Raw genomic sequence first — 57,671 nt, forward strand, 5'->3', positions numbered from 1 at the left:
GCCCAGCCAATTGCCAACGTTACAGCGCTTAGCCACAGACTTAGAAGCCAATATGGCATGGGTATATTTTGAACTAAACGATGTCGTCCATACTGCTGCCGGGCAACAACGCCTAATAATGCAGCGCCTTTCAACTGCCGTTAGTTTTCTTGTAGCAATGGTTATGCTGATTGCAGCGGTCTTACTGATCGCGGTTTTTCGCCTACAACGCCAGCGTGATACGCTTAAAGCGCTGATGCTCACCGACGAACTTACTGGCCTTTATAACCGTCGCCACCTCATTGGCACTGCGCAAGATCAACTAACAAACGCACAACGCCAGCAACAACCGCTAAGCTTTTTACTGATTGATCTAGACTACTTTAAGCGTGTAAATGATACGTTTGGTCATCCTATCGGCGATGAAGTACTTCGTGTGTTCAGCGCACGCATGAAGCAACTTAAGCGTCCTGCAGACACGCTGGCACGTATTGGCGGTGAAGAGTTTTGCTTACTCATGCCCAACACTCACCTTGAAGACGCCGAACAGGTCGCTGAGAGGATCCGCAAAGAGATAGCTGACTTAAATCTTCAGCACATTGCTGAACTCCCGCAACAAACCGTCAGCATTGGCATTAGCTGCGCCCATGATGGCAAGCTCTCGTTTGAGCAAATTTATTCGCTAGCTGATCAAGCGCTCTACCAAGCAAAAGCATTGGGCCGCGATAGAGTGGAAAGCATGGTGCCTGAGGAGTCAGTGCCACATAGCGTGGCACTGAACAAAGCACTCGCTAATTAAAATACGCGGTTTAAACCATTTTGCGCCGCCACACGGTAGGCTTCGGCCATAGTGGGGTAGTTGAAGGTTGTGTTAACAAAGTACTTCAAGGAGTTTGCCTCCCCTTCCTGCTGCATAATAGCTTGTCCGATATGCAAAATTTCTGAGGCCTGGTCGCCAAAGCAGTGAATACCAAGAATCTCCAGCGTATCCTGGTGGAAAAGAATTTTCAGCATCCCTACCGTGTCACCGGTAATCTGTGCACGAGCGGTATCTTTGAAGAAGGCTTTACCCACTTCGTAAGGCACTTTAGCTTCTGTGAGTTCGCGCTCGTTGGGGCCAAACGAACTGATTTCTGGAATGGTATAGATACCGGTGGGCACATCGCTAACAAAGCGGTACTCCTTTTCCAACAGCTCGTTACAGGAGTTTAACCCCTGGTCATAAGCGGCACTGGCAAGGCTAGGCCAGCCAATCACATCCCCTGCGGCGTATATGTTTGGAATGGCGGTGCGGTAGTGCTCATCCACGCCCAATTGTCCGCGGCTATTTGCTTCTAAGCCGATGTTTTCAAGCCCTAGGCTGTCGGTATTCCCGGTACGCCCGTTGGCCCATAAAAAGGCATCCGCACGGATCTTTTTACCTGACTGCAAATGAACCACCACGCCGGACTCATCACCCTCAACACTTGCGTACTCTTCGTTATGGCGGATCAGGACGCCGTGTTTACGCAAATGATATGAAAGCGCATCGCTAATTTCGTCATCAAGGAATGAGAGCAGGCTATCGCGATTGTTAATCAAATCCACTTTAACGCCTAGCCCTGAGAAGATGGAGGCGTATTCACAGCCGATTACACCGGCGCCAAAAATCACTAGCGTGCGGGGCGTATGGGAAAGACTTAAAATCGTATCAGAGCAGTAAATTCGCGGATGCCGAAAGTTAATGTCTGCCGGGCGATAAGGCCTTGAGCCGGTAGCAATGATAATTTTTTTGGCGACAAGCTCCTCCATTCCTTCCTGACGATCCCGAACCAATACCGTATGTTCATCTTTAAAACGGGCGACACCATGATACAGGTCGATACGGTTACGCGCATAAAACGTTGTGCGCATCTCGACCTGCTTATCGATCGTGCTACGCGAACGCTCCATGACCTTAGGAAACGAAAACCAGCGGGGTTCACCAATATCGCGAAACATACGGTTAGTGTTGAACGCCATGATCTGCTTTACTTGGTGGCGGAGCGCTTTTGAAGGAATCGTACCCCAGTGGGTGCAGTTACCCCCAACCTGGGCCTGTTTCTCAACAATCGCTACGCGCATGCCGTGTTTTGCGGCGTTTATAGCAGCGCTTTCACCGGCGGGGCCAGTCCCGATAACGACAACATCATAATTGTGAACCGCCATACGCTTTCAATCTCCTTGTAACTGCACGTACTTAACAACTAAGCATTCAAGAACGCATACATAAACGCCCGCTATATAAGCGAGCGTTTATCAAGCTGCACATCATGATGAAGCATTAACGCCGCGTGGCGTCGTAGCCTAGGTCGGCACCGCGGCTTGCATCGCTACGCCGACGCTCGCTCATACGTTTACGATTCTCTTCCTCGCACACTTCATCTTTACCGCCACAGATGTCGCAGCCGTCCTTAAGGCCTAGCTGGTTCAAACCACCGCATGAACCCGCGATAGGCTTACGCCCCATCAACACGCCCACCGCCATGGCGGTCATCATCAACGCCATAAAACCGAATACCAGTAGCCAAATTGTCATATTAATCTCCCGACATTGCGTTAACTGCTCACCTGCCGACAACACTCATGTCGATAAGTGCCAATATCATTTAGCGACTATTGTACCTCAGCCACTCCGAAATGATCAGGCGTGTGGCATTTTTTCAACCGGACAAACAAACGGGGCTGACCCTAAGGCCAGCCCCGCATGCAGATCTAATACCGAACTATTAACCGCCGAAATCATCAAGCAGGATATTTTCCGGTTCAACGCCCATATCAAGCAGTAGCTTAATAACAGACGCGTTCATCATGGGCGGCCCACACATGTAGTACTCACAATCTTCAGGCGCAGGATGATCCTTCAGATAGTTTTCATACAGCACGTTATGGATAAACCCTGTTGGCCCTTCCCAGTTATCTTCGGGCTGAGGATCCGAAAGCGCTAAGTGCCACTTAAAGTTCGGGAACTCTTCTGCCAGCTGATCGTACTCTTCGTTATAGAACGTTTCACGCCAAGAGCGCGCACCGTACCAGAACGAAATTTTGCGGTCAGACTTCAGACGCTTGAGCTGATCGAAGATGTGGCTACGCATCGGCGCCATACCCGCACCACCACCGATAAAGACCATTTCAGCGTCAGTGTCTCGGGCAAAGAACTCACCAAACGGCCCCATTACGGTTACCTTGTCACCCGGTTTCAGGTTAAATACATAGGTAGACATAAGGCCAGGCGGGTGATTGGTGCCTGGAGGCGGCGTTGCAATACGAATATTGAACTTTAGCAGGCCTTTCTCTTCCGGATAGTTCGCCATGGAGTAGGCGCGGATGACTTCTTCGTCATTTTTGTGGGAAATTTTATAAAGATCAAACTTTTCCCAGTCGCCGCGATACTCTTCTTCGATATCAAAGTCAGAGAACTTAATATCGTACGGCGGCGCTACCAGCTGAACGTAGCCACCGGCACGGAAGGCAACTTCTTCACCTTCGGGCAGCTTCAAGTTCAGTTCTTTGATGAAAGTAGCGACGTTAGGGTTGGCCGTCACTTCGGTTTCCCACTTCTTAACACCGAAGACTTCTTCAGGCACTTCTACTTTCATGTCCTGCTTAACAGGTACTTGGCAAGAGAGGCGCCAGCCGTCTTTCTTTTCACGCATGGTGAAATGCGACTCTTCGGTGGGCAGGATAGAACCGCCACCCTCTTCTACCCGGCACTTACACTGGGCGCACGAGCCGCCGCCACCACAGGCGGAGGAAAGAAAAATACCGTTAGCAGCCAGCGTATTCAAAAGCTTGCCGCCTGCCTGCGTCGTCAAGGTGTGCTCGGGGTCGCCGTTGACTTCGATAGTCACGTCCCCGCTACTCACTAGCTTACTACGCGCTGCCAGGATGATCCCCGTTAAACTAATAACGATGACCGTGAACATGACAACACCGAGCAAGATGACTGATGTATCAACCATGTCGGTTTCCTATTGCTGAGGGTTTTCTGTACCTCGGCAGCCGGCTGCCGAGAAAACCAGCTCCGATTAAAGCTGAATGCCTGAGAAAGACATAAAGCCCAGAGACATTAAGCCAACGGTGATAAACGTGATGCCAAGGCCCTGCAAACCACCAGGTACGTCACTGTACTTGAGCTTCTCACGGATACCCGCCAGGGCAGTAATTGCCAGCGCCCAACCAACCCCAGAGCCGAAACCGTAGATCACGGATTCACCGAAGTTATAGTTACGCTCAACCATGAACAGTACGCCACCGAGGATGGCGCAGTTAACAGTAATCAGCGGCAAGAACACGCCCAGCGCGTTGTACAGCGCTGGTACGTACTTATCCAAGAACATCTCAAGGATCTGTACCAGGGCTGCAATAACACCGATATAGCTCAATAGACCCAGGAATGAGAGATCAATATTCTCAGCTCCGCTAATCCCAGTCCAAGTCAGCGCGCCTTCAGCGAGAAGGAGGTTGAATACTAGGTTATTAACGGGCACGGCAATCGTCAGTACCACGATAACCGCAATACCCAGACCAAAGGCAGCTGATACCTTCTTCGATACCGCCAGGAAGGTACACATGCCCAGGAAGAAGGCTAGGGCCAAGTTCTCAACAAAAACCGAAGCAACAAAAAGGCTAATATACTGTTCCATGTTACACAGCCTCCTTCGGCTTGGTATTGTGCTTCATCTTGAACTCGTTATCTTCTACCTGCTCGGGGTTGTAAGCGCGAATCGCCCAAATTAATAACCCAATAATAAAGAAGGCAGAGGGCGGCAGCAGTAGCAGGCCGTTAGGCACGTACCAGCCACCGTTTTGCACGGTCTCAAATACGGTGAAGCCGAAGACACTACCCGCACCAAACAGCTCACGGAAGAAGCCCACGACCATCAGTACAAAGCCGTAGCCCAAGCCGTTGCCAATACCGTCAAGGAACGATATGCCCGGCGAGTTGGACATGGCAAAGCCTTCAGCGCGGCCCATTACGATACAGTTAGTGATAATCAGACCTACGAAGACCGACAGCTGCTTAGACATCTCATAAGCATAGGCCTTGAGGATCTGGTCAACCACGATAACCAGCGATGCAATGATCGTCATCTGAACAATGATACGAATCGAAGACGGAATATGGTTCCGAATGACCGATACGAACAAGTTAGAAAACGCACACACAAAGATAACAGCCAGCGACATGACCAGCGAAACGCTCATGCTGGTAGTAACCGCCAGGGCAGAACAAATACCCAAGATTTGCAGCGCAATGGGGTTGTTCTTGAAGATCGGCGCCGTCAAAGCGCCTTTAGCATTTAAATCTGCCATGATCAGGCTCCTTCCGCTTCGAGTTCGACGTCAGCGTCCTGAGCATCTTCCTGGTCAACGCCGCTGCGGAACCTGGCTAAATATTCACCAAAGCCTTCTGGACTCAGCCAGAACTGCAGCATGTTGTTAACGCCATTAGCTGTCAGGGTAGCACCAGAGAGACCATCAACTTCATAATCGCCGGAACCACTACCTTTAACAACGCGGATAGCAGGATTCAGTTCACCTTCGTCATCGAAGATCCTTTTACCTTCCCACTGAGCTTGCCAGCGCGGATTGTTTACCTCGGCACCCAGGCCAGGCGTTTCACTGTGGTCATAGTAAGTAATACTCACAATCGTATTACCGTCACCTTCAACCGCCAGGAAGCCCATCATACGGCCCCAAAGGCCTTGACCACGGATGGGTAAAACAATCTGATCGGGGTCATCAGGGTCGCCGACCAAATAAACAGCCGCATAGTTCTCAACCCTGGATAGCCCAGCGATGTCGCGGGGACCAGACAGCGTACGACCCGTTGCGGGGTCACGAGACGCTTCAAAACCGTCAAACGTGTCAGCGTCGAACTGGTCAGTGTAGTCGCCAGTTGCCAGCTCAACGACGCGAGCAGTGATCTGCTCGCGGAACGCCTGCTCTACATCCACACCGGGTTCGTATAAACGCGCCACGTTTAGGATGTTGGTTTTACGATCCAGCTCCTGATTTAGCTGCTGCATGGGTCGTAGTGCAACAGCCGCCGTCGAAACGATGACTGAGCACACGATACACAGCGAAAATGCTACGGTCAGGATCTTCTTGATGGAGTTATTACCTTGTGCCATTAGGCAGTCTCCTCGGCCGGTACGCCAGTACGCTTGATGCGGCGCTTAATATTGGCCTGGACGAACATGTGATCAATCAGCGGCGCAAACAGGTTAGCAAACAGAATGGCCAGCATGATGCCTTCCGGGAAGGCTGGGTTCACCACGCGAATCAAGACTGTCATTACGCCGATAAGCGCACCGAACACTAGGCGGCCTTGGTTAGTCATCGCGGCGGACACAGGGTCAGTCGCCATAAACACCATACCAAAGGCAAAACCACCGATCACAAAATGCCAATACCACGGCATCTCGAACATCGGGTTAGTGTCAGAGCCAATCAAGTTAAACAGTGTACTCGTGATCACCATGCCCAAAAATACGCCCAGCATGATTCGCCAGTTAGCAATTTTGGTCCAAAGTAAAACGGCAGCACCGATCAAAATAGCCAGCGTAGACACTTCACCTACCGAGCCAGGTACGAAACCTAAGAAAGCGTCCCACCATGTGAAGGTGTTCGTTAATGCTGACATGCCGTCTTGGAATGCAACCGAAAGTGCAGTGGCACCCGAATAACCATCAGCCGCTACCCATACCGCATCACCAGAAATTTGCGCTGGATATGCAAAGTACAGAAATGCCCGACCGGTTAACGCAGGGTTTAGGAAGTTTTTACCGGTACCACCAAAGATCTCTTTACCGATAACCACGCCGAAGGTGATACCCAAAGCCACCTGCCAAAGCGGAATTGTCGCTGGCAGAATCAGCGCAAACAGTACTGACGTTACGAAGAAGCCTTCGTTAACTTCGTGACCGCGCTTGATAGCGAACATCACTTCCCAGAAGCCACCTACCGCAAACGTTACGAGGTAGATTGGCAAGAAGTACGTGGCGCCCAGTACAAAGTTGGCCCATAGGCTGCCGGGATCATGTCCGCCCGCCAGGGTCATCATGATTGCTTCACGCCAACCGCTCATGGACGCGTAGCCAGCATCAATAGCTGTATTAGCCTGCCAGCCTGCGTTCCACATACCAAAGAACATCGCCGGGAAGGTACACATCCACACAGTAATCATGATGCGCTTAAGATCTACACCATCACGCACATGAGAAGTGGTTTTTGCAACACTGGGCGGAGAGTAGAAAACGGTATCTATCGCTTCGTAGAGCGGGTAGAACTTTTCGTACTTACCACCTTTATGGAAGTGCGGCTCGAGATTATCGAGTGTTTGTCGAATACCCATTTATCAGGCCTCTTTCTCGATCATGGTGAGATTGTCACGCAGGATAGGGCCATACTCGTATTTGCCGGGGCAAACATACGTGCAAAGCGCCAGATCCTCTTCGTCTAGCTCAAGACACCCAAGCTGCATGGCAACCTCAATGTCGCCCACAATCAACGAACGCAGCAGCTGTGTTGGCATGAAATCCAGTGGCATGATGCGTTCGTAATTACCAACCGGCACCATGGCGCGCTCTGAGCCATTGGTTGATGTGGTTGGTGCGTAGTTGTTCAGGCCTTTGATCTTGGAAAGATAGATACCCATTACTGAGTGTCGGTTGGCACCTGTCGACAGCCAGCCCATGAATGTGCGCTTATTACCTTCTTCTAACAAGCTAATCTGGTTGTGGAAGCGGCCCAGGAAAGTAATTTTCCCTTCAGCGGCATTTCCAGAAAATACGGAGCCTGAAATAACGCGAGTGTCATCAGGTTGGATGATTTCTCCAGCCAAGAGTTCCTCGGTGCTAGCGCCCACCCGAGTACGTAGCAAACGGGGGTTTTCGGCACGCGGGCCACCCACTGCCACAACACGGCTCATATCCAACTGCCCTTCTACAAACAGCTTGCCGAACGCGATAACGTCCTGATAGCCGATGTGCCACACTTTCTTGTGCAGTGCGACGGGAGAAAGATAGTGAATATGGGTACCCACTAGACCCGCAGGATGCGGCCCAGCAAAGCTTTCTGTCGTTACACCACTCACATCACTTCCTGGCAAGGAAGCATCAGCACCCGTACACAGAAAAACGTTGCCCTCGGTCAGGCGGGTTAGCACCTTGAGGCCGTCTTCAAATGCTTGGGCATTTTCGTTGATGATTAAGGCAGGGTCAGCGCTTAGCGGATGCGTATCCACAGCGGTGACAAAGATATCGGAAGGTGTGCTGTCGATGGCTGGCGTACGTGAGAACGGACGGGTGCGCAAGGCAGTCCAGAGTCCTGACTCAACCAGTTGGTCGACAACGACTTGACGCTCTAGCTGCCCTAAAGCACCACGATCATGAGACGCGAATGTCATCGCTTCTTCATTTTCGTCTACTTTAATAACGACAGACAGCAAACGGCGTTTTTCGCCACGGTTAATTGCAATTACTTCACCGCTGGCAGGCGCTGTAAAGCGCACACCGTCAATCTTCTTATCGGTGAAAAGCAATTGGCCCAGTTTGACCTTATCCCCTTCCTGAACTTCCATCGTTGGCTTCATGCCAACGTAGTCGGTGCCCAGGATTGCCACGTGGCGCACACGCCGCGCATCTTCAATACGCTGCTCGGGCGCTCCCGTGATGGGGAGATCCAGGCCTTTTTTGACTTCGATCATAGTCTCGCCCAGTTGTTGGATCGGATATACGAAGGTAAGGGGTTCGAATGCTTATTTTCTGCTCAGTGAATTCTTGTTTTCTGTTCAGATTGTTACCAGTCAGGCCCAAGCACGCTTGAACCACCCCGAAAAATCTAACGTATTATAAAGATAAGAGCGGCCAATGACCACATCCCTGAGGGCCTCCAAAGGTGCTATATGCTTTTACAGCGCGTTTGTTTCTGGTACGAAAACGCCACCCGAAGGTGGCGTTGACAATAAGCGCTAGAAGAGCGGGCAAAACACCACCCTATCCTTAGCTATCAAGGCAGAACGCCTATGCTAAGCAAAGCGGGCAATTAGCCCACTTGGCGTGGCAGCTTCAAAAACTGCACATTCGACATCTGCTGAAGAATACGAATGACCTGGCAGCTATAACCAAACTCATTGTCGTACCAAACGTATACGACAGCATGATTACCGTTAGCGATGGTCGCTTTGGCATCCACAATGCCTGCATGGCGATTACCAACGAAATCAGAAGAAACCACTTCTGCCGAGTCGACAAAATCGATCTGCTTTTGGTAGGCAGAGTCAATCGACATACGGCGCAAATAGTCGTTGAGCGCCTCAGCGTCGGTGCCCTTATCTAGCGTCAGGTTCAAAATCGCCATGGAAACGTTGGGTGTTGGCACACGGATAGCGTTACCCGTTAGCTTACCCTCAAGCTCCGGCAGCGCTTTAGAAACAGCTTTTGCAGCACCCGTCTCAGTCAATACCATGTTAAGCGCCGCACTACGGCCACGACGGTCGCCTTTATGGTAGTTGTCGATTAGGTTCTGATCGTTGGTGTAGGCATGCACCGTTTCTACGTGACCATTCACCACACCGTACTCATCGTTGAGCACTTTCAGCACGGGCACAATGGCATTCGTGGTGCAAGACGCGGCTGAAACAATGCGGTCTTCATCACTGATAGAACCGTGGTTAATACCGAAGACAATATTTTTAATATCACCTTTACCCGGCGCCGTCAGCAACGCTTTCGCTGCGCCTTTGCACTCAAGGTGCTGACCAAGACCTGCTTCATCGCGCCAAATGCCGGTATTATCGACGATGACAGCGTTATTAATATCATAAGCAGTGTAATCGATTTCACTGGGTGAATCGGCGTAGATCACCTGTACCACATTACCGTTTACGATAAGCGTACGCGCCTCAACATCAATCGAAATAGTACCTTCAAAAGGCCCATGGACGGAGTCGCGGCGAAGCAGGCTAGCGCGTTTTTCAAGATCTTTTGCTACGTCACCACGGCCACGTACAACAATCGCGCGTAGGCGCAGCAAGTTACCACCGCCAGCCTTTTCAACCAGCACACGAGCCAGCAAGCGACCGATACGACCAAAGCCATACAGCACCACGTCCTGAGGCTCACCAGTGCTAGCACCTGGCTTGTAGCCATCAATGATTTCACTTAGCTCGTCACGCAGAAAGGCGTTTAGATCGCTTCCACTCTGGCGCTTAAAGTTGACGGCCAGCTTACCCACATCCACGTGGGCAGGACCTAGATTCAGCTCGCTCATCGCCTTGACGATGGGGAACGTATCTTCAACTGATAGCTCAGTGCCTTCGATCTTACGCACAAAGCGATGATCTTTAAGGATACGAATAACCGACCGTTTGATCAGCGAACGTCCGAACATGGTGGCAACAACGTTGTTCTGACGGTAAAGCTGCCCGACAAGCGGGATCATCTGCTCTGCCAAGGCTTCGTTGTTTTGCCAATCCTGAAAAACGTTTTCGAGAGCTTGCTGACTCACGTGCGGCCTCATTGAGTAGTGAAAACAGGGTCATAAAGAAAAAACCAATGTGCATTATCCTGGGCTTAAGGCTCAGTAGCAATCAAAGGTTAGTCGCACAGCATGTAGGGGTATTACAGAAAGAGTCCATTGACTACAAATCGCAAATGATATGGAGGCAACGAAACATAACAGAGCCGCCCATCACTCTTGCTCGGCGGGGACTCTAACTGGAAGTATTGATCGTGTATGATCCAAATTCCGTTTCAGCGCAAAACGATACCTTACTTATGCCTTCTTTCTCTCTGCTCGAACCACCCCAGCCACACGGGACTCGCGACACGCTTTACCTCACAGCGCCGCCGGGCAGTGCGACTGCCCTGGCACTCGCCCAGGTAGCGTCTAAGGCCCCACTACTGGTGATCACACCCAGCACCGCTAGCGCCCAACGTCTGGAGCAAGACCTAGCATTCTACAGCACCGTGCCTGTCCTCCCCTTCCCTGATTGGGAAACGCTGCCTTACGACAGCTTTTCTCCCCATCAGGATATTATATCCGCCCGCCTACGCACCTTACGACAGCTCCAGGACGGGGTTCGCGGGATTGTATTGGTTCCTATCAACACGTTAATGCAGCGCCTGCCGCCGGTGGAATATATCGCTGGCCGGGTGATGACCTTGCAAACAGGCGCCAAGCTCAATCGTGAAACGTTCAGGGAGTCACTCTCCCGAGCAGGCTATCGCGCTGTTGAGACCGTGTATGAGCCGGGTGAGTACGCTATGCGCGGCGCTATTATCGACCTTTTTGCCATGGGCATGGATGAACCTATCCGGATTGACCTGTTTGATGATGAAATTGATACGCTGCGTCATTTCGACCCAGGCAACCAGCGCTCTACCGATAAACTAGATCATCTTGAACTTCTTCCTGCCCACGAATACTCGTTAAGCCGTAGCGCCATTGCCTGCTTTCGGGAGCAGTTTGAAACCCTATTCGACGTTGATCCGCGCCAAAGCCCGCTCTATAACGACGCTCTCAAAGCCATACCCTCGCCCGGGCTAGAGCACTACCTGCCGCTATTTTTCGAACAGACCGCATCACTTTTTGAACACGTCACTGACGACACTCGCGTCGCATTACTACCTGGCATATTTCAAGCCGCCGAGCAGCATTGGCAAGCGATTGAGTCACGCTACGACAACCTTGGAGTAGACCCCACCCGGCCGTTAATACCCCCACATCGCGCATTCTTTCCCGTTAGTGAGGTCTTCTCGGCGATCAAGGCGCGGCCACGCATAGAGTTAACCGAAGATGAAACGCATCGCCATGCGCTAACCCCTGACGCCCAAGCACTGCCCACCCTGGCGATTAATGCGCGGGCAAAACAGCCGCTCAGCGCATTGGCCAATTTTCTGGAAGCCCAGCCCCAAACGCGAATCCTTTTTGCTGCAGAATCCAGAGGGCGCAGAGAAGCACTGGAAGAAATTCTAGCGCCGCTGCATTTACAACTGCCTCACGTGGAAAGCTTCCACGCCTTCCTAGGCAGCCAACACGGGATGGGCATCACCGAAAGCCAAGTTGGTAGCGGCCTGTGGCTTACTGAACCCAATGTAGCGGTAATTAGTGAAACCGAGCTATTTGGTGATGTGGTTCGCCAGAGCCGCCGTCGGGAAAAAGCGACCGATGATAACGAGCTTGCGGTTCGGCACTTGTCTGAGCTTAAGGAAGGTGCGCCGGTGGTACACCAAGCCCACGGCGTCGGCCGCTATATGGGGCTTGAGACCTTAGAGGCGGGCGGTCAGGCTAATGAGTTTCTCGCTCTCTATTATGCTGATGGGGCAAAACTCTACGTGCCCGTGGATAGCCTGCATCTAATTTCACGCTACAGCGGCGCAGACGACGAGCTGGCGCCCTTGCATAAGCTGGGCTCAGATCAGTGGGAAAAAGCACGCCGCAAAGCCGCCGAGAAAATTCGCGACACCGCCGCAGAGCTCCTTGATGTTTATGCCCGGCGAGAAGCCCAGCAAGGCGTGGTTTACGATGCTCCCGCTGAAGAGTACACCCGCTTTTCGGCTAGCTTCCCCTTTGAAGAAACCCCAGACCAGCAAGCCGCAATTGAGGCGGTGATCAGCGACATGACCTCCCCTCAGCCCATGGACCGCGTGGTGTGTGGTGATGTGGGGTTCGGCAAAACCGAAGTCGCCATGCGCGCAGCGTTTCTGGCCGTGCAGTCTGGCAGACAAGTTGTGGTATTAGTGCCCACCACGCTGCTTGCCCGCCAACATTTTGAGAACTTCCGCGACCGCTTTGCCGATACCGCGGTCAATATAAGCCTGATCTCCCGTTTTACCGCGGGTAAAGAGATGACTCAAACACTGCAAAGCATCAAAGAGGGTCAAACTGATATTGTGATTGGCACTCATAAGCTGCTTTCAAAAAGCGTTGAGCTGCCAAAAATAGGGCTATTAATTATTGATGAAGAGCACCGCTTCGGGGTTGCTCAAAAAGAAAAACTCAAAACGCTGCGTGCGGAAATTGATATTTTGACGCTTACTGCCACGCCCATTCCACGCACGTTAAATATGGCAATGAGCGGCATTCGAGATCTCTCCATTATTGCCACACCACCCGCCCGGCGCCTGTCAGTCAAAACCTTTGTGCAACAACGCGATAACAGCATTATTAAAGAGGCGCTCTTGCGCGAAATCTTGCGCGGCGGCCAAGTCTATTTTTTGCACAACGAAGTTAAAACTATCGAGAATGCCGCTGAGCAGATCCGAGAACTGGTACCAGAAGCCCGCGTAGCCGTCGCACACGGCCAGCTGCCTGAACGCAGTCTTGAGCGGGTTATGTCAGATTTCTACCATCGGCGCTTTAACGTGCTGGTGTGCTCAACGATTATAGAAACAGGCATTGACGTGCCCAGCGCCAACACTATTTTGATTGAGCGTGCTGATAAGTTCGGCCTTGCACAGCTACATCAGCTTCGCGGCCGCGTAGGGCGCAGCCACCACCAGGCCTATGCCTATCTGCTAACGCCGCCACCTAAGGCTATGACGCGGGACGCTGTTAAGCGTCTTGAAGCTATCAGCGCCTCTGATGATCTAGGCGCTGGCTTTACTCTAGCCAGCCACGATATGGAGATCCGCGGCGCAGGCGAGCTACTGGGTGATGAGCAGAGCGGCCAGATGGAAACCATAGGCTACACGCTGTATATGGAAATGCTTGACCGTGCAGTAAAAGCAATTCGTGCGGGCAAAACGCCTAACATAGACGCCCCCTTTAATAACGGCGTGGAAATCAGCCTCAACTTACCCGCCTTGATACCCGATGACTATATTCATGACGTACAGCAGCGGCTAGTCATGTATAAGCGTATTGCCAATACTCAAAGTGACGCGGAACTTAAAGAACTTCAGGTAGAGCTTATTGATCGCTTTGGCCTGCTCCCTGCCCCGCTGAAAAACTTAATTCGGCAGACCAAGCTTCGCCAACGCGCCGAACAGCTAGGCGTGGCCCGCATCGAAGCGGGCGAGAGTAAAGGCCGAGTGCTATTTAACAGCGCCACACAAGTAGACCCATTGACATTAGTGATGCTGATTCAAAAATCACCACAGCACTACCGTTTAGACGGCTCAGACACTTTAAGGTTTGAATTCCCAATGGAATCAGTCGAACAGCGTTTTGAAAAGGTTGAAACTCTGTTGACCACGCTGAATCAAAAAGTAGCGGCGACGTAATCCTTGGGGCAAACTTATACCTAAGAAGCACATTGGAAGCTTCAATAAGCCAACGCGCTTCTGGCAAATAAGGATGCTCCACCCTGGCAATAACACCTTTGCTTCACCTGACGTGCCTTTACTCAACTGCATTCACTATTAGGAACGACCATGAACACTCGCCATCTTTTCAACCTATGGGGCCCCACCAGCTTAGCGGTCCTGCTGGCGGCTAGCCTTACTGGGCCGGCCTATGCCCAGCCTGTAAGCGAGCAGCAGGCCAGGGGGCAAGCTGTGGTTAGTGATGCAGCTGTAGCTGGTGCAGAGCAGGCAGCCGATCACCGTGAGCTTCCACGCGGCCACTTCCGCTTGCCCGAAAAAGGCGACATCGTTGGTGAGTATTACACTGTCACGGTGGAGGATCAGGAAGAAACCCTAATCGATATCGCTCGTCGGCATAATATCGGCTTCGAAGAGATTCGCATGGCCAACCCTGATGTAAGCTTATGGGTTCCAGGCAAAGGCACAGAAATCGTCATTCCTGCTCAATACATCTTGCCACCCGCGCCCCGTGAAGGCGTCGTCATCAACCTTTCGGAACTGCGTCTTTATTATTACCCAGCCAACAACCCCGGTATTGTGGAAACCTATCCTGTTAGCGTTGGCAGAGACGGCTTTGCTACCCCGGTGGGCATTACACGCACAACGATAAAGGTTAAAGACCCCGCCTGGGCACCCCCTGCATCAATGCGCCGTGAAGCGGCTGAGCGCGGCGAACCAGCCCCCACCATCGTCCCCCCTGGCCCAGACAATCCCCTTGGCCGTCACGCCATTTTATTAGATATGCCTAGCTATCTCATTCATGGCACTAACCGCCCAGATGGCGTGGGTATGCGCGCTAGCCGCGGCTGCATTCGCATGTATCCGGAAGACATTGAATCACTCTATGAGCGCCTCCCCAGCGGAACTAAAGTAAACTTGATGGACGCCCCTTTTAAGGCCGGCTGGGCGGACGACGGCACGTTATTCGTGCAAACCTTCCCGCAGCTTGAAGAGAATATTGATGACTCTGAGCCGCTGCAGGACGCTTTAGCGCGACTCAACGACTTGGTTCAAGATCAAGTTGATGTTAGCGAAGAGCAAGTGAAACATGCGATCGAAAACCCGGATGGCCGCTTTATAGCGCTTTACGGCCCGCAAGCGCCAGAAGAGGAACCCGAGCAAACACCACTTAAGCTAGAAGGCTTGCTTGAAGAAGTGGAAGTTGAAGTGAGCACGACTGTTCGCATTAGCGACGAAGCCTAGGGCTATAGCATTACGAACATAAAAAAACCCCGCCGAAGCGGGGTTTTTTCACATCTACAGCAACTACTGAGCAAAAGTGATGCTCAGTAGTCCAAGCAGAATTACTTCTGCATGGAGCGCTGGAACATGCGGTTCATTTCTTCACGGTTTTGCTCAGTCATCTGCAGAGCAGCTTGCGCGTCGCGCTGAGCTTGGTTAGCAGTGTTCAGAGCTTGTGAAGCCATGCTGCGTGCTTCTGCAGCATCAGCTTGTGCAGATTCAGCAGTCATGCGAACTTCTTCCAGTGCGCTGGTAGAAGCACAACCAGCCAGGATTGCCAGAGAAGCGGCAGCGGCAGTCATCTTAAGAGCAGTTTTCAGAGTCATAGTGTTCTCCTTGAGTCTTCCTTGGGTACAACATTAAAGGTATGACAAAAAATAAGACTAAAGTGTTAGCTTAAATTTGTCTACCTGCGGTGCAGGTTCTTTACAGCGACTAGCACCGAGAATAATCTACTCGGCACACAAGTCAAACGCTGTTTTATAATAGACAACAACGGATGTCTATAGCCACTTGCTTAAAACCTCGAACTTCCTTCAACGACATAAGCCTAGCGGATCACCACGCGAGTGCCAACACTTACCAACCCTGCCACTCGCTCGATCTCTTCATTAGTAACTGCCACGCACCCTTGGGTCCAGTGGTAGCGACCATGAATATCCGGATCCCCTCCGCCAATACCATGAATACCAATAGCACCACCTAATGCGGTGGTTTGCGGCGGATATCCGTGGCGCCGATAGTAATCGAAATAAGCTTCATAATCAGCTTGAGAATAAATGCCTTTCTCAAGTGCCATCCGAGCATGCGGTGGCGTAGGATAATCGATACCTATGAAAATATGCCACTGGCTTTGATAATTAAAACGGTTGATACGGAACTCACCCAGCGGCGTGACGTTATCGCCGCGCACACGCTGAGTTTTTGCGCCTGCTCGACCCAATGAAATTGGCGCAATACGATCGATTAACGTATTGCCACGAAACACGCTCAACGAGGCCTCTTTATCGTCAATCAGCAGCCACAGCTCATTGCTGTGGCGAGGAATATGGGCTCGTGAAAGCAGCGTCTCAACCAGATCAGTCGGCTGATAATCACTCACAGGGCTAACAGTGGTTGCGTTGGCGACTACTGGCCAGCTTAGTGCTAGCGCCAAAAATCGGCGGCGGTTTAAAGGCATCGTTGTGGCTCTCACTTTGGGCCAGCTTGGCAGGCCAAATAAGGCATTTATGAGGGCTTTTATACCTTATTAACGCTACCACTGTCAGCGATTTCGCCGCACAAAAACCATTTTTTTCTGTGGTAACAAGCCAATTTAACTCATTTTTAACGCTTGTTAGATATCTTCAAACTCATGCATGCTAGTTACTAGCTTGCGAGCTTCAGCATTGTGCCCTTCGGCTAACGCTGTAAAAAACTCTTCTTCAGGCTCAATTTTTGACCGTGACGCACGATGCTCGTAAAGAGCCTGCAAACTGCGATGAGACTCTTCTGCCGTTGCCATTATTTCATCAATTGAGCCTGCTACCGAGCGTTCAGCAAGTGCCTCTAACAAGGGGGGCTGAGGGAAGTCACCGGACTCGTCAAACCAGAGTTCTAGCACTTCACGCTGGTCGCTGCCGTCATTAAAAAGTGCTTCCAGCCCGGTCTTCATTTTTAACTCACTAGAGGCGAGATAGGTTAACGCCATCGCCAGACGCTGATTATCAGCCTGCTCAGCAGCCTCTGTGTACTGGCGCGCCATGCGCGCATGGTAGCCTGCCGCCCACTCGATTAAATCCTTGACCTGGTTGTAGCGCATCCGTGTCATCCTCCCGCGTCATCTCATCATCGGTGAATTGAACTTATTGATTTTTAACGTACTGCTTAGAGTTTAGTGGTTTGTAATAGTTTCGCCACTCTCTCATTCTCTGCACTACTCTCTACTACTCTCTTATTCCCTCGACTACTCTCTACCACTCTTGGCTGGTTTCACGTAGCGCCGCTATTTCCTGTTTCGCTGCGGCTATATGGGTGAGTAACTGCTCTGAGAAAGAGGCCTGACTGGCGACGGCAATCATTGAAGGGTTATCTACACGCCGCTTGGCAGCCCCTTCACTGCTATGCAGCCGTTCAAGTTGAACCGTTAACCAACATAGCCAGCTATCCGGCTGGCTGATAAGGTCACGCAGGCGCTGAAGCTCAGCAATGGCTGGGCCGTCACTGGCGAGCAGCTGCTGCCAAGCATGGGTCTCCAGCCGCGCATGCTCGCAAACCTCTCTGAGCATGGCATTAAGCGCCAGCTCAAAGAGCGCCAAGGCGCTCTCTTCAATCGCCATTTGCCGAACGGGGGCATGCTCATCATCCCCGGCGGGCAAACCCACTAGCAGCTCTGCTTGATAAAGCAGTTGATTCGTACGAGACCGAGGGCTCACTTACGCTTGTCCTCCACATGCCATTTACCGGCTTCATAGGTCGCTTTCCAGCCAGTCGCCTTTCCTTCCTCGTCAGTCATCACAAACTGCTCTTTATTTTTACGCGAGAAACGAATTTGCGCTGGGCGTCCGTCTGGATCTTTACTAGGCGCCTTGAGAATAAAGTGGTACTTCTCCGGCAGTTCCTCGGCGTGGGACTTTAACTCCTCCACCAAGGGCGGGCGCGTTTCCCGGTTTTTAGGAAACTTGCTAGCCGCAAGGAATAAGCCACTGGCGCCGTCACGCAGTACGTAGTGGTCATCCACTTTTTGACAGGCCAGCTCTGGCATTGGAATTGGATCCATCTTAGGCGGCGCCACTTCACCACTTTTCAATAACTTACGTGTATTTTTACACTCGCTATTTGTACAGCCGAAGTACTTACCAAAACGCCCAGACTTCAGCTGCATTTCCGAGCCGCATTTATCGCACTCAATGATGGGCCCGTCATACCCTTTTATCTTGAACTTACCTGTCTCAATATCGTACCCATCGCAATCGGGACTGTTACCACAAATATGCAGTTTACGGGTTTCATCAATTAGGTAGTTATCCATTGCCGTGCCACACTTCTCGCAACGATGTTTGGCACGCAGGGCATTGGTTTCTGCTTCTTCACCGGCATCTTCGGCAACTGCCTCTTCGCCCGGAATCAGATCAATAGTCGTTTTACAGCGCTCTTTAGGAGGCAAGTTGTAGCCACTACAGCCAAGGAACACCCCGGTTGATGCCGTGCGGATCTGCATTTTACGACCACAGCTCGGGCAGTCGATATCTGTAGGCACCGGCTGGTTGGGGCGCATACCATCTTCGCTTTCAGCTTTGCTTAACTCTCCACGAAACTCTTCGTAAAAAGCATCTAGCAACGCTTGCCAGTTACGCTCACCTTCAGCCACCTCATCTAGGCTATCTTCCATACGCGCCGTAAAAGAGTAATCCATCAAGTCAGGGAAGGACTCTTTCAAACGCTCGGTAACGATATCGCCCAGTTTTTCAGCATAAAAACGACGATTTTCTAGCTTCACATAACCACGATCCTGAATCGTGGAAATAATAGATGCATAGGTAGAAGGCCGGCCAATCCCCTGTTTCTCCAACTCTTTTACCAAACTTGCTTCCGTATAACGCGGGGCAGGCTTAGTAAAATGCTGCTGAGGGTCAAGCTTTTCAAGGCCCATGGGCGTGCCTTTGGGCAAATCTGGCAGGCTTTGATCTTCGTTTTTACCACTGGGCTTCATAACTCGGGTATAGCCATCAAACTTAAGCACACGCCCTTTGGCACGCAGATCGTAACCTTCTACTTCAACACTTAGCGTGCTAGATAGGTATTCAGCCGGGGTCATTTGACACGCCACAAACTGGCGCCAAATAAGTTCGTAAAGACGTTCAGCGTCGCGTTCCATTCCCGCTAAGTCAGACGCTTTACGCTCAACGCTAGAAGGCCGGATCGCCTCGTGGGCCTCTTGGGCGCTCTCTTTACTACTGTAACGGTTAGGTGCTTCCGGCAAGTAGCGCTCACCGTACTCATCGCCAATAAAAGCCCGCACCCCCTCCACCGCATCTTTGGAGAGATTTGTGGAGTCCGTACGCATATAGGTGATGTAGCCCGCCTCGTAAAGGCGCTGAGCCATGGTCATGGTCTTTTTAACTGAAAACCCTAACCGACCACTAGCGGCTTGCTGAAGCGTCGAAGTGATGAACGGCGCCGTGGGCTTGGAGCTCGTGGGCTTATCTTCACGGGAGGTGATGGCAAGCTTCGCCTTGCGCAGTTTCTCAATGCGATCAAGGGTGTCTTTCTGCGAGGTTGGTCGAAATGCCTTGCCATCCTGACGCGCCAACACAAACCGCACCAGCTCACCGTCCGGCGAAACCAGATCGGCATGCACATCCCAAAACTCTTCAGGAATGAAGGCACGAATTTCACGCTCACGCTCCACGATCAGGCGAACGGCGACTGATTGTACGCGACCGGCCGAAAGGCCACGGGCAATTTTGGCCCACAGCAACGGAGAGAGCATGAAACCTACGACGCGATCTAGGAAGCGGCGCGCCTGCTGAGCCTCAACCCGTGGAATATTGAGCACCCCAGGTGCCTTAAACGCATCCTGGATAGCGTTCTTGGTAATCTCGTTAAATACAACGCGCTTGTAACGGCTTTCATCACCACCGATGGTCTCGCGCAGGTGCCAGGCAATGGCTTCACCTTCGCGGTCCAAATCCGTTGCGAGATAAACAGCATCAGCCTTTTCGGCTAATTTTTTTAGCTCGGCAACCACTTTCTCTTTACCGGGTAACACTTCGTAGTGGGCTTCCCATCCATTACCAGGATCGATACCCATACGCCGTATAAGTTGGTCCTGGGCCTTGCGCTTCTTATACTCTGCCTTCTCTTCCACGGACATCTTACGCGTTGCCGCGGCCTGGCGAGCGCGCTCCTTGGGATCGGAGGCTGCCTTACCTGAGCCGCTGGTCGGTAGGTCACGTATATGACCCACGCTCGACTTGACGATGAAATCGTTGCCGAGGTACTTATTTATCGTCTTCGCTTTCGCTGGCGATTCGACGATGACCAGTGACTTACCCATAGTGCTCCACTTTCCTATTGCTTAGGCTACCTAGCCCATGCTCTGAATACGGCGCCGCATCAATTAACATTAGCGACTGCGTGAAAAATGCGCCTACCCTACCCCAGCACTTACTTAAGCGCCAGTGGCAACCACGACGAAGGGCGCCACACTGAATGTGACCAGAACCATGCTGAGGCCCCATAAGTTTTTATCACAAAGTAGCTAGACACTAGACTGCCGTCACAAGGACGGCAACCCAAAATAAGCGCAAACAAATAAAACGCCCCTGCTTTTTAGCAGGGGCGTATACGTTACCAAGCCTTTGTTTAACGCTTACGCGGTGTTTTGCGTCGCGCCACTGCGGCAGGTTTTGGCTTTTCTCCCTCGGCATTATCACTAGGCGTCGCCGCCTGCTTTTTATCAGCCGTCGTAGTCGCTGCAGCCTTTGCAGGAGTGGCAGCGGGACTTTCACTCGCGGCTTTACCAGCCGTTTCAGAGGTTTCTTTAGCGCTATGGCTAGCTGGTTTTACCTCTGCTTTAGCTGCGTTTTCAGAGGCTGCGTTCTCAGGGGCAGCTTTCTGAGGTGCTTTCTCAATCGCCGCAGGCGTAGCCGCCTGTTTAGCCACGGCAGATTTAGGCTTAGCCGGACGCGCCTTATCAAACAGAGCCTTTACCTGACTAAAGCGCTCAGTGGCGTGCTCAGACAGCTCCCCACTGGCTGCTAAAACATGCTCTAGGTGCTCTACTTGGCTATCAATTTCCTCATTACTCTGCCCTTTTAGTAGGTCAGGTAGCGTATTGAGTGCCTGTTCCCGATCCATTTTCAGCAAAAAGAACTGTTCACGCACCAAGTGCTTGAAATCGCTTAGCGAGGCTGTCGGCTCAAGCTCGGCGCGAGAAGCGCGTAGTCGTTTAAAGTTACGTTCATCAGTCGCCGTTGCACCTCCCAGCACGTAAATGATCGAGCGCATAGCAGCCTCATGAGTACCGCCATGGGAGAACTTTTCGCGCAGCTCATTTTTGCGGTTCTCAATAAAGCGACGGTGCTCTGGCTCAGCACCAGGACGACGGCGATGCACATGAGCATCCCCATGCAAACCAACCGCCGCCTGCAAGAGAGGCTGTCCATAGATGTCCATAAACATGCGCTCAGTAGAGCTGTCGCGCAGGTCGCGCCAAGCATTAAGCCCCGCAGTAATTTGGTCAGACGCCATCGATTCCAGTGCTTTGAAGAAATTATCCTGGCCTATCTCCTGACGATTGCGGCGTACGGTTTCTGCCATCACCGGTAGCGGCACCGTTAATGGGTTGCGGTCAGAAAGCAACTTATAACCTAGGCGAATGGGGTGCATACGGCGCGTCCAGCGCGCCGCTTCCGGCGTCATCACCGCACGCAACCAAGGCTGCATAAAGAGACGATAAAAACCGAGATTTATCTCAGAAATACGCGCAACGGTCGCGAAACGCCGATCATCTTCGGGCTTATGCATCACATCGCGGTCTAACTCTTCAAAGTTACGCGCGGTAAACTCTAGCAGATAATCTCGCTCGATCAGCTCGGCATCATCGCGCTCACTAGCATGGGATACCGTCGTTTCGTAAAGCCCCGGGGGCATTACATCGATATAGTCCATGTTCGCCGTAAACTCTGAATGCTCCTTACGTGACACACTGCCGGAAACAAAGATCCCAAGGTGCCCCGTCGTATCGTGCAGGCAGTACACAATGGTCTGCTCGTTGGCAATGATGTCTTCTTCGCCTTCGTATAGATCCCGAATCCAGCCAAGCGCTTGAGGCGGCGGCGTAATATCATCGCCCCGTGAGCAAAACACCACAACCGGTGAGCGGACATTGCGCAAGTCAATACGGCGCCCATCCCGGGTGACTAACTGCGCGGTGGAAAGGCGGTTTCCGACAAAGAGGTTATCAACGATGTACTGGATTTCTTCACCACCCAAAACCACGTGGCCGCCCCACCAGCGTTCAAATTCTAGATACCGCTCTTTTTCAGTATCGATGTTTGAGTAGAGATGAAACTGTTTTTTCCAGTATGTATTAGCCGGATTGAGACGCTCAAAGTTTTGCACCAACCAAGCGCCATCAAACAGACCGTTACCTAAATCGCTGGTTAACTCGGTAATCCAGCTCCCCCCTGTCATGCCGCCGGTATAGCGCATGGGTGCTTTGCCATGCTCGCCCGCCCAATAAGAGAGCGGAGCACCCGCTATTAAGATGGGGCCAAAGACGTCGGGTTCTAACGCGGCAGCCATCATAATTTGCCACCCTGCCTGGCAGTTGCCGACCACCATCGGCTTTTCAAACGTATCAGGATGTAACGCGATAACATGGCGCAAAAAGGCCACTTCTGCTTCAACCACGTCTTCGACGGTTTGACCCGGCTCAGGGAACGGTAAAAAACCAATGAAATAACAAGGATGGCCAGCCTTTAAGGCTACCCCCAGCTCGCTATCGGGTTTAAAGCCGCCAATGCCAGGGCCGTGCCCTGCACGGGGGTCAACCACCACAAAGGGCCGCTTCTTGGGATCAATGTCTGTATTGGCGGGGGGAAGAACTCTCAGCAGTTCGTAGTTCGTCGGATGGGGCAGCGTGCGCCCATCGAGCAATACTTCGGTTTCAAAACCCAGCACATTGGGCTTGGTCTGCTCCATATGTTCAAGGTATTGGTTGCCGCGTTCGCGCATCGCATCCCAATAGAGAATGTTACGTTCTAAGCTATCACGCCAGTACGACATGGCAGAACGCCCGAACCCAAAAGGGTCGATAACGCTGGCAAGGGCTTCCCCGCCGGGTAGCGCTGTTAAATCATTGGCAATGCCTGACCAAGCACTACTGAGCCCTTGGTCAGGTAGTAAAGGGTTAGCGAGAAAGTTCATAGATCCTCCCGTTGGAGTGATGCGGGGCATCAATCCCGAAGCAATGATGCTGCAATGCAATATAGTTTAGGCTACTCTTCGCGTGACGTCGATGCTTCCCTTGATCAATTCTTACGACATAGCGCTGAAGACGGCTGACTACTTCAGTGGTAGCATCGTCTAATTAGCGCAAGCTTTAAAACGCTGTCTTTCATGAAGAAATGCCTTTATAAGCACTTCCTACTGCGCCATTTACGGCTACAGCACATTACTACCAGTGCACAATAATAGAGCTACAGAGCAACTTATAGTTACAGCGTTCACTATCGCTGGAGGGTATTACCGAGAGGTTGTTTTATGTCGTCCCCTACGCTGCTAAACCGCCTGACCTTTCGTCAACTTCAAGTATTTCAGGAAGTGCATCGCCAGCGCTCTTATTCCCGCGCGGCAGAACAGCTCGGGCTTACCCAACCCGCTGTCAGCGCCCAAATCCGCCAGCTTGAGCAAGCCGTAGGCCAACCGCTATTTAAATATGCGGGCAAAACTCTCCATGTACTGCCCGCAGCAGACACGTTGGCGCTCTCTACCCGAGAGATCATTGGTCAACTTTCTCGGCTTCAGATGAACCTCTCGGACATTAACGGCAAAATTAGCGGCGAACTTAATATCGCGGCCGTTTCATCCGCCCAATATGTAGTGCCTTACCTGCTTGCTCGTTTTCGTGCGCGCTATCCAGACGTTCGAATACGCTTGAAAGTGTGCAATCGCAGCCAAGCGCTTGAAAGACTAGCGCAGCAGAAAGACGACGTAGTGATTATGGCAATGGTGCCGGACGACGACGGCTTGGTCGTTATGCCTATTTTAGATAACGAATTAATCGCCGTCGTATGGCCTCAACACCCGCTACTAAACGCCCCTGCGCCCTCTCTAGCTGATTTTGCCCGCCATTACCTCTTAATGCGCGAACCCGGCTCAGGAGTGCGCAATGCCTTTGAACAGCTGGCAGCCAACCAAGAAGTGGGCCTTCCTCATCGCATTGAATTAGGAACCAACGAGGCGATCAAGCAGGGCGTCATGGCGCACTTGGGCATTGCGGTACTCCCTCGCTTAGCAGTACAACTAGAGCTTGAGCAGGGGCTACTTGCATCGCTGACATTACCCAACTTTCCTATCCGCCGCTCTTGGTGCGCCGTTCACCGACGTGACCATTTTCCCACGCCGGTTGCGGAGCTTTTTTTACGCTTTACCCGGGAGCATCTAGACGAGTATCGGCGCTACTTTCAAACGCCCTCCAGCCCATTACCCAGTCACGGTGTTTCTTGTCTGCCTATGCTGCCTGTTTAGGCAGCCCACGCAACGTACTCAGAGTGTCTTGTTCTCTATGAGATATGTTACATTACCCTACTACCTACGTATGATTTAGCGTACTCAGGGCTTGGTCAGTTTTAACGCGGAGTGATGCTGGCCTGCCGCACAGTCGAGAGGCTCTTTTCTATGAGCAATAACCCCTCACAACGTGTGCCCAGCGGTGAAAAATTCCGCAATGAACACGGCATGACGGTGATCAAAGACGGCATGAAGCAGCGCAAAGCGCAGGCGGATGCCCCTTCTCTTGAGCGAAAGCCTAAGTGGTTACGCGCTCAGATTCCTGGTGGTGAACGGTTTGAAGCGGTTAAGAAAAATGTCGCTACTCACCGCCTTAGCACCGTGTGCGCCGAATCGCATTGCCCCAATATGGGTGAATGCTGGAGCAACGGTACCGCGACTATTATGCTGATGGGCTCCGTATGTACCCGCGCATGCCGTTTTTGTGCAGTAGATACTGGCAACCCTAAAGGTTGGCTGGACACCGAAGAGCCTGAAAACACAGCCAAGTCTGTTGAACTAATGGGGCTTCGCTATATCGTGCTTACCTCCGTCGATCGCGACGATTTAGACGACGGTGGCGCGACACATTATGCCAACTGTATTCGCGCTATTAAGGCGCGTACGCCAGAGGTTGTTGTTGAAGCGCTAACCCCCGATTTTGATGGTCAAAAAGACGCTATTGAACGGGTAGTGGATTCCGGGCTGGAGGTGTTTGCTCAGAATGTTGAAACGGTAGAACGCTTAACCCAAAAGGTACGGGACCCACGCGCTGGCTATCGCAAAACACTCGACGCTTTGGCGCATGCCAAGAAGTATCGTCCCGATGTCATCACTAAAACCAGCTTAATGTTAGGACTCGGCGAAACTGACGAAGAGATCTTACAGACTTTCGACGACCTACGTGAGATTGGCGTTGATATCGTAACTCTTGGCCAATACCTGCGCCCAACCAAAAACCACCTTGCTGTAGAGCGCTGGGTAACCCCAGAAGAGTTCGACCGCTACCGCGTGCAGGGGCTAGAAAAAGGCTTTATGGAAGTCCCCTCAGGGCCCTTGGTGCGCTCTAGCTATCGTGCTGACCGCGTGTTTGAGAAAAACAATCTTGGTCTTGCGTCACCTGCAGCCGTGCCAGGCCAAGAAACGGATACCAGCCGTATTCCTGCTTTGAACGTAGGGTAACACGCCTATGCCGCTGTAAATGCATATGCTGAGGGTATGCGTAGAGGTACCCTCTCCTATTTACAGCGGCAAATTTACAGCGGCAAACCCCTAAATACATACCGTCGGTATTTTTTGGCACTACAGTTATGCGAAGGTTACTAGCTCACGCTTTAGCTCTGCGGCTAACGCAAACGCTAGCTGCTCCCCCACTACTTGATGATCAGGCTTGATTGCGACCAGATCGGCTAAACGGGTTACCGGCATGCCGGCATACCCGCAGGGATTGATACGCGCAAACGGTGATAAATCCGCATCTACATTGAGCGCCACACCGTGATAGCTTGCCCCCCGCCTAATACGTAACCCTAGCGAGGCGATTTTTGCCTCTCCTTGCGCAGTATCCACATATACGCCCGGTGCATCTGGCCTGGCGCGAGCACTAACCCCATACGTGCTGAGTACGTGAATCACTGCATTTTCAAGGGCGGTAACCAAATCACGCACACCAATCTTGTTTCGTCGAATATCTAACAGCGGATAGAGCACTACCTGACCAGGGCCGTGGTAAGTGACCTGGCCGCCACGGTCAGTTTGCACCACAGGAATATCACCCGGCATTAATAAATGCTCAGGTTTACCTGCCTGCCCTTGGGTAAAAACAGGGTCATGCTCGACGAGCCAAAACTGATCGGGAGTTGCTTCGCCTCGCGTATCAGTCAGCGCACGCATTGATTCCCACACGGGCAAGTACGCGCTGCGGCCAAGAAGGTGAAGCTCAATGGGGGCGTTCATTGCTATACCACCATGTGCACGCGGCCAGTGGCTTTTAAAGCGTCAAACAACTGACTAAGCTGTTGTTCGCCCGTTGCCTTAATCACAATGCGCACCGACTGAAAACGACCGTTGCGACTATCCACCACCTGAATGAGACTTTCATCAAAACCAGGCGCGTGCCTATGGATTACTTGGCACACACAGGCTGCAAAGTCTTCAGCAGCGTCGCCCACCACTTTCAGCGAGTAATCACAAGGAAAGGTAATTTTAGGAGTTGGGGGCGCGGCAGGCTGCCGCAAGTCGCGAAGCCCTTTTTTTGCATCCTTTTTCATAAGCTGCCTTCAATTACCAAATAAGAGAACGAGTCACTAGGAGCCAAGCCCATAAGCCGCGCCCCTAGCCCTCTAGTGAAAGTACCGTTAACGAGTGAAAAGCGTACGGCATTAGCCGGTGAAGTTGCTGACCAAGCCGCTGAAAAAGCGCCTTACCTGATCAAACAATCGCTTAAACAACCCACCCTCTTCAACATTTTCAAGGGCAACCAGTTGACGCTCACCAACCATATCCTCGCCAAGATACACTTCTAAGGTACCTACTTCATCGCCTACAGCAACGGGCGCTTGCAGGTCTTGCTTAAGATTAAGGCGCGCGCGAAGCTCTTCATTGCGATTGCGCGGTAGCGTCATGAATACTTCTTCGTTAACTCCAACCCGTAGTTCGTTCATTTCGCCACCCCACACCCGCGGCGTCGCAAGAACAGCGCCTCGTTCATAGAGCTTCATGGTTTCATAGAAGCGAAAGCCGTAGCTGAGCAGTTTCTGCGTCTCTTGAGCGCGCGCCTCCTCAGAACTTGTACCCATCACAACAGATATTAGACGCATATCATCACGCTTGGCTGAGGCTACCAAGCCGTAACCAGCCTCAGTTGTCCAGCCGGTTTTCAAGCCATCAACCGTGGGGTCGCGCCAAAGCAGCCGGTTGCGATTAGGTTGGTCGATGCCGCTAAAGGAGAAAGTGCGCTGGGAGTAAATCGCATAGTGCTCAGGGTAATCATTGATGATGTATTGAGAAAGCAGCGCCATATCACGAGCGGTTGAGTAGTGATTGTCACCCGGCAGCCCGGTGGCATTTTGAAAGTTTGTATTATTCATGCCTAAACGCGTGGCATGCTGGTTCATTAAATCCGCAAAGGGTGCTTCCCCCCCAGCCAAGTGCTCGGCAATAGCGACACTGGCATCGTTGCCTGAAACAATAACTATGCCATGCAACAGATCATCGACTGAGACACGATCGCCCACTTCAATAAACATTTTGGAGCCGCCGGTGCGCCATGCCCTTTCGCTGATGTTAACCATATCGGTGAGGCTAATGGTGCCGCGATCCAACTCACGCTCGACTAGGTAAGCCGTCATCAGCTTAGTGAGACTCGCCGGGGGCAAACGCTCATCAGAGTTATGCTCAGCAAGCACACGCCCGCTATGAGCATCCATCAGTATCCACGAGCTTGCCGCAAGCTGTGGCGCAGCTGGAATAATTGTCTGCGGCTGAGGAACGGGCTGGGCCGAGGCAGGTAACGCTACCACCGTCATTGCTGCAAACAAGCAGAGCTGGGCTGAACGACGAAACGACATTACTATATTCATTACTAACTTCTCACTTACATAGAGAATGGACGTGATGAGACACGCCATTAAGGATAAATAAAAGGGCGACTTATCTCACGACAAACACTTGCGGGAAACCTGCGTGGCGCAATGCCTCTCGGGCTTGTGTCTCTTGGGCAGGCATTACTGGCCCGACCTGCACACGGTGAACGTCTGCATCACTCATTACGCGTACTGAATGTGCAAGCTCACCCTGCAGACGCCGCTGCAGCTGCTCGGCACCTTCGGCAGTTCCCAGCGCGGCAATTTGCAGATACACCGCAGCACCCGCTTCTTGACCACTAGCCGCTTGTGCTTGAGAGGCAGCTTGTTGCTGGGGCGCTGCTGCTGTAGATGCTAAAGCACCTGAAGCGGTAGCAGATTGAGCGGTTGTCGGTTTTGGTTCTGATGCACTGCCACCTCTGCCCCGCTCCGCAAGCCATTGCGCTGGGTCAAGCGCTTCGACGCGAACCGGTCCTGTTCCATTTTCTAAAAACCCTAAACGTGCCGCCGCCGCGTAAGAAAGATCAATTTCACGGTCACTATGGAAAGGCCCACGATCATTCACCCGCACAATCACTGACTCACCATTATCTAAACTGGTAACGCGGGCAAAGGTTGGCAACGGCAAAGAACGGTGGGCAGCCGTCATTTTATACATGTCGTAAATTTCACCGTTAGACGTGGCGTAACCATGAAATTTTTCGCCGTACCAGGAGGCCGTGCCCTGCCGCGCATACCCTTTAGAATCAGGCAATACACGGTAGGTTTCACCCCACACCTCATAGGTAGGGCGATTTCCCGCGCGCGATAAAGGTTCAATGCGCGGCTCGGCATCCGGCACTTTGCTTACATCCGGTGGCTCAAGCGGATAAGCATCACCTGACATCGCGTAGCGACCACCGCTAGTACCAGCACCGCTGGAACCGCTCGTTGCAACAGTGCTACTCGATGTGGAAGCACTCGAAGGCCGATCCGTATCACCACTGGTTCGCTGGGTTTCTTGACTAGCGCAGCCACTCATTAGGGCCACGATAGTGACAGCACCAGCCACGCCCCGGACATCTGTCAACACTGTTTTCATCCTTGGTCCTCTACCTGCCGCCCAATGGCTTCAGATAACTCTGCCACCGCCATTGCATAGAGATGGCTATGGTTGTATCGGGTAATGACATAGAAATTGTACTCACCCAACCGGTAGCGGATACTGCCGTCGGCGAACTCCAGCATCAAGGGTACGGCGGGAAGCGTTGGTTCGAGCGCCACCTCAGGCTCAATCCCTGCTTCTACTACATCCGCCACGGTAACTGCGGGCGAACGCGTTTGATTAAAGCTTAGTGTCTCTGGCGGTGACGTGGGCCCACTCGCTTCGTGATAAATAGTGCCGTCACGTTGCCAACCATGCACCGCGAAATAATTGGCCACGCTGCCAATCGCATCGACAGGATTTTCCCATAGGTCACGAATACCGTCGTCGTCGAAATCAACGGCATAGGCTTGGTAACTAGTAGGGATAAATTGCGGATAGCCCATGGCTCCCGCATAGGAGCCATATAGCGCTGTGGGTTCAACACCCTGCTCATGAGCAATCTGTAAGAATGCAGCCAGCTCACCGCGGAAAAAATCGCCACGCACCGGGTGATGAAATGCCAACGTTGCCAGCGAATCGAGTACCCGGTGGCGACCTTTATGGCGCCCATAGTAGGTTTCCACGCCAATAATAGCGGTAACAACCTCACGGGGAACCCCATATATCTCTTCAGCACGGGCGAGCGTATCCGCATGTTCCTGGATAAAAGCAGCGCCTTCTTCGATTCGCTGATCGGTCATGAATATTTCCCGATACTCATGCCAGCTTAAGCGGCGCTCAGCCGCACCCTCCATAGCATCCAGCACGCCCTGGCTATAATTGGCTTGGTTAAATGTTTCGATCAGCCAAGCTTCTGGCAACCCTTCGGCTACCAGTTCATCGACCAATTGCTGGGTACGCTCATGGTGCTGCGGGTCAAAATGCGCCTGCTCCTCAGCCCATACGGCAGGAATTGAGCATGCCATTACGACAGCCATCAAATAACTACCTGCGTTTTTTCGGGCCCTGTTCATTAACTCACCACTCCTGTGAAAACCATATCGCTTAGACCATCAGCGCGGTAACAAACGACGATGCGCATGAATCGACATGAGAATACCGAACCCCGCCAATAAGGTCACGCTTGAGGTGCCGCCGTAACTCACTAAAGGTAGCGGCACACCAACCACCGGCAGAATGCCGCTGACCATACCGACATTAACAAAAACATAAATGAAAAACGTCAGAATAATACTGCCCGCCACCAGCCGCCCGAAAGTATCCTGGGAAGACGTGGCTAACCACATCCCGCGCCCCACAATCATGACATAAAGCGCCAGTAGCAATAACATTCCGACAAGACCAAACTCTTCGCCCAATACAGCAATAATGAAATCCGTATGGCGTTCAGGGAGAAACTCAAGCTGGGATTGAGTACCATCCAACCAGCCTTTGCCCCACAAACCACCACTGCCAATTGCCGTGGTAGATTGGATAATATTCCAACCCGCGCCCAAGGGGTCGCTTTCCGGGTCTAGAAACGTCAGCACCCGCTGGCGCTGATAGTTATGCATATTCATCCACAGCAGCGGCAACCCTGCGGCCACTAGTGCTCCAACAAAGCCGATAAGCCGCCAGGAAAGGCCTGCCAACAGCACTACAATGACTGCCGCACTCGTCATGAGTAACGAGGTGCCTAAATCTGGCTGAATAGCCGTCAGCACAACAGGCACACCAATGATTAAGCCACACACCGCAATATCACGAAGACGGGGCGGCAACGGGCAGCGGTTCAGGTAAGCCGCCACCATCAACGGTACGGCTAGCTTCATCATCTCAGAGGGTTGAAAGCGAAGAACACCAGGAATGACCAGCCACCGTTTAGCCCCCATCCCCACATCTCCAACGAGCTCTACCGCAATGAGCATGACAAGCCCAACACCATAAGCAAAAGGAGCCCAGCGCAGGAAAGTAGAGGGAGAGAATTGCGCAATAATGACCATGCCGACCAGCGCAACGCCAAAACGAATGGCTTGGGCGACGACTGCTTCGATACGCTGACCAGAAGCACTGTAGAGAACAAACAGACCCGCCACCATAAGCACCAGCAGCATGCCTATTAACCAAGGGTCGAGATGAATACGCTCCCAGATGCTTTTACGTCGCGCAATACCACTACTTGGAGGCCGCACGGGGTAGCTACGAAAAGAGCGGGAGAGTGTATGCCAAGCCGCCATTAATTACCCTCCACGCCAACAGTGTCTTCTTCTAACGCATCACGCACTTCATCTACCTCTGGCGCACGCTCTTTTAGAAGCCAAGCATCGGTCATCGCGCGAGCCAAATGCGCTGCATGGGTACTTCCCCCTCCAGCGTTTTCAACAATGACAGATACCGCAATTTGTGGATTTTCAAGGGGCGCAAAGGCCATAAAAAGCGCGTGATCTCGCAGGCGCTCTTCTAACTCTTCTGCGTTATAGCGTTGATCCTGCCCCAGCGAAAAGACCTGAGCAGTCCCCGACTTACCCCCCATACGATACTCAAGCCCCACCCCAGTGCGACGGGCGGTGCCCTCACTACCGGTAAGTACTTTTTCCATACCGCTAAAGATGCGACCCCACCAGCCTTCATTATCAAGCTCAATATCCGGCAAGGTATCAGGGAGGTCACGAGGAACCGGTTGATTACCCACTTCTAGCGCAAGGCGCGGCTTCACCCAATGGCCTCGATTCGCTAAGGCAGCCGTTGCGCTGGCTAGCTGTAGGGGAGTCACCTGCCAATACCCTTGACCAATACCCACCGAGAGCGTTTCACCCGGATACCAAGGCTGATTAAAACGACCACGCTTCCAATCCCGAGAGGGCATCAGTCCAGTGCTTTCACCTTGCACATCGTGGGCTACCCGCTGGCCAAAGCCAAAGTTGCTCATCTGCTCATGTAGCTTGTCGATACCCAGGTCGTGCGCCAGCGAATAGTAGTAAGTGTTGTTGGAAACAGCTATCGAGCGCTCCATATCAACCCGGCCATGGCCCCAACGCAGCCAGTTGCGGTAGCGCCGAGTATCATTGGGTAATTGGTAAAACCCTGGATCGTTGATTGTGCTATCAGGGGTAATTGCCCCCTCGACTAAGCCCGCTAATGCAAGGAACGGCTTAATGGTGGAGCCGGGCGGATAGTGCCCGCGGATAGCACGATTAAATAGCGGTAAATCGATATTCTCCTGGAGCGCCCTATACGAGGCAACATCGATACCGGTCACAAACTGGTTACTGTCAAAGCCAGGCGTTGAAACCATCGCCAAAATCTCCCCAGTATCCGGCATAACCGCCACAATGGACCCACGACGGCCATCCATCAGCTCATAGGCCAACATCTGTAACGATTTATCCAGTGTAAGGGTCAGGTTTTCTCCGGGAACGGGGTCGGTTCGCCCTAGCTCTCTTAACACACGACCACGTGCATTAGTCTCTACTTTACGTAGTCCTGCCTGGCCGTGTAACTGGTCTTCATAAAACCGTTCTACGCCGGTTTTGCCAATAAAGTGCGTGCCCGCATAACGGCCGGTATCCAGGGTTTGCATCTCTTCAGCGTTAATGCGCCCCACATACCCCAGGGCATGCGCCATCACCTCGGCATCGGGATAGTAGCGCAGTAACTGAGCTTCCACTTCCACACCGGGCAATCGATGACGATTTACCGCAAGGCGGGCAATTTGGTTTTCGCTTAAGTCGCTCATCAATAGCGCAGGCTGGAACGGACGCTGGCGCTGACGTGAGCGAACATTAAAAGCGTCGATATCCTCTTCGGGTAACTCTAGAAGATCCACCAGCAGCGCCAGCGTGTCATCCAAATTATCGACACGCTCACGAACTAGGGTAAGGTTGTAGGTGGGGCGATTTTCAGCAAGTAGGGTTCCGTTACGGTCATAGATAAGCCCTCGGTTGGGCGGTAACGGCTCAACACGCACACGGTTTTTTTCTGAGCGAGTGCTATAAAGGTCATGCTGGGTAATCTGCAAATAAGCGAGGCGACCAGTCAGTAAGCTGGTCAATACAATAACTACCAAAACGGCAAGCAGCGCCCTGACACGGAAAATACGCAGCTCTTGCTCGGAGTTTTTTAGCGTATCAAGGCGCTGTGGCATGGCAAAAGATGACTCTCAAATCTAACAAATGACGCAACAATAGCCATGGAAATGACTCTGTTTTAGCACGCCTAGCGATGATAAGGATGACCGACTAACAGGGTCCACGCACGGTATAACTGCTCTGCAAGCATAATACGTACTAGCGGGTGCGGCAGCGTGAGAGAAGAGAGCGACCAAGCCTTATCAGCCAACGCCGAAAGGGAAGGTTCTAAACCATCAGGGCCACCAACGAGAAGCACAATATCACGCCCCATCATGCGCCAAGCATCGGCTTCTTGGGCAAGCTGCTCGGTACTCCATGTCTTGCCTTTGACCTCTAATGCCACGATATATTCATCACCACGCAGCTTGTCACGAATACGCTGGGCTTCTTGAGCACGGGCTTTGGCAATATCAGCATTTTTGCCCCGTTGGCCCAGAGGGATCTCTTCAATTTCTAAATTAAAATCTCTTGGCAACCGTTTGCGGTAGGTTTCAACGCCCTCTTCCACCCATCCGGGCATCTTCGTCCCCACCGCTAACAGCCGTATTCTCATGACATAGTGACCCGCTCTTCTATGCGTTTCAATGACTCACCAATCCCGCCAGCATCGTTGGGCAAGTCTGCCCATAGACGTTCAAGGTCGTACAGTGCGCGTGCATCGGGAAGCATGATATGGACAACGATGTCACCCAAATCAACAAGCACCCAATCAGCATTATCGCCACCTTCTACACCACGGGGCTTAAGACCGGCGGCTTTGGCTTTTTCTACCACGTTCTGCGCCAGCGCGGAGACATGACGTGTAGAGGTTCCGCTAGCAATCACCATTAAATCGGTGACTTCGGTTAGCTTGGAAACATCTAGCTGGGTAATATCGCGTGCTTTTAGCTCTTCTAGCGCGTCAATCGCTAGGCTTTTAAGTGTATCGATGTGCATGGCTCCTGAAGGCAACCCCTTGTGAAGGTAAGACTAATTAGTAGAACGGGTAAAAAAACGGCAATCAACACTGCTTCGAAGCTAATATCAATCAGCCGTCTTTTAGCGGGCCATTGTAACGGCTTCTTTCATGACTGCCAGCGCTATTCGTACGTTTGATAAAGCCCCTGCTGTAAAATGCTTCTTTCCACTGCTTCCGGAAGCAGATAACGCACACTCTCACCTGCCTTTAGGCGCTCTCTTACATAAGTAGCAGAGATCGCCATCATTGAGGGAAGTGTGAGCGATAGCATTGAACCACAAGGGCGCTGCATGAGCGCCGGTATACTATCGACTTCTCGATTACCAACCAGTTCCTTCAGCGCTGGAGGCCAGGGTGTTTGATAGCCAGGCCGAGCTATTACCACAAGGTGCGCTAAAGTGAATATTTCGTCCACCTTGTGCCATTTTGTCAGCCGTAAAAACGCATCAAAGCCAATAATCATGGTTAGCGGCACCTCACTACCGTACTCACTGCGCAACTCTGCCAACGTATCAACGCTGTAGGAAGGGCCTTCCCGGCGCAGCTCACGCCCATCAGCAATAATGCCCGGCGTATCGGCTATACCCATTTTGAGCAGTTCAAAACGTTGGTCGGGCGAGACCTGCGGGGCGTCTCGCAAGGGCGGCTTGGGCGCTGGAATCATGTGTAGCCGATCTAGCCCCAGCGCTTCACGAACCTCAACCGCGCTGCGCAAATGGCCCAAATGTACCGGGTCAAAGGTTCCGCCCAGCATGCCTACCTTTAACAGCGCATGACTCATTGCCGAACCTGACCATCTCCAAACACGATGTACTTCTGTGTTGTCAGCCCCTGTAGCCCGACGGGACCTCTGGCATGCAGTTTGTCGGTGGATATGCCAATTTCTGCCCCGAGCCCGTACTCAAAGCCGTCTGCAAAGCGGGTGGAGGCATTAACAATCACCGAGCTGGAATCCACTTCTGCCATAAAGCGGCGGGCAAGGGAGTAATCCTGGGTAACAATGGCATCGGTATGGTGTGACCCGTACTTCTCTATGTGCTCAATCGCTTCATCCATACCATCAACGACCTTAATGGCCAACACGGGGGCCAAGTACTCTGCATGCCAGTCTTCTTCTGTTGCTTCAACGGCCTGCGGCAACAATGCCTGGGTGCGCTTACAGCCTCGTAGCTCCACGTCATGCTGTGCATAGGCACGGGCCAACTCTGGCAGCACAAGATCGGCGATCGGCGCATCCACCAACAGAGTCTCCATAGTGTTGCAGGTTCCATAGCGGTGGGTTTTAGCGTTAACCGCAATGGCTAATACTTTGGCTGGATCTGCCGTTGTATCGATATACACATGACAAACGCCATCAAGGTGCTTGATGACGGGCACCTTCGCTTCGCGGGAAATACGCTCAATTAATGACTTGCCGCCTCGCGGAATAATCACATCAACATACTCAGGCATGCTGATCATCGTGCCTACCGCAGCGCGATCAGTGGTTGCCACTACCTGGACAGCACCCGAGGGCAAGCCGACATCAGCCAAGCCTTGCTGAATGCAGCTGCTAATGGCAGCGTTTGAGGCGCTGGCTTCTGACCCCCCGCGCAATAAGCAGGCATTACCGGATTTTAAACAAAGGCTTGCAGCTTCAAGGGTGACATTGGGGCGCGACTCATAAATGATGCCGATAACCCCCAGCGGCACGCGCATTTTGCCCACTTGAATACCACTTGGGCGGTAGTTCATCTCGTCGATTTCGCCCACCGGATCGGGTAGTCCAGCCACCTGGCGCAACCCTTCAATCATGGCATCTACTCGGCTATCGGAGAGCGCTAAGCGATCCAGTAGCGCACTGTCTAAACCATTTTGTTGACCGCGCTGCATATCGAGTGCATTAGCTTCTAAAATCATCGCTCTAGAAGCGGCCAAGCGGGCCGCCATCGCCTCAAGTGCACGATTTTTTAGTCCCGTATCCGCGCGGCGCAGTTCAACGGCCGCTGCACGGGCACCCTGCCCGAGCGCCTGCATATAAGCGGGCACATCCCCAGCAGCCAAGTGGCGTTGGGCTTCATCCTGGAACGTGTTAGAACCGCTCATATCGTCTCCCTGGTTAGTGGCGTAGCGTGTGAGGTGGTTGTAGGTAAATGTGATGTGTAAAAGCTATATAGAAGCTATGGTGACCATGGTACTGAATGCTTAACAGTATGTTACGCCATTTGGGCGTTATACTGGGGTATTAGATGCCTCATCTCGACACGGCAACATTATCAAACAGCACCACGGCACGGCCGTGAATCAGCCTTCGTTATTAAAGGTGAATAGTAAGCCACCATGCAAAGCAAGTACAAAATACGCCTACTAAGAACCAATTTATTGGCTGCCGCTGTGCTGCTAGCACTCTGGACACCCACCGCCCCACCTGCTGCCGCTCTGGTGCTGTGGCTCTCGGTTGGATGGCTGTTGATTACCGCGCTGCTGCTGGATTTCAGCCATCGCCGGGCTAGAGGCTTGCCCTGGCAAATGCTGGCTGGCGGCCTGCTACTTTGCTTAATTGTCGCGGCCCCGGAGCGGCACAGCATACTGATATGGGTTTTTGCAGCCGTTTACATGCTGCCGCAAAGACCTGTGGCAATCGCCTTTAACGCCAGCGCCGCCCTACTAAGCTGGATAATGATCGCCCCTTTTCTCAGCAAGCCAGAGTGGCTATTACTGCTGACAACACTAACGGCTTTAGGGCTATTGGCGGTATCGAAAACACGCCAACTGATTGATATAAACGGAGCGATCCAGCAACGCTTACGGCTAATACCGGGGCTCAACTTATGGGCTGGCGAGCAGCTATTACGCGACTTAGCTCGGGAGCAGATCCGCTCTGAACGAGAGGGGATTTACGCTGAAGTAGTCGTCATACACGTTAAACGTCACCAGCTTTGGGCATCGGCACAAAAGCTCTGCGAGTTAACTTACGCATTTGAAAACGTGTATCGCTTAAATGGCACGACGTTAGTTATATTGCTACTGTCGCGCTCGCCAAAGGAGGGCGCCCAACGCCGCGGGCTGATTTGCAATGCTCTGCCTGAAAAGGTGCTTCATTACCACACTCCGCTGATGGATGTGGAGCTTTCAACGCTCACTCTGGAAATGCTGCATACCTCTCCTGCCAAGACGTTTGGGAGCATGCCATGACTGAGCATCAGCTACCAAGGTGGTTAATGACACTGGCGTACAGTGGCAGCGTCGTCGTTATGGCCGCTTATACATTGTGGCTATACGCGATGGGTGACTACCGAGAGTTATTAATCCCCTTATTTGTCACCTTACTGTTACTAACCGCCCTATTGATGCACTACAGCCAGGGCTTAACACCCGCTATCCCGCGGGCCATTTTACTCGCAAGCACCTACGCGGTGGTTCTAGCCGCCATGTACTATCAACCCTCTACACCGCTTATCTGGCTGGGGTTGCCTGTTGCCGCTTCTTTTTTGCTTCTGCCGTTATGGGGCGCGCTTTTTTTAAACATCCTCTGTACCCCCCTTTGGTGGCTGCTACCCGGCACCAGTGATATTTCATCTACCTTTGCGCTGGGCTATCTCGCCCTTATTTTGCTATCAGCGCTCCCCCCCTGGGAACATGCTCGCAGGGGGGCACTATTAAGAGCAACAGATCCCAACGACGGCGACTGCAATGCTTACCATATCGACACCTTAAAAGAGCGGTTACACAATGAGTATCAGCGCGCAGCAATGCTTAACAAACGCCTTGCCGTGCTGGTGCTTCATCTACCCCAGCTAGATATGGCAGAAGAGCAGTTTGGACAGCGTGCTCAACTCGCGCTTCTAGGTACTCTCTGCAGCGAGGTCAATAGCCGCTGCCGCGACCATGATTTGCTGGGCCGAGCAGGCAACGCCACTTTTTGGCTAGTGCTTCCAGACACGAGTGAAAGCGGTGCTTTATTAGTACGTGAACGGCTTCAGCGCGCATTATCACGCTGCGTGCTCGTCGAAACAGGTCATTTAGACACCCGCATTAGCGTGTGTTTACCGTGCCGAACTGAAAGTTTTGAACGTTACGTGAAGCGCCTGGAAGCGCGCGCCCAGGCATTGGTTGAGGCCTAACCTTTTTTATTTGGAGCTTTCTGTGTCTGTAGTTGATTCACTCTTTGCGCTTTCGATGTCGCCAACCATGTTGCTGCTGCTGGTTTTACTCATCGCGCTGGCTGAGTCTCTCGCACTCGTTGGTTTGCTGGTCCCTGGGGTAGTGTTAATTACCGCGGCCGCCTCTGTTGCCGGGCACCAATCCCTTGGCCTCCCCTGGCTTGTGGGCGCAGCCTTCATTGGCGCCGTACTAGGCGATGGCATTAGCTATAAGCTGGGCTACCATCACCGCGAGCAGGTAACCCAGCGCTGGCCACTGGTGCATCATCCAGAGTGGCTAGGGCGTGGCGCGCGTTTTTTTGAACGCTATGGGATCTATTCGGTGTTTATTGGCCGCTTTGTAGGCCCGGTACGCCCTATTATCCCACTAATTGCAGGTATGATGCGCATGCCTGCCCGCACGTTTTTGTGGGCCAACGTTTCATCAGCAGCGCTATGGGCGCCAGCTTATGTGCTGCCAGGCTATTTATTAGGCCGAACGTGGCAACAGCACCTAGACCTGCCACCTGACGTAGAAGCCGCTGCGATTATGATGGCCGCAAGCGTGGTAGTGCTAGCCGTGGTGTTTTCCTGGGGCAGAGCGCAGGTTGGGCGCCACGGCTGGGCGTATCTAGGCATTGCGCGCATCATTCGCCGCATCCCCTTCATGCGGCGTCCCTGGCTCTCCATGAGCCGGGCCGGAGAAGTTCCACTAGCGTCGCTTCTGCTGTTCGTCGTGGCACTCGCCAGCGTGTCCGCCTGGACGCTGCTGGTCATGCAGCACGACGGCCCCCTACTCATAGACCTTCAGGCTCAGCGGCTATTTAACTGGCTAAGCAACGATGTGTTGGTTACCTCAAGTTTAATACTGGCAGATATCGGCGATAAGCTCGGTATTGCAGCGCTACTCATCCCCTGGGGGCTGTGGTTTTTGGTGCACAAGCGCTGGGATGCCTTTTATCACTGGGGCGCAGCGGTGGGTGGCATTGCCCTACTAAATACCTTGGGCAAAGCTATTTTTGGTCGTGAACGGCCTTTCACCCCAGACCATCTAACGGGGTCACTCGCCTACCCTAGCGCCCACACCTCTACATCGGTGGTGGTGATTGGCCTGGCCGCTGCTTTTTTAGTGGCTGGACTGCCGCGTAAGCGCCACTTTTGGGTGTATTGGCTAGCCATTGTTCTGGCCACCCCAATGGCGCTATCCCGCTTAGTGATAGGCGTACATTGGTTAAGTGACTTAATTGGCGGCGCCCTTCTCGGCTTGGTGGTGTGCGCGTTGGTACGGCTTAGCTGGCAGCGTCGCTACCGGTCGCCTTTGCCCCCCTGCCCGTGGGTACTGCTCGCTGGCGCATCACTGTTTCTGGTTACGTTACGCGTTATCTTCTTGCCGCCCGCATAACGGGCGGTAGCCGTACTCCATTTACTTGCCTTGTTAACCCAGTGCTAACCAGAAGCCTACCCCCAACATCAGCGTGCCAGCAATTCGATTAAGCAACCGCACATTGCCGCTTTTACCCAACACCTGACGTAGCGTTTTACCGCCGGTGGCGTAAACCAGCATGCTGGCAAACTCAATGGTAAGAATAACTACAATCAAAATGCTAAGCTGCGGTGCTAGTGGGCGACTGCTATCTAAAAACGGCGGTAGCAACACCATAAAAAACGCCCAGCCTTTAGGGTTTGCAACGGCAGTGACGAGCCCTTGCATGGCCAGTTGCAACCGCCCAGCAGCAGGACCAGCATCCAGTTCACTGGGGATCGCCATGCGCCCCCGGGAGCGCCACATCATAACTCCCAGGTAGGCAAGATAAGCACCACCTGCCCATTTGAAAGCAGTAAACAGCTCAGGCTGACGAAGCATTAAGGCGGCAACGCCAGCGCCGGCTGCTGCAGCTACAAAACCAACCCCAATTAGCTCCCCCGCCATCATCCAAAGCGTACGCTTAACGCCCTGGGTCATACCCAGCACCATGGCAAGGGTCATACACATGCCTGGCGTAAGCGAAACAAACAAGAAAGTTGGCAAAAACACCGACAACATGGCCCAGGACATCACCGTCACAAATCCTTATGTTGTATATCGCTGGATGGCTGGTGCGCTTCTCCCCAACGCGGCATCAGGCGGTGACTAATGCCCAACTGATTGAGGATTCGGGCGACAATGAAATCAATAAGGTCTTCGATGGTTTGCGGCTGGTGATAAAACCCTGGCGCGGCAGGGAGGATCACTACGCCTAGTCGACTAAGCGCCAGCATATGTTCTAAGTGAATGGGAGAAAAAGGGCTTTCCCGGGGTACCATCACCAAGGTTCGACGCTCCTTGATGGCGACATCTGCCGCGCGCTCAATTAAGTTGTTGCTTGCTCCGGTGGCCACCGCAGAGAGAGTCCCTGTAGAGCAAGGACACACCACCATTGCCGAAGGTGCACCCGAACCGGACGCCACAGGCGCCATCCAGTCCTCACGCCCGAAACAACGAATTTGCCCCGGTTTAGCTCCACTACGCTGGCTTAACGCCTCGACTAAACGCGCAGGTTGCGCTGGCAGCGATACCTCTGTTTCAGTGGCTATCACCATGTGTGCGGCTTTGGATATCATCACCCATACTTCATGCTCGGCCTCTACCAGCACATCGATCAACCGTAAACCATATTGCGCCCCCGATGCACCGGTTAGGGCCACGGTAACCGGTGGTTTAAAAGTAGAACCTGGGCTATCTGAACGAATCTTCGCCACGCAACTTACTCCTTAACGGCTAATGCGGTTAATAGGCGTTCATGGACACCTTCAAAGCCACCATTCGACATGACGACAATACGGTCTTGCGGTGACGCTTGGGTGACAACGGCCTCGACCAGCGACTCAATAGTGCTAAATAGCTGAGCGCACTCGCCCTGCTCTGCCACTAACGTTTCCATTGACCAATCAAGGCCTTCGGGCTGAAACCAAAACACCGCGTCCGCTTCAGCGACGCTGTCATTTAATTGCTCACGCAGTGCACCTAAACGCATGGTATTGGAGCGAGGCTCAATCACCGCTAACAAACGCCCCTTGGTAGTGGCCGCACGCAGCCCTTGTAACGTAGCGGCGATAGCGGTTGGGTGATGGGCAAAATCATCAATCACCTGCACTCCCCCTACTTCACCTAGCACCTCTTGTCGGCGCCGGGGGGTCTGAAAACGCGACAGAGCAGCACATGCACGGGGCAAATCAACCCCACAGCGATGCGCCGCCGCCAGCGCTGCCAAGGCATTGCGGGCATTGTGTTCTCCGGTTAATGACCACTCTACAACGCCGTCTTCCTCCCCATTAACACCGCGATACAGCACCTGAAAACGGCTGCCATCCGAGCGCTCCAGGCTTAGCTGCCACTCGCTGGTGGCTAAGCAACCAAAGCGCTCTACTGGCGTCCAGGCACCCATCTCTAGCACCCGCTCCAAGGCAGGCTGCTGGTCGGCGATCAGCAGTTGGCCTTTGCTGGGTACCGTGCGCACTAGGTGGTGAAACTGGCGCTCAATAGCCGCTAGATCAGGAAAAATATCCGCATGATCAAACTCAAGGTTATTCAGCACCGCAATGGTGGGGCGGTAATGTACAAACTTAGAGCGTTTATCAAAAAAAGCGGTGTCGTATTCATCTGCCTCAACCACAAACGGCGCTTTGGGGCTGCCCAGTCGGGCAGACACACCAAAGTTACGCGGCACACCGCCAATTAAAAAACCGGGGGCCTGCCCTGCACTCTCTAACAGCCATGCCAATAGGCTTGCTGTGGTTGTTTTACCGTGGGTACCGGCTACCGCAATCACCTGCCGATTAGGCAACACATGGTCGGCAAGCCACTGGGCGCCCGAGGTGTAGCGCAGCCCGCTATTGAGCAGCTCCTCAACCTCGGGGTTACCCCGAGAGAGCGCATTACCCACCACCACCATGTCGATTGCCGCTGACAAATTTTCCGCACGGTAGCCTTCCATTAACGTAATGCCTGCTTGTTCAAGCTGGATACTCATGGGGGGGTAAACATTGGCGTCGGAGCCACTGACCTGATGCCCCAACTCCCGAGCCAACAACGCCAAGCTACCCATAAAGGTGCCACAAATACCGATAATATGGAGATGCATGGGGTAGCTCCTTTCCCTTTGCTGTAAAAGCCGACATGACATATAGAAAATAGCCGCTGAGATTAGCACGCTAAGCCACGCTGCTCATCCCATCATCATTGCGGCTTCACGTCACGGGGCTAGAAAGTGACAAATTCGGCGTATTGTTGCAGGATGCGCGCATCCATTTAACAAACCACTTAACCACATCGCCTAGCCACGGTGTTGGTCAGAGGAACTATCCATGCGCATTCTGATTCGTTATTTTTTCCGCGGCCTACGTCTTGTACTCGCACCGGTCATGCTGATCTCAGAAAAGCTTTCTACACCAAAATCGGTAGAGCGCACCCCTGAAGAGCAGGCCGAGGTAGATCAAGCGTGCAAAAGCCTAGCGCTGTATCAATTTCGCACCTGCCCTTTTTGTATCAAAGTACGCAAAGAAATTGCCCGACTGGGGCTAAAAATTGAAACACGGGACGCTCAGTTAGATCCCGAGCATAAAAAGGCGCTACAAGAAGGCGGCGGCAAAGTTAAAGTCCCCTGCCTGAAAATCACCCATGAAGATGGGCGGCACGAATGGCTTTACGAGTCGGATGCCATTAATCGCTTGCTACATAAACGCTTTGGCTAAAAAACTTGCTTAAGGCAGGCCATTTGGCCTGCTAGTTTACTGTCAACAGCATCAACTTTCGTCTAAACACCTCGCGCCGCCCTGCCGCTTTTAGCCATCTCATTCGGCAGATGAATGATACGTGTCATTATTTCGATTGTATGACGCAACAGGCTCTCTCTATGTTAGCTAGATAGCTTACGAGCTGGCCGTGTCTGTTTTACGGGTCACCTATGAACAACAGCACCGTGACCAACGTGTAGAACGAACAATAAACAATCATTCATGGGAACGATTATGACGCTCAAAAAAACGCTACTAGCCTCCATTATTGGCGCCGCTGTTGCGGGCACTGCAATGCTACCGATGGCGGCAAGCGCTGAAACACTGCGTATTGGCTACTCTGCTGACCCTGAAACTCTCGACCTCCATGAGCAGCTTTCGGGCGGCGTATTACGCTTTTCACACTTAGCCTTTGACCCGCTGGTTCGCTGGACCAAAGACTTTCAATTTGAAGCGCGGCTGGCCACTGAGTGGGAGCAAGTAGACGACACCCATATGCGCATGACGCTGCGTGAAGGCGTTACCTTCCACTCCGGCAACGAATTCACTGCCAAAGACGTGGTATGGACCATTGAGCGTTTAAAAGAGAGCCCAGACTATCGCGCTATTTTTGAGCCGATAGCCAGCGTTGAAGCGATTGATGACTACACCGTAGAAATCACCACTACTGAGCCCTACCCGCTGCTGCTCAACCTTGCTACCTACATTTTCCCCATGGATAGCGAGTTTTACACCGGCGAAACCGACGACGGAAACGACAAATCAGAAATCGTTAAAGCGGGCAACTCCTTTGCATCGCGCAACGTCTCCGGTACCGGCCCGTTCATCGTCACCGACCGCCGCCAGGGTGTACGGGTTGATTTTGAGCGTTTCGAAGATTACTGGGATACCGAAACTGAAGGCAATGTTTCACGCATCGTACTGACGCCCATTGCTGAAAACGCCTCCCGCGTTGCGGCGCTTCTCTCTGGCGGCGTTGATTTTATTGATGCCGTACCGCCTAACGATTTAGACCGTGTTCGCGATGCCCAAGGTGCAAACCTTTATGAAATTCCCGGCACGCGCATCATCGGCTTCCAGCTGAATGAAGAGCGGGTTGAAGCCTTCCAGGACGCTCGCGTCCGCCAAGCGGTTGACCTTGCCATCAACCAAGAGGGCATTGCCGACCGCTTAATGCGCGGTTTCGCAACGCCCGCAGGCCAGTTCTCTCCTGAAGGCTATTCGGGCCACAATCCTGACCTGGTTCCGCGTTACGATCTGGAGCGGGCCCAGGAACTAATGGCGGAAGCAGGCTATGAAGACGGCTTTAGCGTGGAAATGATTGCGCCGAACAACCGCTACGTTAACGATGCGCAAATCGCCCAGGCGGTTGCTAACATGTTGGCGCGTATCAACATTGATGTCAGCTTACGCACAATGCCATTAGCCCAATATTGGCCGGAATACGACACCCGTCAATCAGACATGGCCATGATTGGCTGGCACTCTGATACCGAAGACAGCGCTAACTTCTTCCAGTATCTCTCCTTCTGTATTGATGAAGAGACGGGTGCGGGCCAGTACAACTACGGCAGCTACTGCAACGAAGAGATTGATGCGCTAGTTACACAAGCGGACAGCGAAACCAATCTTGAAAAACGTAACGAAATGCTACGTGAAGCTGAAGCCATGCTTTATGAAGATGTTGGCTACGTCATGCTTCACTGGCAGAACCTTGCGTATGCCGCCGCCGATGGTATCAACATTGAGCCGGTCGTTAACGCCACCGACTTCCCCTACCTGGGTGATTTGGTCATCGACCGCTAAACCTGACGTTTTACTACGTTAATCGGCAAGGATGCTTCGCTCTCCAGGACACTGGGGGGCGAAGCGTTTTATGTGTGAACGGCTAGCAACCCTACTTTTCTTTTCATTAAACCTATTGCATAGGTGGCGTACGCCATGATTGCTTTTCTAATCAAGCGGCTGATGCACGCTGTATTGGTGATGTTTATCATCAGTGTGCTGGCCTTCGCCATTCAGGATAACCTGGGTGACCCCATACAGCAGATGGTCGGGCAGTCAGTTCCCGAAAGCGAGCGCGAGGCACTGCGCGAACGCTTGGGCTTAAACGACCCCTTTCTGGTTCAGTACGTTCGCTTTGCGAAAAATGCTGTTCAAGGAGACTTCGGGAACTCCTATTTTTACCGCGAGCCAGCTCTCGAAGTAATCGCCAGGCATCTGCCCGCAACGCTAGAACTAGTGTTTGCCGCCACGCTGATCATCGTGCTGTTTTCAGTCCCTATTGGGGTCTACAGCGCGATAAAACCTCGATCGCCCTTTTCACGGTTTTTTATGGGCATCTCTATTATCGGCATTTCGATACCGGTTTTTTTGACGGCCATTGTCTTGATCCAAATATTCGCGATTGGGATAACCATTAACCTCTTCCCCCAAGACGCCGCCTGGGGAGCGTGGCTAAATAGCGCGCTTTCAACACAAGGAAATATGCCCTCTTTCGGGCGTGGCCACGAATTAGTACATGTCGTGGGTCACTGGGATACTAATCTCGTCACCTGGGATGGCCTAAAACATCTCGTTCTACCGGCTGTTTCGCTGGCCTCTATTATGCTGCCGCTCTTTATTCGCTTAATTCGCGCTGAAATGATGGAAGTGCTGCAATCTGAATACGTCAAATATGCACGTGCTAAAGGCATCTCGATGCGCCGGGTATACTTTGTTCACGCCCTTAAAAACACCATGCTGCCCGTCATTACGGTAGGTGGCGTACAAATTGGCACCATGGTGGCGTATACCATTTTGACCGAGACCGTTTTTCAATGGCCAGGCATGGGGCTGATGTTCCTGGATGCCATTAACCGCGCTGACATTCCTCTCGTGGTGAGCTATTTGATGATTGTCGGCGTCATTTTCGTGGTGACCAACACCATCGTGGATCTGATCTACGGCTTCGTGAACCCCACCGTAAAACTGACTGGTAAGCCCGCATGACAACATCCACCCCTACTTCTGCGCCAAGCCGCTGGGAGCGCTTACGCGACTCCTTTGTGTGGTACAGCTTTAAACGCGACCGCACCGCCCAGCTGTGTTTGGCCGTATTCCTTTGCATGGTCATTGCCGCCTTTGCTTCACCGCTATTGGCCCCCACTGACCCTTATGACCTGCGCCAAATTGATATTCTCGACTCTGAACTGCCGCCTTTCTGGATTGACGGCGCCGACGACCGCTACGTACTAGGCACCGATGCCCAGGGCCGCGATTTATGGTCGATTGTGCTTTACGGCACTCGGGTATCATTATTGATTGGTTTTGGTGCTGTCTTTCTCCAGGCACTGCTGGGGGTTACCTTTGGCTTAATGGCCGGTTATTTGGGTGGGCGTGTTGATGCCTTCTTAATGCGTCTGGCGGATATACAGCTCTCGTTCTCCACCTTGATGGTGGCCATTGTGGTGGGGGCGGTGGTGAAAGCCACCATGGGCAGCGCCTTCTACAGCCAGTATGCGGTACTTATGCTGATACTGATAATCGGCTTGGCCGAGTGGCCACAGTACGCACGCACAGTGCGAGCCTCGGTACTGGCCGAAAAAAACAAAGAGTACGTGGACGCCGCCCGCGTGATGGGCCTGCGCAGCAAACGCATTATGTTCCGTCATGTACTGCCCAACACGCTCTCACCTATTTTTGTTATCTCTACGGTACAGATTGCCAATGCGATTATTTCCGAGGCGGCGCTGTCGTTCTTGGGGCTAGGGATGCCAGAAACCCACCCATCACTGGGGTCACTGATAAAGTCAGGCTTTGACTACATTCAATCAGGCTCTTGGTGGATTACGTTGATTCCTGGTGCGGTGCTAGTAGTGCTGGTGCTGTCTATCAATCTATTGGGTGACTGGCTTCGCGATGTCATGAACCCACGACTTTATAAAGGCTGAGGGCACCATGGCACTACTTGAAGTTTCTCAACTCGATGTTCGCTTTGCCCTACGCCAGGGCGAAGTGCGCGCCCTACGCGATGTTAATTTCACCCTTGAGCGCGGTGAACGTTTAGGCATTGTCGGAGAGTCCGGCGCCGGTAAATCGGTGGCCGCTTTCTCACTACTGAATTTGATCGCCAAGCCCGGATTTATTGCTGGGGGAAGCATTAAATTTGAAGGCCAAACACTTAATACGATGTCTGAGCGCGGCCTGCGTAAGGTGCGCGGCAACCGCATCTCGATGATTTTCCAAGATCCGATGATGACGCTAAACCCGGTGCTCTCTATCGGTGAGCAAATGGTGGAGTGCCTAAAGGCGCACCGGCGTATTTCATCAAAAGAGGCGCGCAGTATCGCACTAGACAAGCTGCGCCAAGTGCAGATCCCATCGCCGGAAACGCGTCTGGATCAGTACCCCCACGAGCTTTCCGGGGGTATGCGTCAGCGGATCATTATCGCCATCGCACTGCTGCTTGACCCCGACATCATCATTGCCGATGAGCCCACCACCGCTTTGGATGTGACTATTCAAGCGGAAATAATGGCGCTGCTGCTAGAGCTATGCGAGCAGCACAATGTCGGGCTTATATTGATCACCCACGACCTGGGCGTTGTTAGCCAAGTTACCCAGCACATGCTGGTTATGTATGCTGGCAGAGTGATTGAGCAAGGCCCCACCAGGGAAATTATCAACGACCCACAACACCCCTACACCCAGGGGCTCATTAACGCCCTGCCGCAAATGGCGACCCCAGGAGAAAGGCTCAACCAAATCCGCGGCAGTATGCCCTCGTTGTCCAATTTACCTAATGGCTGCGCCTTCCATCCCCGCTGTGACTTTATCAATCGTGCCGATGGCCAGCCCCGCCCGGCATGTACCCAGCAAGTCCCTGGCTTCGTCACCTCAGGCAACTGCCAAGTGGCCTGCCACATGGTGGCTGAGATGCTAGAAGACCGTCGCCTGAAGGAGGAAACCTCATGAGTGCGCAGGCAGAAACGCTTATCACCCACCCGACACAAAACGAAGAGAGCAGCGAGTCGCTGTTGCAAATTCGTGGGCTAAAGAAGCGCTTTTCGCTATCAGGCGATTTCCTAGATCAGCTGCGATTTAAAGGCGGCAAGCTGGTTCGCCATCAAGAGCATGTGCATGCCATTAACGGCGTTAATTTAGACATCAAACGCGGTGAAGCACTCTGTGTAGTGGGCGAGTCCGGCTGTGGCAAATCAACGGTGGCCCGCACGGTGATGGGGCTGATTACGCCTAGCGAAGGCGAGATTAGCTACGATGGCCAGCGTATCGACAACCTGAGTTCGCGTCAGCTGCTGCCCTATCGCAAGCGCATGCAGATGATTTTTCAGAATCCTTATGCATCGCTCAACCCACGCATGACCATCCAGCAAACCCTGGAAGAACCGCTGCGCTTGCATCACCCGAACTGGAATCGGCAGCAAATTCTCGACAAAGTTGGAGAGGTAATGCGCTCTGTGGGCATTGACCCTGACTGGGGCAAGCGCTTTGGGCATGAGTTTTCCGGTGGCCAGCGTCAGCGCATCGCGATTGCACGCGCCTTAGCGGTTGACCCGGAGTTTATCGTCGCAGATGAGCCCATTTCAGCGCTAGACGTTTCCATTCAGGCTCAAGTGCTCAACCTACTAATGGATGCACAGCGTGATCGTAATCTAACTTACCTATTTATTACCCATGACTTAGCCGTAGTAGAGCATTTCGGCACCCGGGTAGCTGTGATGTATTTAGGGACAGTATGCGAGATTGCTACAACGGCCACGCTGTTTGAGAAGCCACGCCACCCCTACACGCAGGCGCTGCTCTCGGCGATCCCACGGCTGAAAGATGACAGACCACAGCATATCCGCCTAACCGGCGAAGTGCCTACGCCGGTCAACTTACCCAGCGGCTGTGTCTTCCACGGGCGCTGCCCCTACGCCAACGCCCGCTGCAAGCAGGAAATTCCTACGCTGCGAACGCAGGACGACGGCACACGCGTCGCATGCCACGCTGTAGAAGAAGGTCGCCTATGAAGGTCATCTTCAACAAAGCATCGCGCCTGAGAGCACTACGAGGTATGGCATGGAAATTCGCTGGCTAGAAGACTTTATTGCCCTGGCCAGAACGCGACACTTCTCCCGCGCCGCCGACGAGCAACACGTGACTCAGCCCACCTTCTCCCGGCGAATTAAGCTACTGGAAGAGGAGATGGGCGTCACGCTGATAAATCGACAAACGCTGCCGCTCTCGCTCACGCCCGCGGGAGAAGAATTTTTGACACTATGCGAGCAAGTTACCGACCGTGTACGCCTCACACGCGACCGTGTGCGAGAGATAAGCGCTGGGCAGCAGCGACGTATTATGGTGGCCGCCCCCCAAAGCTTACTGCCGCAGTTCTTACCCGAATGGCTAGCCAAAATGGGCTGGCAGGAGCGCGTACAACCTTACCTGCGCGCCACCGGCTGGGTAGCCAGCGACTATTTTCAAGCGCTTGCTAGGGCGGAATGCGATCTAGCCATGTGTTATTGGCCCATAGGACGCTGTGATTTAGATATCGATACCAGCGCATGCACCTACCGCGTGATAGGTCATGAGCGTCTGATCCCAGTTACTGGGCTAAATAGCCAAGGCTCACCCTGCGCCCTTTTGCCGGGTACTCGGCAACAGCCAGCTCCCTGGCTTGCCTATCCAAAACGCGGATTGCTGGGTTCGGCGGTAAAAGCACACCTTGCCCGCATGCCCCAAAGCACCTACCTGACGGCACAGAGTGAAAACCTCTATGCCGCAGGTATTAAAGAGTTAGTGCTGCTTGGCTATGGCATGAGCTGGCTACCTGAACGCAACGTAAGCGCTGAGCTTGCTAAAGGCACCTTGGTACGGGCAGGCGATAGCCGCTGGGATGTGCCCATGGAACTCCGTTTATACCGACATCAAAGCCAGCATCATGTTGAACTGGATGGGCTATGGAGTGAACTCACTCCACCACGACATTGAAAGGACACCTAGGTATGTCAACCACCCTATTTAATTTACAGCGAGATCACTTAGCGCATTTACAGCGCGCATATAGCGATATTTTGATAGCTCAAGAGATAGATAGCCTGGCTATTTACAGCGGCCATGCCAATGTCCATTTCGCAGACGACCAAACACCTACGTTTCAAGCTTATGGTCACTTCATGCACTGGATAGGGCTTGCCAATGTGCAGCATAGCTGGCTTGTCATTCAACCAGGCAAACGTCCGCAGCTTTATTTATATGCGCCGGCTGATTTCTGGCATTTACCCACGCGTCTTCCTGAAGAGCCTTGGGTAGCTGAACTTGATGTGCATCTGTGCAGCGACAAAATAACGCCTCCCCTCACGGGGCGCGCAGCGGTGATTGGCGACATCCACTGCCTAGAAGCAAGCACACAACAAGCCATTCAAGCAGAGCATGAGCCCACCGCGCTGATCCAAGCACTTGATGAGCTACGACTGTTTAAAACGGCTTATGAGATCGCTTGCCTGCGTGAAGCAAACCGTTTGGCTATCGCTGGGCACCAAGCCGCTCAGGCTTCGTTCGTTGGTGCCTCAGGGGAGCTGGACATCCAGCTGGCTTATCTAGGTGCCAGTCGTCAGCGTGAATCTGACGTGCCGTATCAAAATATTATTGGTCTGAATAGCCATGCGGGTGTGCTGCACTATCAACACTATGACCTGCATAGCCCTAAGCAGCGGCACAGCTTGTTGGTAGACGCCGGCCGACGCTTTCGCGGTTACTGTGCCGATATCACAAGAACCCACGCCGGCCCTGATGCACCCAGTATTTTTGGCGACTTAATTACCGCCATGCACGGCCTTAAAGATGTGCTTATTGAGCATATTGCACCTGGCGTTGAATTTGTGGCTCTACATGAGCAAATGCACCAGCGTCTAGGCGAGATGTTAATCGCCCACGATCTCTTCAAAGGCAGCGTAGAAGAAGCGGTTGATGAAGGCGTCACGCGTGCATTTTGCCCCCACGGGCTGGGGCATTCGCTGGGGCTTCAGGTACACGACGTAGCAGGACTGCGCCACCCCGACGGAACACCTGCTCCCGCACCTGAAGACCATCCGGCATTGCGTCTCACCCGAACGCTGCGCACAGGTATGGTAGTGACCATTGAGCCCGGACTCTACTTTATCCCGATGCTGCTAGCACCGCTGCGTAAAACATCGCTACCGATTAATTGGGAATTAGTAGATGCGTTGGCGCCTTGTGGCGGCATTCGAATTGAAGACAACGTACTGATTACCGAAAGCGGCTACGAAAACCTAACGCCCTCGCAGTAATTTACCCAAAAAAACGCCCGACAAAGCCGGGCGTTTTGTGCAAACTTGCTACCTTCAGACATGCTGAAGCAGCGTTTGCGGCATTGATTAGAAGCGATAGGTAACGCCGCCACCGACAGTGACCGGATCAATGTCTACTTTACCAACCGTATTGCCACCAGCATTAATATCCGCACTAACATCAGCGTAGCTTACATAGCCGTTCAGCATAATGTTCTGCGTCACAGCTAGATCTACACCTGCTTGACCAATGACACCATAGCTACTGTCGACACTAACATCTGGCGTGGTGCTTTCTCCAGAAAAACGCGTGTAGTTTAAGCCAGCCCCCACATAAGGCTGTACTTTAGAGTCCAGTCCACCCATTGGGTAGTAGTTAACCAACAAGTTAACGGGCATACGGTCGACACTGCCAATGTCACCGCCAGGGGTAATGTTGAGGTCGTGCTCGAATTTCTCAGAGCTATTCAACTCTACGCCAACCTTGTCTGCAAACAGGTAGCCTGCACCAAAAGTGAAGCCACGGGCACTTTGGACATTTATATCTGCACCGAGAACATCTCCATTACCAGAGCCCGTATCGGTTTGGGCCACACCAATACGTACAAATGTATCTCCTGCTCCATAAGCAAGCGCTGCTTGACTTGCCATTAGTGTGCCAGCGGAAATAACGGCAGCTGTCATCAGTTTAATTTTGCTCATCAGGGCAATCCTCTTGCATTCAACTCAGGGGGTGGATTTTTTAGGCTAGTTTATGAATAGCTACTGTTTATACTAGCTTGTTATACAAGATATACCAGTCGAACAGCGTTTCAAAATTTTTAGTGTAATTTTAATATAGGTTTTTGTTTTCAAACAAACTGTTGAGCGATAGAGCGATAGCTCAAAGCAATAGACAAAAAAAAGAGTCCCCCGAAGGGGACCCAGGTGGAGCACGCCAGCTCACTCGGTGTGTCGCTTACCAGCAAAGGCTGGGGCGATGTAGCAAAGAAGGGAGAGAGGCCTAGTTCATCTATCAACTCTATTCTTTTGCTTCTTACACAATACGTAGCGATATGCGTGCCAATTTTCTAAAAATACAATTAAAACAATTGCTTAATTAAAAATTACTGGTTTTCGAAAGTATTACGACGCACTGCAACAAACAAAATGCACCAGCACGACACATTTTTTTGTACCTCTGCCTCACAATGCGTCAAGTGGCGTGCTTAACGCCGCTATTGGGTTAAGGCGTGACAATGATTTTCACCTGCGCCTTGTCATTTAACAGCGCTTCAAATCCCTCTTCCACAATATCTGCAAGCGGAATACGCTGAGTCACCATGTCTTCAGCACGGAAGTAGCCACGCTGCATTAGCGCCATCACAGCCGGGTAGACATGACGGTAGGCAATAATCCCTTTCATGGTGCGCTCTTTAATGACGAGGTCATTCGGCTGGAAGCTTGCCTCTCCCTCCCAAATACTCACCACAATGACTTCGCCGCCTTCATGGGTGCTATGCAACGACTGGTTCAGCACTGCCGGAATCCCGGTCACCTCGAACGCCACGTCAACGCCGCCATTGCTTAACGTTTGCAGTTTCTCCACGGCATCTTCTTGCTGCGGGTCAACCACAATTGCACCAAGTGCTTCAGCTTTGGCTTTACGTGAAGGCGCGACTTCAATGGCGTAAATTTGAGCGGCACCCGCAGCTTTCAGCGCTTCAATGGTCATTAACCCAATTGGGCCTGCGCCAAATACGGCCGCGCTATCGCCCGCTTTCAAACCACTTTGACGAACAGCATGCAAAGCAACCGCCGCTGGTTCTACCAATGCCCCTTGCTCGTAGCTGAGGTCATCCGGCAGCTTATGCACCATGTGCTCCCCCATCACGGTGAACTCCGAGAAGCCACCGCCGCCGCCGGAAAGGCCATGGAAACCCAATAGCGGCGTGAGGTTATAGCGCTCCATTTGATAAGCGCCATCCTTATTGGGCGAAAGAATCGGTTCTATGGCAACGCGATCCCCCACTTTCACCCGTGTTACTTTGTCACCTACCTCAACCACTTCACCGGCGAATTCATGCCCCATGATAATCGGTGCTTGTTCACCGCTAATGGGGTGTGGTTTATCGACGGGAATAAAAATCGGCCCAGCAGCGTACTCATGCAAATCGCTACCACAAATACCACACGCCGCCACCTTAACTTTTACCTCATGAGGGTCGTTAATCGTTGGTATTGGCATTTGCTCAACACGAAGGTCTTTCGCTGCGTACCAAACCGCTGCCTGCATGCTTGAATGACTCATTTGCTACTCCTTCTCTTATGCTCTGTGATGAACTGGCTGCAGGCCATAGACAGGGGTATCTAGCCCTTCCATACGTGCTTTTAACTGCAGCGCCAAATAACGTGAGTAGTGCCGCGACTGGTGTAGGTTGCCGCCATGGAACCACAGTGCCTCTTGCTGAGTGGGCTTCCACATATTGCGCAGCTCACCTTCCCATGGGCCCGGGTCTTTGGTGGTGTCGGAACCTAGCCCCCAACACTTGCCGACTTTATCGGCCACTTCTTGAGAAATAAGCCGTGCCGCCCAGCCATTCATCGAGCCATAACCGGTGGCATAGATAATCAGGTCAGCCTCAAGCTCGCTGCCATCTGTCAGCGTGATGGAGTGCGGGTTAATGCGTTCGATGCCCACGCCGCTGCGCAGTTTGATGTCGCCACTGGCGACCAAATCGCAAGCCCCTACATCAATGTAATAGCCTGAACCACGGCGCAAATACTTCAAAAACAGCCCCGATTCATCGTCACCGAAATCAAGCATAAAGCCTGCGCTCTCAAGCTTCTGATAAAACTCGGCATCACGCTTTTTAATCGCCTCAAAGGCGGGGCGCTGAAAATCTGGCAGCACCTTGTAAGGGATGGAGGCAAACACCAGATCGGCTTTTTCATGGGTTAACCCACTTGCCACCGCCTCTTCCGAATAAAGCGGCCCTAGCACCTCTTCCATCAGCGAATCCGACTTCACAATATGGGTCGATGAACGCTGCAGCATGGTGACATCGGCGTCGTGCTCCCACAGCGCTGCGGCAATATCGTGGGCCGAGTTGTTTGAGCCCACGATGACACATTTCTTGCCTTTATAGGCATCCGGCCCTGGGTGCTGGCTAGAGTGCTGCTGCTCACCTTCAAAGCTTTCCGCCCCTGGAAATGTCGGCACATTGGGCATCCCAGACATACCGGTAGCCATCACTAACTGTTTGGGTCGTAACGTGATCTCCTCGCCGTTGCGCTTAACCTTAACCACCCACTCCCCTGCGGCCTCGTCATAGCTAGCATTCTGACACTCAGTGGAACTCCAATAATTGAGCTCCATCACTTTTGTGTACATTTCCAACCAGTCGCCCACTTTGTCTTTAGGGGCAAACACAGGCCAGTTATCTGGGAAGGGAATATAGGGAAGGTGGTCATACCAGACTGGATCGTGCAAGCAGAGCGACTTATAGCGGTTACGCCAGGAATCTCCCGCGCGCTCGTTGCGCTCAATGATGATCGTCGGCACACCCAGTTGCCTGAGCCGTGCGCCTAAACCAATACCACCCTGGCCACCGCCAATAATCACGCAGTAAGGCTGCCGAGTGTAGCCCAGCTCCGCCTCTTCACGCTCCCGTGACTCCAACCACGTTTCACGCTGCTTATTGGCACCGTGTTCGGCCCCTTTTGGACGATGCTGATTGCACTGCTCAGGGTAGTCGTTCAGTGCTTGCATGGTGGTTAACAACGTCCAGCACTTGCCTTCTTTAAGACGCAAATAGCCTTTGCCACTGGCAACCGCTGTTTTGAAGGTAAACCATGCATCATAGGTGTCACCGTTTTCAGTGGCTTCGCCGTCTAACTGCCAACCCATAGGCTGTGCGTTATTGAGCGTGTCATTGAGCATGGCCTGAATTTCATCTTTGCCTTCGCAGGTTTTTAAATTCCAGGTGAAGGTAAGAAAGTCGCGCCAGTAGCACTCGTCTCCAAACAGCGACAGTACTCGCTCAATATCCTGGGTTTGAAGGGCAGTATCGAAATCCTGCAGCCACGCTTGAACAGTCTCCGTGGGGGTTTGCTGGACTTGTGCCGTTATCTTTGACATAGCGGGTACTCCATGTGCATTTGTTATTGTTGAGTTAACTGTGATGCACCCAACCCTAAGCAGCTACCGTGCCAAACAGCCTGAAAAGCACATCAACAAGCTGAAAAATAAACAAAAAATACAGCCTTAATGAGATACAAGGCAGTGATAAGGCGTAGCGAGGGTCTTTTGCCATGGATGGCAAAAGTAGCGCCCAGGGAAGGGTTTACAGCGCCCTCGCCTAGCCTTATCACCTACTGAGTAACCAATAGAGAGCCATGTACACTTGTCACGCTGTTTACAGCTAAACGTTACAGGTGTAACGCACGACTAACGGCGTAAGCAGCCCACGTTGACTCTGGGGGCAAAGCGCATAGGCTAAAAGAACAATAACAACAGCGCCCAATGAGTAACGCCATGCTGCATCAAACGCACGCCATTAAACAGTTTCAGACAACTTCACAGCTTCAGTCTGAACAGCGTCGACATATAGAGCATATTTTTCAGCTTGGTGAAGGGTTAGATGCCCCCTGCTTGCCTGCGCAGGCCACCATTCGTCGTTCCTGGCTGCGCTGCCTAAATGACTATCAGCTAGACCCCACTCACCCACGCCCAGCACGGGTGGTGCCTCAGCAAACCTTGATTGAGCACCGCGAGTCTGTTGACGAGCTACTGCATGTCGCCCGCGCTGGGGTCGATCAACTCTATGGACAAATAGCCCAGCTTGGCTACGTGCTACTGGTCACCGACCACCGCGGCATTACCGTTGAGTTTCGCGGCGACCCCAACCAGGACCAGCAATTACGCAAAGCAGGCCTCTACTTGGGCGCTGACTGGGATGAACGCTTTGCTGGCACCTGCGCTGTTGGCACCTGCTTGCATGATCGCCAGGCGATTATCTGCCACCGCCAAGAACACTTCGATGCTTCCCATATTTCTCTAACCTGCACCGCCGCGCCTATTGCTGACCCTCAGGGTAACGTTATGGCCGTGTTAGATATCTCCGCGCTGCAGTCGCCTACCCAGCACGAAAGCCAGAATTTCAGCCTATCGCTGGTAACGCTTTATGCGCGCATGATTGAGGATGCTTATTTTCTGCAGCGCTACCGCGACTGCCTGATGGTGCGTCTAGATATCTCGCGGGAATTTGTCCACGTCAATGGGCGTGGTTTAATTGCCATAGAGGAAAATGGACAGGTCATCGCTGCCAACGGCGTTGGCCGCGAGCTAATCGCCGAACACCAGCACCGCTGGCCCCCTTGGTCTGCAAATCACATTCCAATGCTAGGTGAACTATTCGAGTGTGAGATCGCCGATATACTCAGTATTAACAGCGGTACTGATGATCAATTGCGTGCTTTTCGCGCTCGCGCCAGCAACACCATCCACTTTATAAGCCTGCTGGAACCCCGCCGTCCCCGCATGGCGCAACGGGCAACACCGCTTACTACTGAACTGCCGGAACCCTTAGCCCGGCTAGGTGCCGACGACCCTGCGATGCGCAAAGTGCAAAAACTAGCCGACCGCTTGCGTAATGAAGCTAACGTGAACGTGCTGATTTGCGGCGAAACCGGCACCGGTAAAGAGGTGGTGGCACGCGCACTGCACGAAAGCGGCAATCGCGCCAAACAACCGTTTATTGCGGTTAATTGTGCGGCCATTCCTGAGTCACTGATTGAAAGCGAACTGTTTGGCTACGAACCTGGCGCCTTTACCGGTGGCCGTTCAAAAGGGATGCGTGGGCTTATTCCTCAGGCCCATGGAGGCACGCTGTTTCTAGACGAAATCGGTGATATGCCATTAGCGCTACAAACTAGGCTGTTACGCGTGCTGG

At 52.6% G+C, this 57,671-nt stretch carries 49 protein-coding genes (2 of these 49 cut by a window edge); 17 read left to right on the forward strand and 32 right to left on the reverse strand.

What is annotated here, in order from left to right; translation table 11 throughout:
- Positions 1–778 carry the 3' portion of a hypothetical protein gene (locus BB497_13770; protein AVI63698.1) on the forward strand. It extends 401 nt beyond the left edge of the window, so 778 of the gene's 1,179 nt are visible here — the last part of the coding sequence; the start codon falls outside the window, past its left edge; it ends in the stop codon at positions 776–778.
- On the opposite strand, the gene BB497_13775 is transcribed toward BB497_13770, so the two are convergent.
- The 9 genes from BB497_13775 to BB497_13815 all read right to left on the reverse strand — a co-directional run bounded on the left by BB497_13775 (position 775) and on the right by BB497_13815 (position 10,512).
- Positions 775–2,166 (reverse strand): NAD(P)(+) transhydrogenase, encoded by a 1,392-nt coding sequence (locus tag BB497_13775; GenBank protein ID AVI63699.1) that lies wholly within the window; start codon positions 2,164–2,166, stop codon positions 775–777. The two genes, BB497_13770 and BB497_13775, sit on opposite strands and share 4 nt — an antisense overlap.
- Positions 2,167–2,281: 115 nt before the next feature.
- Complete coding sequence (locus tag BB497_13780) at positions 2,282–2,536, reverse strand: hypothetical protein (protein AVI63700.1); 255 nt, start codon at positions 2,534–2,536, stop codon at positions 2,282–2,284.
- Positions 2,537–2,726: 190 nt separating this feature from the next.
- A complete protein-coding gene (locus BB497_13785) occupies positions 2,727–3,959 on the reverse strand; it encodes an NADH:ubiquinone reductase (Na(+)-transporting) subunit F (GenBank protein ID AVI63701.1) in 1,233 nt (410 codons plus the stop codon).
- 66 nt (positions 3,960–4,025) lie between these two features.
- A complete protein-coding gene (locus tag BB497_13790) occupies positions 4,026–4,643 on the reverse strand; it encodes an NADH:ubiquinone reductase (Na(+)-transporting) subunit E (protein AVI63702.1) in 618 nt (205 codons plus the stop codon).
- Position 4,644: 1 nt separating this feature from the next.
- Positions 4,645–5,313, reverse strand: a complete 669-nt coding sequence (locus tag BB497_13795; protein ID AVI63703.1) for an NADH:ubiquinone reductase (Na(+)-transporting) subunit D — start codon at positions 5,311–5,313, stop codon at positions 4,645–4,647.
- Positions 5,314–5,315: 2 nt separating this feature from the next.
- Positions 5,316–6,134: a Na(+)-translocating NADH-quinone reductase subunit C gene (locus BB497_13800; GenBank protein AVI63704.1), complete on the reverse strand. Its 819-nt coding sequence runs from the start codon at positions 6,132–6,134 to the stop codon at positions 5,316–5,318.
- Positions 6,134–7,357, reverse strand: a complete 1,224-nt coding sequence (locus tag BB497_13805; GenBank protein ID AVI63705.1) for an NADH:ubiquinone reductase (Na(+)-transporting) subunit B — start codon at positions 7,355–7,357, stop codon at positions 6,134–6,136. The genes BB497_13800 and BB497_13805 overlap by 1 nt, the downstream gene beginning before the upstream one ends.
- A 3-nt stretch (positions 7,358–7,360) precedes the next feature.
- Entirely contained in the window at positions 7,361–8,710 is a 1,350-nt protein-coding gene (locus BB497_13810) for an NADH:ubiquinone reductase (Na(+)-transporting) subunit A (GenBank protein ID AVI63706.1), read from the reverse strand.
- Between the two features lie 338 nt (positions 8,711–9,048).
- Complete coding sequence (locus tag BB497_13815) at positions 9,049–10,512, reverse strand: type I glyceraldehyde-3-phosphate dehydrogenase (protein ID AVI63707.1); 1,464 nt, start codon at positions 10,510–10,512, stop codon at positions 9,049–9,051.
- A gap of 224 nt (positions 10,513–10,736) precedes the next feature.
- On the opposite strand from BB497_13815, the gene BB497_13820 reads away from it, so the two are divergent.
- Together BB497_13820 and BB497_13825 are read left to right on the forward strand one after the other, a co-directional pair.
- Positions 10,737–14,231: a transcription-repair coupling factor gene (locus BB497_13820; protein ID AVI63708.1), complete on the forward strand. Its 3,495-nt coding sequence runs from the start codon at positions 10,737–10,739 to the stop codon at positions 14,229–14,231.
- A gap of 150 nt (positions 14,232–14,381) precedes the next feature.
- Positions 14,382–15,515: a hypothetical protein gene (locus BB497_13825; GenBank protein ID AVI63709.1), complete on the forward strand. Its 1,134-nt coding sequence runs from the start codon at positions 14,382–14,384 to the stop codon at positions 15,513–15,515.
- 101 nt (positions 15,516–15,616) lie between these two features.
- Here BB497_13825 and BB497_13830 read toward each other — a convergent pair whose 3' ends face one another.
- From BB497_13830 to BB497_13855, 6 genes are all read right to left on the reverse strand, one after another.
- Positions 15,617–15,880 (reverse strand): hypothetical protein, encoded by a 264-nt coding sequence (locus BB497_13830; protein ID AVI63710.1) that lies wholly within the window; start codon positions 15,878–15,880, stop codon positions 15,617–15,619.
- Positions 15,881–16,104: 224 nt separating this feature from the next.
- Complete coding sequence (locus BB497_13835) at positions 16,105–16,734, reverse strand: hypothetical protein (protein AVI63711.1); 630 nt, start codon at positions 16,732–16,734, stop codon at positions 16,105–16,107.
- A gap of 156 nt (positions 16,735–16,890) precedes the next feature.
- The gene (locus tag BB497_13840; GenBank protein ID AVI63712.1) at positions 16,891–17,355 is read right to left on the reverse strand and encodes a hypothetical protein; all 465 of its coding nucleotides are present in this window, start codon (positions 17,353–17,355) and stop codon (positions 16,891–16,893) included.
- 151 nt (positions 17,356–17,506) lie between these two features.
- Entirely contained in the window at positions 17,507–17,968 is a 462-nt protein-coding gene (locus BB497_13845) for a hypothetical protein (protein AVI63713.1), read from the reverse strand.
- Positions 17,965–20,592 carry a DNA topoisomerase I gene (locus tag BB497_13850; protein AVI63714.1) on the reverse strand — a complete coding sequence of 876 codons (2,628 nt, stop codon included), beginning with the start codon at positions 20,590–20,592 and terminating at the stop codon, positions 17,965–17,967. The genes BB497_13845 and BB497_13850 overlap by 4 nt, the downstream gene beginning before the upstream one ends.
- A 308-nt stretch (positions 20,593–20,900) precedes the next feature.
- A complete protein-coding gene (locus tag BB497_13855; GenBank protein AVI63715.1) occupies positions 20,901–23,468 on the reverse strand; it encodes a 3-hydroxyalkanoate synthetase in 2,568 nt (855 codons plus the stop codon).
- Between the two features lie 336 nt (positions 23,469–23,804).
- On the opposite strand from BB497_13855, the gene BB497_13860 reads away from it, so the two are divergent.
- Both BB497_13860 and BB497_13865 read left to right on the forward strand, forming a co-directional pair.
- Entirely contained in the window at positions 23,805–24,791 is a 987-nt protein-coding gene (locus BB497_13860) for a LysR family transcriptional regulator (protein AVI63716.1), read from the forward strand.
- A gap of 150 nt (positions 24,792–24,941) precedes the next feature.
- Positions 24,942–25,994, forward strand: a complete 1,053-nt coding sequence (locus BB497_13865) for a lipoyl synthase (protein ID AVI63717.1) — start codon at positions 24,942–24,944, stop codon at positions 25,992–25,994.
- Positions 25,995–26,120: 126 nt separating this feature from the next.
- On the opposite strand, the gene BB497_13870 is transcribed toward BB497_13865, so the two are convergent.
- The 11 genes from BB497_13870 to BB497_13920 form a co-directional block, all read right to left on the reverse strand.
- The gene (locus BB497_13870) at positions 26,121–26,768 is read right to left on the reverse strand and encodes an octanoyltransferase (protein AVI63718.1); all 648 of its coding nucleotides are present in this window, start codon (positions 26,766–26,768) and stop codon (positions 26,121–26,123) included.
- Positions 26,769–26,770: 2 nt separating this feature from the next.
- Positions 26,771–27,082, reverse strand: coding sequence for a hypothetical protein (locus BB497_13875; GenBank protein AVI63719.1), 312 nt, complete (start codon positions 27,080–27,082; stop codon positions 26,771–26,773).
- 111 nt (positions 27,083–27,193) lie between these two features.
- Positions 27,194–28,393, reverse strand: a complete 1,200-nt coding sequence (locus tag BB497_13880) for a serine-type D-Ala-D-Ala carboxypeptidase (GenBank protein ID AVI63720.1) — start codon at positions 28,391–28,393, stop codon at positions 27,194–27,196.
- Positions 28,394–28,463: 70 nt separating this feature from the next.
- Positions 28,464–29,477 carry a hypothetical protein gene (locus BB497_13885; GenBank protein AVI63721.1) on the reverse strand — a complete coding sequence of 338 codons (1,014 nt, stop codon included), beginning with the start codon at positions 29,475–29,477 and terminating at the stop codon, positions 28,464–28,466.
- Positions 29,474–30,496 (reverse strand): lytic murein transglycosylase B, encoded by a 1,023-nt coding sequence (locus BB497_13890; GenBank protein AVI63722.1) that lies wholly within the window; start codon positions 30,494–30,496, stop codon positions 29,474–29,476. Before BB497_13890 ends, BB497_13885 begins: the two co-directional genes overlap by 4 nt.
- A gap of 39 nt (positions 30,497–30,535) precedes the next feature.
- Positions 30,536–31,699 (reverse strand): rod shape-determining protein RodA, encoded by a 1,164-nt coding sequence (locus BB497_13895; GenBank protein AVI63723.1) that lies wholly within the window; start codon positions 31,697–31,699, stop codon positions 30,536–30,538.
- On the reverse strand, positions 31,699–33,606 hold the full coding sequence (locus BB497_13900; GenBank protein AVI63724.1) for a penicillin-binding protein 2: 1,908 nt from the start codon (positions 33,604–33,606) through the stop codon (positions 31,699–31,701). The genes BB497_13895 and BB497_13900 overlap by 1 nt, the downstream gene beginning before the upstream one ends.
- 71 nt (positions 33,607–33,677) lie before the next feature.
- Positions 33,678–34,145, reverse strand: a complete 468-nt coding sequence (locus BB497_13905; protein AVI63725.1) for a 23S rRNA (pseudouridine(1915)-N(3))-methyltransferase RlmH — start codon at positions 34,143–34,145, stop codon at positions 33,678–33,680.
- On the reverse strand, positions 34,142–34,528 hold the full coding sequence (locus BB497_13910; protein ID AVI63726.1) for a ribosome silencing factor: 387 nt from the start codon (positions 34,526–34,528) through the stop codon (positions 34,142–34,144). The genes BB497_13905 and BB497_13910 overlap by 4 nt, the downstream gene beginning before the upstream one ends.
- A gap of 143 nt (positions 34,529–34,671) precedes the next feature.
- Positions 34,672–35,331 carry a nicotinate-nicotinamide nucleotide adenylyltransferase gene (locus BB497_13915; GenBank protein AVI63727.1) on the reverse strand — a complete coding sequence of 220 codons (660 nt, stop codon included), beginning with the start codon at positions 35,329–35,331 and terminating at the stop codon, positions 34,672–34,674.
- Positions 35,328–36,635, reverse strand: a complete 1,308-nt coding sequence (locus BB497_13920) for a glutamate-5-semialdehyde dehydrogenase (protein AVI63728.1) — start codon at positions 36,633–36,635, stop codon at positions 35,328–35,330. Before BB497_13920 ends, BB497_13915 begins: the two co-directional genes overlap by 4 nt.
- Before the next feature lie 234 nt (positions 36,636–36,869).
- Here BB497_13920 and BB497_13925 point away from each other — a divergent pair, with 234 nt between their 5' ends.
- The 3 genes from BB497_13925 to BB497_13935 are packed head-to-tail and all read left to right on the forward strand — an operon-like array spanning position 36,870 to position 40,073.
- The gene (locus tag BB497_13925) at positions 36,870–37,724 is read left to right on the forward strand and encodes a hypothetical protein (protein AVI63729.1); all 855 of its coding nucleotides are present in this window, start codon (positions 36,870–36,872) and stop codon (positions 37,722–37,724) included.
- Positions 37,721–38,653: a diguanylate cyclase gene (locus tag BB497_13930; protein AVI63730.1), complete on the forward strand. Its 933-nt coding sequence runs from the start codon at positions 37,721–37,723 to the stop codon at positions 38,651–38,653. Before BB497_13925 ends, BB497_13930 begins: the two co-directional genes overlap by 4 nt.
- 22 nt (positions 38,654–38,675) lie before the next feature.
- On the forward strand, positions 38,676–40,073 hold the full coding sequence (locus tag BB497_13935) for a PA-phosphatase (protein ID AVI63731.1): 1,398 nt from the start codon (positions 38,676–38,678) through the stop codon (positions 40,071–40,073).
- Positions 40,074–40,106: 33 nt separating this feature from the next.
- Here BB497_13935 and BB497_13940 read toward each other — a convergent pair whose 3' ends face one another.
- Genes BB497_13940 through BB497_13950 form a run of 3 tightly spaced genes read right to left on the reverse strand, consistent with a single transcriptional unit; the run spans position 40,107 to position 42,792 of the window.
- Complete coding sequence (locus BB497_13940) at positions 40,107–40,727, reverse strand: threonine transporter RhtB (protein ID AVI64358.1); 621 nt, start codon at positions 40,725–40,727, stop codon at positions 40,107–40,109.
- A 5-nt stretch (positions 40,728–40,732) separates the two neighbouring features.
- On the reverse strand, positions 40,733–41,410 hold the full coding sequence (locus tag BB497_13945) for an aromatic acid decarboxylase (GenBank protein ID AVI63732.1): 678 nt from the start codon (positions 41,408–41,410) through the stop codon (positions 40,733–40,735).
- Positions 41,411–41,415: 5 nt separating this feature from the next.
- Positions 41,416–42,792, reverse strand: coding sequence for a UDP-N-acetylmuramate:L-alanyl-gamma-D-glutamyl-meso-diaminopimelate ligase (locus tag BB497_13950; GenBank protein AVI63733.1), 1,377 nt, complete (start codon positions 42,790–42,792; stop codon positions 41,416–41,418).
- Positions 42,793–43,015: 223 nt separating this feature from the next.
- On the opposite strand from BB497_13950, the gene BB497_13955 reads away from it, so the two are divergent.
- The 8 genes from BB497_13955 to BB497_13990 all read left to right on the forward strand — a co-directional run bounded on the left by BB497_13955 (position 43,016) and on the right by BB497_13990 (position 51,738).
- Complete coding sequence (locus BB497_13955; GenBank protein AVI63734.1) at positions 43,016–43,402, forward strand: glutaredoxin; 387 nt, start codon at positions 43,016–43,018, stop codon at positions 43,400–43,402.
- Positions 43,403–43,678: 276 nt separating this feature from the next.
- A complete protein-coding gene (locus BB497_13960) occupies positions 43,679–45,250 on the forward strand; it encodes a nickel/dipeptide/oligopeptide ABC transporter substrate-binding protein (GenBank protein ID AVI63735.1) in 1,572 nt (523 codons plus the stop codon).
- Between the two features lie 135 nt (positions 45,251–45,385).
- Positions 45,386–46,435, forward strand: a complete 1,050-nt coding sequence (locus tag BB497_13965; protein ID AVI63736.1) for an ABC transporter permease — start codon at positions 45,386–45,388, stop codon at positions 46,433–46,435.
- A complete protein-coding gene (locus BB497_13970) occupies positions 46,432–47,376 on the forward strand; it encodes an ABC transporter permease (protein AVI63737.1) in 945 nt (314 codons plus the stop codon). Before BB497_13965 ends, BB497_13970 begins: the two co-directional genes overlap by 4 nt.
- A gap of 7 nt (positions 47,377–47,383) precedes the next feature.
- Positions 47,384–48,400, forward strand: coding sequence for a methionine ABC transporter ATP-binding protein (locus tag BB497_13975; GenBank protein AVI63738.1), 1,017 nt, complete (start codon positions 47,384–47,386; stop codon positions 48,398–48,400).
- Positions 48,397–49,458, forward strand: a complete 1,062-nt coding sequence (locus BB497_13980; protein AVI63739.1) for an ABC transporter ATP-binding protein — start codon at positions 48,397–48,399, stop codon at positions 49,456–49,458. Before BB497_13975 ends, BB497_13980 begins: the two co-directional genes overlap by 4 nt.
- Positions 49,459–49,507: 49 nt before the next feature.
- On the forward strand, positions 49,508–50,419 hold the full coding sequence (locus tag BB497_13985; protein AVI63740.1) for a LysR family transcriptional regulator: 912 nt from the start codon (positions 49,508–49,510) through the stop codon (positions 50,417–50,419).
- A gap of 14 nt (positions 50,420–50,433) precedes the next feature.
- Entirely contained in the window at positions 50,434–51,738 is a 1,305-nt protein-coding gene (locus tag BB497_13990; GenBank protein AVI63741.1) for a Xaa-Pro dipeptidase, read from the forward strand.
- 87 nt (positions 51,739–51,825) lie between these two features.
- Here BB497_13990 and BB497_13995 read toward each other — a convergent pair whose 3' ends face one another.
- The 3 genes from BB497_13995 to BB497_14005 form a co-directional block, all read right to left on the reverse strand.
- The gene (locus tag BB497_13995) at positions 51,826–52,449 is read right to left on the reverse strand and encodes a hypothetical protein (GenBank protein ID AVI63742.1); all 624 of its coding nucleotides are present in this window, start codon (positions 52,447–52,449) and stop codon (positions 51,826–51,828) included.
- Between the two features lie 514 nt (positions 52,450–52,963).
- Positions 52,964–54,013: a butanediol dehydrogenase gene (locus BB497_14000; protein ID AVI64359.1), complete on the reverse strand. Its 1,050-nt coding sequence runs from the start codon at positions 54,011–54,013 to the stop codon at positions 52,964–52,966.
- A gap of 30 nt (positions 54,014–54,043) precedes the next feature.
- Positions 54,044–55,858 carry an FAD-dependent oxidoreductase gene (locus tag BB497_14005; GenBank protein AVI63743.1) on the reverse strand — a complete coding sequence of 605 codons (1,815 nt, stop codon included), beginning with the start codon at positions 55,856–55,858 and terminating at the stop codon, positions 54,044–54,046.
- 396 nt (positions 55,859–56,254) lie between these two features.
- Here BB497_14005 and BB497_14010 point away from each other — a divergent pair, with 396 nt between their 5' ends.
- A protein-coding gene (locus BB497_14010) for a transcriptional regulator (GenBank protein AVI63744.1) crosses the window boundary here: on the forward strand, positions 56,255–57,671 show its 5' portion. It continues 590 nt past the right edge of the window; the window shows 1,417 of its 2,007 coding nt (coding positions 1–1,417); it begins with the start codon at positions 56,255–56,257; its stop codon lies off the right edge, out of view.

The sequence above is a fragment of the Halomonas sp. GFAJ-1 genome (genome assembly GCA_002966495.1).
Classification (GTDB): Bacteria; Pseudomonadota; Gammaproteobacteria; order Pseudomonadales; family Halomonadaceae; genus Vreelandella.

Coding starts and splice junctions, on each gene's coding strand:
- BB497_13970 (AVI63737.1), top strand. CDS start 46,432: ATGACAACATCCACCCCTACTTCTGCGCCAAGCCGCTGGGAGCGCTTA.
- BB497_13780 (AVI63700.1), bottom strand. CDS start 2,536: ATGACAATTTGGCTACTGGTATTCGGTTTTATGGCGTTGATGATGACC.
- BB497_14000 (AVI64359.1), bottom strand. CDS start 54,013: ATGCAGGCAGCGGTTTGGTACGCAGCGAAAGACCTTCGTGTTGAGCAA.
- BB497_13955 (AVI63734.1), top strand. CDS start 43,016: ATGCGCATTCTGATTCGTTATTTTTTCCGCGGCCTACGTCTTGTACTC.
- BB497_13870 (AVI63718.1), bottom strand. CDS start 26,768: ATGAACGCCCCCATTGAGCTTCACCTTCTTGGCCGCAGCGCGTACTTG.
- BB497_13840 (AVI63712.1), bottom strand. CDS start 17,355: ATGCGCTACAACCAGGTCAAGGATTTAATCGAGTGGGCGGCAGGCTAC.
- BB497_13860 (AVI63716.1), top strand. CDS start 23,805: ATGTCGTCCCCTACGCTGCTAAACCGCCTGACCTTTCGTCAACTTCAA.
- BB497_13790 (AVI63702.1), bottom strand. CDS start 4,643: ATGGAACAGTATATTAGCCTTTTTGTTGCTTCGGTTTTTGTTGAGAAC.
- BB497_13850 (AVI63714.1), bottom strand. CDS start 20,592: ATGGGTAAGTCACTGGTCATCGTCGAATCGCCAGCGAAAGCGAAGACG.
- BB497_13910 (AVI63726.1), bottom strand. CDS start 34,528: ATGCACATCGATACACTTAAAAGCCTAGCGATTGACGCGCTAGAAGAG.
- BB497_13915 (AVI63727.1), bottom strand. CDS start 35,331: ATGAGTCATGCGCTGTTAAAGGTAGGCATGCTGGGCGGAACCTTTGAC.
- BB497_13835 (AVI63711.1), bottom strand. CDS start 16,734: ATGCCTTTAAACCGCCGCCGATTTTTGGCGCTAGCACTAAGCTGGCCA.
- BB497_13800 (AVI63704.1), bottom strand. CDS start 6,134: ATGGCACAAGGTAATAACTCCATCAAGAAGATCCTGACCGTAGCATTT.
- BB497_14005 (AVI63743.1), bottom strand. CDS start 55,858: ATGTCAAAGATAACGGCACAAGTCCAGCAAACCCCCACGGAGACTGTT.
- BB497_13890 (AVI63722.1), bottom strand. CDS start 30,496: ATGAACAGGGCCCGAAAAAACGCAGGTAGTTATTTGATGGCTGTCGTA.
- BB497_13855 (AVI63715.1), bottom strand. CDS start 23,468: ATGAACTTTCTCGCTAACCCTTTACTACCTGACCAAGGGCTCAGTAGT.
- BB497_13880 (AVI63720.1), bottom strand. CDS start 28,393: ATGAATATAGTAATGTCGTTTCGTCGTTCAGCCCAGCTCTGCTTGTTT.
- BB497_13805 (AVI63705.1), bottom strand. CDS start 7,357: ATGGGTATTCGACAAACACTCGATAATCTCGAGCCGCACTTCCATAAA.
- BB497_13830 (AVI63710.1), bottom strand. CDS start 15,880: ATGACTCTGAAAACTGCTCTTAAGATGACTGCCGCTGCCGCTTCTCTG.
- BB497_13960 (AVI63735.1), top strand. CDS start 43,679: ATGACGCTCAAAAAAACGCTACTAGCCTCCATTATTGGCGCCGCTGTT.
- BB497_13950 (AVI63733.1), bottom strand. CDS start 42,792: ATGCATCTCCATATTATCGGTATTTGTGGCACCTTTATGGGTAGCTTG.
- BB497_13905 (AVI63725.1), bottom strand. CDS start 34,145: ATGAGAATACGGCTGTTAGCGGTGGGGACGAAGATGCCCGGATGGGTG.
- BB497_13930 (AVI63730.1), top strand. CDS start 37,721: ATGACTGAGCATCAGCTACCAAGGTGGTTAATGACACTGGCGTACAGT.
- BB497_13795 (AVI63703.1), bottom strand. CDS start 5,313: ATGGCAGATTTAAATGCTAAAGGCGCTTTGACGGCGCCGATCTTCAAG.
- BB497_13925 (AVI63729.1), top strand. CDS start 36,870: ATGCAAAGCAAGTACAAAATACGCCTACTAAGAACCAATTTATTGGCT.
- BB497_13975 (AVI63738.1), top strand. CDS start 47,384: ATGGCACTACTTGAAGTTTCTCAACTCGATGTTCGCTTTGCCCTACGC.
- BB497_13980 (AVI63739.1), top strand. CDS start 48,397: ATGAGTGCGCAGGCAGAAACGCTTATCACCCACCCGACACAAAACGAA.
- BB497_13865 (AVI63717.1), top strand. CDS start 24,942: ATGAGCAATAACCCCTCACAACGTGTGCCCAGCGGTGAAAAATTCCGC.
- BB497_13810 (AVI63706.1), bottom strand. CDS start 8,710: ATGATCGAAGTCAAAAAAGGCCTGGATCTCCCCATCACGGGAGCGCCC.
- BB497_13965 (AVI63736.1), top strand. CDS start 45,386: ATGATTGCTTTTCTAATCAAGCGGCTGATGCACGCTGTATTGGTGATG.
- BB497_13785 (AVI63701.1), bottom strand. CDS start 3,959: ATGGTTGATACATCAGTCATCTTGCTCGGTGTTGTCATGTTCACGGTC.
- BB497_13920 (AVI63728.1), bottom strand. CDS start 36,635: ATGAGCGGTTCTAACACGTTCCAGGATGAAGCCCAACGCCACTTGGCT.
- BB497_13875 (AVI63719.1), bottom strand. CDS start 27,082: ATGAAAAAGGATGCAAAAAAAGGGCTTCGCGACTTGCGGCAGCCTGCC.
- BB497_13825 (AVI63709.1), top strand. CDS start 14,382: ATGAACACTCGCCATCTTTTCAACCTATGGGGCCCCACCAGCTTAGCG.
- BB497_13990 (AVI63741.1), top strand. CDS start 50,434: ATGTCAACCACCCTATTTAATTTACAGCGAGATCACTTAGCGCATTTA.
- BB497_13775 (AVI63699.1), bottom strand. CDS start 2,166: ATGGCGGTTCACAATTATGATGTTGTCGTTATCGGGACTGGCCCCGCC.
- BB497_13985 (AVI63740.1), top strand. CDS start 49,508: ATGGAAATTCGCTGGCTAGAAGACTTTATTGCCCTGGCCAGAACGCGA.
- BB497_13940 (AVI64358.1), bottom strand. CDS start 40,727: ATGTCCTGGGCCATGTTGTCGGTGTTTTTGCCAACTTTCTTGTTTGTT.
- BB497_13895 (AVI63723.1), bottom strand. CDS start 31,699: ATGGCGGCTTGGCATACACTCTCCCGCTCTTTTCGTAGCTACCCCGTG.
- BB497_13900 (AVI63724.1), bottom strand. CDS start 33,606: ATGCCACAGCGCCTTGATACGCTAAAAAACTCCGAGCAAGAGCTGCGT.
- BB497_13885 (AVI63721.1), bottom strand. CDS start 29,477: ATGAAAACAGTGTTGACAGATGTCCGGGGCGTGGCTGGTGCTGTCACT.